Origin of the sequence: Caldinitratiruptor microaerophilus, from assembly GCF_025999835.1 — a bacterium.
In the GTDB taxonomy this organism is placed as follows: domain Bacteria; phylum Bacillota; class Sulfobacillia; order Symbiobacteriales; family ZC4RG38; genus Caldinitratiruptor; species Caldinitratiruptor microaerophilus.
Window position 1 is genome coordinate 3,439,634 of the sequence record NZ_AP025628.1, and the last position, 55,134, is coordinate 3,494,767.

The window sequence follows — 55,134 nt, forward strand, 5'->3', positions numbered from 1 at the left end:
CCTGCTGCACCGGGGGATCCGCTTCGTGCACGACCGGGCGGAGCGGATCGACGCGGCGGCCCGTCGGGTGCAGACCCGGAGCGGCGCGACCCTGGACTATGACTTCCTGGTGCTCGCCACGGGCTCGGACGTCGACGTCGACAGCGTCCCGGGGCTCGCTGCCGGCGGGCACTGGTTCTACACGCTCGACGGCGCCCTGCGGCTGCGCGAGGCGTTGCGCCGGTTCCAGGGCGGCCGCCTGGTGATGGCCGTCGGGCTGCCCCACAAGTGTCCGGTGGCGCCCCTGGAGTTCACCTTCATGTTCGACGAGTGGACGCGGCGCCGCGGCATCCGGGACAAGACGGAGATCGTCTACACGTTCCCGATCAACCGGGCGCACAGCATCGAGGCCGTGGGCATCTGGGCGGCCGAGGAGTTCGAGCGGCGCGGGATTCAGCTCGAAACCTTCTTCAACCTGGAGGAGGTCGACCCCGACGCCCGGGAGGTGCGCAGCCTCGAGGGCACGTCCTTCCGGTACGACCTGCTGGTGGCCATTCCGCCCCACAAGGGCGACCGGGTGCACAAGGAGTCCGGGCTGGGCGAGCAGGGCAACTGGCTGCCCACGGACCGCCACACCCTCAACCTCAAGGACCACCCGGAGATCTTCGTGGTCGGCGACGCCACGAACCTGCCGGTGTCCAAGGCGGGGTCGGTCGCCCACTTCGAGGCCGAGGTCGTGGCGGAGAACCTCATCAACCTCCTCACCGGCGAGCCGCCGTCGCACCTCTACGACGGCAAGGTGTTCTGCTTCCTCGAGGCCGGGCTGGACAAGGCCACCTTCATCCAGTTCGACTACGACCACCCGCCGGTCGTCGCCCCGCCCACCCAGGCGGTTCACTGGTTCAAGCAGACATACAACCGGGTGCACTGGCTGAACCTGCAGGCCATCGTCTAGGTCAGGCGATCTCCGCCGGGCCGGCACCCCAGGGAGGCGCACGCCCCATGGAAGAGCGCGAAGTGCAATCGACCCCGACCGGGCTGGCCGCCGAGCTGGCGACGGTCGCCGAAGCCGCCCGGGCCGCCGCCACCCCGGCGATGGTGGACCGGCTCGCGGTGATGGCGGAGCGGGCCGTCACCGCCCTCGACGTCCTGGCGAGCCCGGAGGTCCTCGATCTCCTGGTGCAGCTCAAGGCCGCGGCCCCGGCCCTGAACCGGGCGCTGGGGCGCCTGGTGCCCCTGATCGAGTCGGGCGGGCTGGACGACCTCCTGGACCTCGTCGAGGTCTTGCGGGCGGTCAAGGCCTCCGCGACCGATGGGATGATCGCCCGGGCCGGGGACAAGATCAACCGGGGCCTGGAGCTCCTCGACGCGATCATGCAGCTCAAGATCACCCACCGGCTGCCGGAGCTCCTGGCCGCCATCGACGACGCCGCCCGGGATGCGGAGCAGAACCAGGAGTTCCTCAGCCCGCTGGCCGTGCTGGCGGCGCCGCGGGAGAAGGAGATCCAGCACGTCATGCGGTTCATGCTGGCCCTCGCTCGCCGCCTGCCGGCCGCGTTGCAGTCGTAGGGAGGGCCGGGCCTGTTCCGAGCCTGCCGGCTGGGGCCCGGATGAGCCATTCGGTGCGCGGCAACGCCTGCGTTGCCGCGCACCGGCGCTTCGGAACACAGGACCGCCGCCGTACGGGGGGTCGGTATGGGGATGGCACGAAGCGGCCGGACCGAGTATAATTGAGAACGAGTATCGGGGCTGAAAGACATGCTCACCGGAGGGGAGGTGTGGCACGTTGGCGCGCCCCAGCCGCGAGGAGCGCTACCAGGAGCTCTGCGACGCCCTGGAGGCAGCGGGCCTGAAGCTGACCAATCAGCGCCGGGCCATCTGCGCCGCACTCGCCAGCATGACCACCCACCCCACCGTGTATGAGGTCCACGAGTACCTGCGCACGTACCACCCCACCGTCAGCCGGGCCACCGTCTACAACACCCTGACGGCCCTGCGGGACCTCGGGCTGGTGGCGGAGATCGGGCCGGCCGGGGACGGGGCGATGCACTACGAGCTCAATCCGGACCCGCACCTGAACCTGGTCTGCGTGCGCTGCCACCGCATCGTCGACCTGCCGGGGAGCCAGCTCCAGCTCGACTCCCTGGTCCGCAACTCCGGCTTCCGCGTCACCGGCGCGCGCCTGGCGCTGTACGGCTACTGTCCGTCGTGCCAGCGGCAGCTGGGGTGGGCGGTGGAGCAGGCGTCGCCGGCAGCCGACCCCTTCGCGGCCGAGCCTGCCGGTCACCCGCCTGCCGGCGCGAACGGCCAGGGCAGCCCGAACGGTCCCGGGGCAGGCGGCAAGCCCGCCCACCGCGTGCCGGCGCAGGTGCTCCTCCGGGCGGCGGCCCGCAGGAGCCCGATCAAGCTCCGGATGCGCTCCCGGCCGTCGTGATCCCGAAGCTTCACCGAAGTGCCGCACATACGGCTCTGTAACGGCCGCCCCACGCGGGCGGCCGTTGACGCGCACGGGACCCCGGCCCCGGGCCGGCGCGGCCGCGCCACTACAGCTCGTACAGCTCGCCGTACTTGTGGCGGAGGTAGAGGAGGTAAGGCTCGGGGTCGAGGTGCTGCCCGGTGGCCCGCTGGACAAGCTCGTCCGGGGTGAACTTCGCCCCGTGGGCGTGCACGTGCTCCCGCAGCCAGCCGAGGAGCGTGCCGAAGTCGCCCCGGCGCACCTGATCGGGGATCTCCGGGTGGGCCGCCCGCGCCGCATCCCACAGCTGCGCGCTGATCACGTTGCCGAGGGTGTAGCTCGGGAAGGTGGCGAAGCCCCCCCACGCCCAGTGGATGTCCTGCAGCGCGCCCTCGAGGTCGTCGGCGGGGGTGAGCCCCAGGTATGCCCGCATCTTCTCGGCCCAGGCACCGGGTACCTCGGCGGCCGGGAGGTCGCCGTCCAGGAGGGCGCGCTCGATCTCGAACCGCAGGATGATGTGCAGGTTGTACGTGACCTCGTCGGCATCCGTCCGGATGAGGCTGGGGCCTGCGGCGTTCACGAGCCGGTACGCCTCCTCCGGGCGGAGTTCGGCGAGAGCGGGGAAGTGCTGCCGGGCCCGGGGCAGGTAGTACTCCCAGAATTCCCGGGACCGCCCGACGAGGTTCTCCCAGAGGCGAGACTGCGACTCGTGGACCCCGCCGGAGGCGCCACCTGCCAGGGGGGTGCCCTCGAACTCGGCCGGGATGCCCTGGTTGTACAGGGCGTGGCCGCCTTCGTGCAGCACGGTGAATACCGTGTTGTGGAGGTTCAGGCCGTTCGGCCGCACGGTCAGGCGAACGTCGCCGACGGAGAACATCGTGGTGAACGGGTGGACCGACCGGTCGAGGCGGCCGCGGCGGAAGTCGAACCCGATGTCCCGGAGGAGGCTCTGGCACATCTCCCAGATGGCCCCTTCCGACCCGGCCGGCGCGACCACGCCTTCCGGACCCGGCCGGCGAGGCTTCTCCGCGATGGCCTGCACGAGCGGTACCTGCACTTCCCGCAGGCGGCCGAAGAGGCGCTCCAGCGCCCTTGTGGTCACCCCCGGCTCGCTCTGGTCGAGCAAGGCGTCGTAGCGCGTCTCCGCGTACCCGAGAGCCTCGGTGAGCTCGACTTCCAGGGCGACCAGGTCGGCGAAGGGGCCGGCGAAGGTGGCGAACCGGCGCTCCTCCCGGGCCTGGAGCCACGCGTCGAAGGCCCGGGTCCTGGCCCGGGAGAGGCGATGGACCAGGTCCTGCGGCACGCGCCGCGCCCGGTCGTACTCCCGGCGGGTCACCCGGATGAGGCTGGCCTCCGCGCTGCCCTGCTCGAGGCCCTTTGCCCAGCCGTCCAGCCGGTCCAGGAGTTCGCCGATGTCCGGGCGTGTGAAGCGCTCGTGCGCCACGCGTTCGAGGGTGGCCAGCTGCTCGCCCCGGGCGCTTGCGCCCCCCGGCGGCATGTAGCACTGCTGGTCCCACGAAAGCACCGCCGCGGCCCGCTGGAGATCGTCCACCTCCCGGAGGATCTCCAGCAATTTCCCGTACGCTTCCGGATGGCCTTGCGACACGTTCCCGCACTCCTTCTCTCTGTGCTGCGGGCCACGCGGCGCCGGCCCCCCCGAGGCGCGGCGCCGCGGTTGCCATGTCTAAGGTTCCTCGCCGGGCCCGCCCGTACCTTCCCGCGACCGCGGAGGTGCGTGCCCCATCCCGGCCGGCCCGCCTCAGGCAGGACGGCCCGGGAGCATCTGCTTTACGTGGCAATGAAAAATTGGGGCTTCCATTCTTCGGCGGAACCGCTTAGAATGGATCCAGGTTAGAACCGTTCTAAGACAGGGGAGACCTGGATGATCGATCGTTTGCCGGCCGCCATGGCCGCTCAGCCGGAGGCGAGCGGCGCCGAGGTCGTCGGGAAGCCGGGTGTGGCCGGACCGTGTTGCGTTCCGGCCGCACGAGAGTCCGCGAGGGCGGAGGAGCCGAGCGCGGCGCTGAGGCTCGCCGCCGCCACGGCCATCTCGGCGCTCTTCCTGGTGGCCGGGTGGGCGGTCCAGCGCTGGGCGCCGGGGACGCCGGCCTTCGTGGCGATCGTCCTGTACAGCCTGTCCTACGTCGCGGGCGGCTACTTCCGCGTCCTCGAGGGCCTGCAGGCCTTGAGGCAGGGGACGCTCGACATCAACTTCCTGATGGTCGCGGGCAGCCTCGGGGCCGCCGTGCTGGGGCGGTGGGAGGAGGGCGCCGTCCTCATCTTCCTCTTCTCGCTGTCCTCGGCGCTGGAGGCGTTCGCCGTGGGGCGGACACGGGACGCCATCCGCCGGCTCATGGCCCTGAGCCCGGAGGACGCCCTCGTCCGCCGCGACGGGGCCCTTGTCCGCGTCCCGGCGGCGCACCTGCAGCCGGGCGACCTGGTGATCGTCCGGCCGGGCGAGCGCATCCCGGCCGACGGGGTGGTGGAGCGCGGCGAGTCGGCGGTCGACGAGGCGACGATCACCGGCGAGTCCGTCCCCGTCGACAAGGGCCCGGGCCACCCCGTGTACGCCGGCACCATCAACGGCCAGGGGTCGCTGGAGTTCCGCGTGACCCGGCCGGCCGGGGAGACGACGCTGGCGCGGATCATCCGCTACGTGGAGGAGGCGCAGGCCTCCAAGGCGGCGACGCAGCGGCTCATCGACTGGGTGGACCGCTACTACACCCTTCTCGTCGTGGGCACCGCCCTCCTGGCGTTCCTGATTCCGCCCCTGGCCGGCCTGGACACGTGGGCGTCGAGCTTCTACCGCGCCATGATGCTCCTCGTCGTGGCCTCCCCGTGCGCCCTCGTCATCTCCACCCCGGCGGCGATCCTGTCCGGCATCGCCCGGGGCGCCCGGGCCGGGGTGCTCTTCAAGGGTGGGCGGCACCTGGAGGACCTGGCCCGCGTCCGGGTCGTGGCCTTCGACAAGACGGGCACCCTGACGGCCGGCCGGCCGGAGGTGGTCGGGGTGTTCCCCGAGGCGGGCGAGTCCGCCGAATCCCTGCTGCGCCTGGCGGCGGCGGCCGAGGCGCGGTCGGAGCACCCGCTGGCGGAAGCCATCGTCGATCACGCGCGGCGCCTGGGCATCGCCCTCCCCGAGGCCGAGGACTTCCAGGCGACGTCTGGCGTGGGGGCGCGAGCCCGTGTGGGCGGACAGGAGGTCTGGGTCGGGAGCGTCCGGCTCCTCGACGAGTTCGCCGTGCCGGCGGACCACCCCGTGCGGGCGCAGGCCCGTCGCCTGGCCGACGGCGGGCGTACCACCGTGGTCGTCCTGGCGGACGGGCGGCCGCGGGGCATCATCGCCCTGGCCGACACCCCCCGGGTCGCCGCCCGGGAGGCCATCGCCGAGCTGAAGGCGATGGGCGTGGAGCGGATCGTCATGCTGACCGGCGACCACGTCCGGGCGGCGGAGGCGATCGCCCGGGAAGTGGGGGTCGACGACGTTCGCGCCGAGCTCCTCCCCCAGGACAAGCTGGCCGTCATCCGCGAGCTGCGGGAGCGCTACGGGCCCGTGGCCATGGTCGGCGACGGGGTGAACGACGCCCCGGCCCTGGCGGCGGCGGACGTGGGCATCGCCATGGGCGGCATCGGTACGGACGTGGCGCTGGAGACGGCCGACGTCGTGCTCATGGCGGACGACCTCCACAAGGTGGCGGAGGCGATCGACCTCAGCCGCCGGACCCGGAAGGTCCTCATCCAGAACCTCAGCTTCGCGGTGGGCGTCATCGTCCTGCTGGTGACGGTGACCTTCGTGGGCGGGCTGACCCTCCCCCTGGCGGTGGTGGGGCACGAGGGCAGCACGATCGTGGTGGCGCTCAGCGGGCTCCGGCTGCTCGCCAGCCGGCTGGGACGAAGGGCCCGGCCCGGTGCCCGCACAGCCGTCGCCGCGGCGTGATCCGCCCGGCGAAAGCGGTCGCCGGAGCTGCTGCGAACCTGCCGGCGGCCTTCCCCGGTCTAGTACGGGGAGGCGATGGCGGTGGGCGGCAGCTCCGGCGCGCTCGGGTGCCTCGGGTTCATCCTGGTACTGTTCGGGGTCCTTCTCTTCCTGAAAGTGGCCCTGGCGGGTGGGGCCGCTTTCCTGGCGCTGGCGGTCGGGCTGGGCGCCGCATACTATGTGGGAGCGGCTGGACGCTGGGCGCTGTGGACCGCGTCCGTGCTCGTGGTGCTGGCCATCCCGTGGCTCGTGCTCCAGAGCCTGGGGATCGCCCTCGGGTTTCTCGGGCTTGCGATCGGGCTGGCCGCCCACCTCCTGCCCCTGGCGCTCCTGGCCTTCGGCGTGTATCTCATTGTCAGGGCCCTGCGCTGAGGAGGGGCGGACCGTGCGGGTGTACGAGTATTCCGGGCGCCCGTGGCTGGCCCTGCTGATGCTGGGCCTCGGCCTGTGGCTCCTGGTGCGAGAGGTGTTCGGGCTGGGTCCGTGGTTCGGACCCGCGACGCTGGGCGCCCTCGCGGCGTACTTCGCCTTCCTGTACATACGCAGGGAGCGGCGGCTCGAATGGCTGGTGGCCGCCTGGCTCCTCGGGATGTGGGCACTGTACCTGGCGCTCGGGATCGTGCTCGGCGGTCCCCTCCCGTTCGCGTTCTTCTTCGTGCTCCTCGGTCTCGGCTTCATGGGCGTGTACGCGACCGGCACCCGCCCTGCCACGTGGCCGGTCATGGCCGCGTCGGCGCTGTTCGCCCTCGGGACGATCGTCTGGGTTCTCGGCATCGGCCTGGCGCTGCTCCCCTACGTGCTGCCCCTGGTGCTCATCGGGTACGGCATCTGGCTCCTGCGCCGCGAGAACCGGCAGCGGTGGTGAGCGGGCCCGGACGGGCCGTCCGGACCCTCAATTCGTCAGCCCCAGCGCCTTGTACGTCTCCCACCGCACGATGCCCGTGGGCTTCAGGCCGCGGGCCTTCTGCAGCGCGCGCACGGCCGCGGCGGTGCCGGGGCCGAAGCGGCCGTCGATGGGCCCGGTGTAGAACCCGAGCTCCCTGAGCCGCATCTGGACCTCGACGACGTCGGCCCCGGTGTGTCCCTGCACCAGGGTCCGCCGGCTCAGGACGGGCTGGCCGAAGATGACGACCCGGGTGCCCCGGGGCACGATCTCGTACAGCTCCTCGACGTGGCGGTTGAGCATGCGGATGCAGCCATGGCTGGCCCGGCGGCCGATGGAGCCGGGCTGGTTCGTTCCGTGGATGCCGTAGATGCCCCAGGGAACGTCAAGGCCGAGCCATCGGGTGCCGAACCCGCCGCCCCAGTTCTTCGCCTTGTGGATGACCCGCCACTCGCCCACCGGCGAGGGCGTGCGGCCCGTGCCGATCCCGACCGGGTAGCTCCGGTAGGGATACCCGTTCACGAGGACGGTGAGGCGGAACCGGCTCAGGTCGATGGCGACCTCCAATGTCCCCGGGACCGGGGTATCGTAAGGCGCGCGAGGCAGGACCCTCAGGGCCTCGGTGAGGGCGCTCCACGTTCGCGGGCCCGCCGCACCGTCGGCCACCAGGTGGTGGTCCTCCTGGAGACGCCGCACGGCCGCGGCCGTGCGGGGGCCGAAGATGCCGTCGGCTGGCCCCGGGTCGTAGCCCAGGTCGCCCAGGACGTGCTGCAGCGCCTGAACTCCCTCGCCCGTGGCAGGCGGATCTCGCAGGGCCAGGAGCGCTCCCGCGCCGCACGGGATACCGGCCGGACCGGCCGGCCGCGGCCCGGCAGCGGGTGAAGTCGTTGCGGCTTCTTCGTGCGCCTTTGTGCTTCCGGAAGGGCCCACGGGCACGAGCAGCGCGCCCGCCAGGAGCGCCGAAGCGAGCCGCCGCACCCACCGACCTGGAACGCGCGCCGTCACGTGCGACACCCCCGTCACGAGCCCGGCTCTGGCACCCCCGCAGGTAGTATGCCACGGGCGGTCGGCACGGGGGTGTTCTTTTCAGCCTCCTGGGCTCCGGCCGGCGGTACCACCCGGCGTGCGCCGGAGCCAACCGTGCTGGTAGGCGTAGGCGACGAGCTCGGTGCGGTTGCGGAGGTGCAGCTTGGTGAGGATGTTGCGGAGGTGGTTCTTCACCGTGGTCTCGGCGATGTGGAGGCGCTGACCGATCTCCCGGTTGCTGAGGCCGCTTGCCACCGCCTCCAGGACCTCCCGCTCGCGGGCGGTGAGTTCGCCCGCCGCCTCGCCCTCGGCGGCCGACTGGGCGAACTCCCGCAGGATGTGGGAGGCCACGCTGCGCGACACCCGCACGTCGCCGTTCATGACGGCGCGGAGGTACTCGAGCCACTGCTCGGGATGCATGTCCTTGAGCAGGTAGCCCTGCGCCCCGTACTTGATCGCCTCGAAGAAGTCCTGCACGTCCTCGGACACGCTGAGGATCACGATCGTGACGTAGGGGAGCACGGCCTTGATCCGCTTCGTGGCCTCGAGGCCGTCCATGCGGGGCATCCGGATGTCCATGAGCACCAGGTCCGGCATCAGGACCTGCGCCTTCTCGACGGCCTCCATCCCGTCGGCGGCCTCTCCGACCACCTCGAAGGAGGGGTCCTCGCCGAGCACGGCGGCGATGCCCCGCCGGGACAGCGGGCTGTCATCGACGATCAGGGTGCGCACCGTCTGCATGTCCTCGTACCCCTCCGGCGAGCGGAACGCGGAGGCGGACCTCCGTCCCCCGGCCCGGCTCCGAGGCGACCTCCAGGGTGCCGCCGAGCAGGGATGCCCGCTCCTTCATGGTCTGGATGCCAAAGCCCGGTTTCACCCGGGACGGGTCGAAGCCGGCGCCGTCGTCCTTCAGGACCAGGTGCAGGTGCCCGTCCCGGCTCTCCAGCACCACGGTCACCCGGCTGGCTCCGGCGTGCTTGCGCACGTTCCACAGGGTTTCCCGCACGATCCGCAGCACCTCGCCCAGGGTACCCCTGGGGAGCGGGACGGGGTCCTTGCCCTCGAGGCTTGAGGCGATCCCGGTCTGCCGGGAGAACTCGGCGAGGAGCGCTTCGAGCGTGGGCCTTAGCGGTGCCGTGTCGCCTGGGGACGCGGTCTCCGGCATGAGCCGCAGGTCGAAGATGGTGTGCCGCACCTGCTCGTACGCCGAGGCAATCCCGCTCCGCACTTCCTCGGCGGCGCGCCGGGCCCGGTCGAGGTCTTTCGCCTCCAGGTGGCGCTGGAGGCTCTGGAGTTCGACGTTGCAGAAGAAGAGCGCCTGGGAGATGCTGTCGTGGAGGTCTCGGGCGATCCGCTCCCGCTCGCGGAGAACCTGCTCCCGCGCCCGCTGTGCCTGAACCTCCGCCTGCAGGCGCTCGATGAGGGTCCAGGTCGCCTTGTAGTACAGGATGGAGCCGGCGACGGCCATCCCCGCGGCCAGGCTGTTGCCGATCCACTGCGGCATGAAGTCGTACAGCGTGTGCCGCCACCACTCGAAGGCCCCCACCATGAAGGCCGGGAGCAGTGCCAGGATCCACCGTACCGCTCGCAGGTTCACTGCCGCCGACCGCCCCCCTGATACGAGTGTACCGGAGATACGGGTGGGGGGCACCTGTCCGGAAGGACTATTCGCGTCCTGCCCGGGCGAATCCTACCGAGGCCCGCGGCGTTCTTGCCCCCGCGCCCGGCCCCGGCTGGCCGCCGCCGCGGCCCCGCTCGCCGCAGCGCTCACCATTGGGTCCACCCAGCCCGTGGGCAACCAAACTCGCTGTCGCCGCCGTACGGTCAGGGGTTCCGTCTGCCGGTACAGTTCCCCGCCGGTCGGAACGAAACGCAGATCCTGACACACAAGCTGCTGGCTTGAGTATCAACTCTTGCGTTGCCCTCCTCCGCGAGTGGCATGTACTCGACATAATCCGGACATTCTGTCACGAGCGATGCCGTCTGCCAGCACCTGAAACCCTGGCGGGCCCTCGCGAGCGGGGGGAGACACGCAAACCCTGATACGCAAGCCACCGACTTGCGTATCAACTTCTGCGGGACGTTCCGTACGACGGTACGTACACGCCCCTGCACCTCCCCTCCCCACCGGTGCAGCCTGCCGCCGGCTCGTCCGTCACCCGGAGCAGGGGATCGGGGGCCGGCTCGGGAATGCCCTCTATGACTTCGTCGCGGCTTCAAGCAACCCGAGGTTGCCCCGCAAGCCGGCCAACAGATGAACGCCTGGAGGTTACCCCGCGCACCCGTCCGAGCGGTGGGAAGATATTACCTACCTCGCCGCCGGCAACGAGCGGCAGCGCAGGGCACACGACGTCATCGCCCGACTTGGCCCCTTCGAGCGCCTGAAGCTGTCCGGGCCGGTCCCGGTCGGAACGATTGCGCTCGGGGTGGACATCCCCGAGAGCGAGGCAGGCTAAGAGAACGTTCACTGACCCCGTCCGGCTCAGCGCATACGCCCTCCAGACCGCCTGCCAGGAGGTCTCGCCCTTGCCGCCGACCATCCTTCGCGGCTCCCTCGCCGTACTTCTCGCCGCCGCCCTGTTCGGCATCTCCGGCGCCGTGGCCCGGCTCGTGTTCCGGGATGCCGCCCTGCCGCCCATGGTCCTCGTCGCCCTCCGGATGACGCTGAGCTTCGCCGGCCTCCTGCCGGCACTGGCCCTGGCGAACCGGAACCTGCTCCGGGTCCCGCGGGGCCAGTGGCTCCCCCTGCTGCTCTGGGGCGCCGGCCCGATGCTGCTGGTGCAGTACACGTACTTCCTGGCGATCGCCGAGACGAACGTGGCCACGGCGATCTTCCTGGAGTATCTCGCCCCGGTCCTGAGCGCCCTGTACGGCTGGGCGTTCCGGCAGGAGCGGCCGGGCCCCGCCCTGCTGGCGGGGATCGTGCTGTCCGTGGGGGGCGCCGGGTTGCTGGTGCTCGGCGGAGAGCAGGGGATGACGCTATCGCCCCTCGGTCTGGCCTACGGCATCGGCGCGGCCTTCGCGATGGCCTGGTACAGCGTCTGGGGCGGCCGGTTCGAGGGGCGGGTCGGCCCGTGGGCGCAGCTCGTGTGGGGCATGGGGGGCGCGGCGCTGGCCGCCCAGTTCGTGACACCTCCCTGGGTGCTCGCGCCCTACCTGGCCGACCGATCCCTGTGGCCGTTCTACGCCTTTCTTGCGGTGCTGGCCTCCTCGGTGCCGTTCGGCCTTTACATCTACGGCGTGCGCGCCCTGCCGGCCACGGTGGCGATGATCATCGCTACCGCCGAGCCGGTCGTCGCCGCCGTGGTGGCGTGGTTCCTCCTGGGAGAAGGGCTCAGGTGGCTTCAACTGGTCGGGGCGGGGGCCATCGTGGCCGCCGTGATCACGGTACAGGTCTCCGCGGCGCGCCGGAACCAGGAGCACCCAGGGCGAGCGGAAGCCGGCCCCGTCGAGGCGCGGCCGGCCCGGTGACATGACGCTGGCCTCAGGGAGCGGTACGGTGTGTCGGGCCTGGTCGGCGCGGCCGCCATCGCCGGGTGATCGGGTTCGCGCTCGTGCGGTGAAAACTAGGCGATCCGCTCGACCACCGTGGCGATCCCCTGCCCGACCCCGATGCACATCGTGGCCAGGCCGTACCGGCCCCGGCGGCGGCCGAGTTCGTGCACGAGGGTCGTCAGGATGCGGGCGCCGCTGCAGCCGAGCGGGTGCCCCAGGGCGATGGCGCCGCCGTTCACGTTCACCTTGTCCAGGTCGAGCTCCAGGTCCCGCACGCAGGCCAGGACCTGGGCGGCGAAGGCCTCGTTCAGCTCCACGAGGTCCAGGTCGGCCACGGTGAGCCCCGCCCGGGCGAGGGCCTTGCGGGTCGCGGGCACGGGCCCCACGCCCATGTAGGCCGGGTCGACGCCCGCAACAGCGGTGGCCACCACCCGCGCCCTCGGCCGCAGGCCGAGGGCGCGGGCCTTCTCCTCGGACATCAGGAGCAGGGCGGCCGCCCCGTCGTTGATCCCGCTCGAGTTCCCGGCCGTGACCGTGCCGCCCTCCCGGAAGGCCGGCTTCAGGCGGGCCAGCTTCTCCAGGGTGGTGTCGGGCCGGGGGTGCTCGTCGGCCTCGACCAGGACGGTCTCGCCCTTCGGGCCGGGCACCGGCACGGGGACGATCTCGTCCCGGAACTTCCCCTCCCGGACGGCGGCCGCGCAGCGCTGCTGGCTGAGGAGCGCGTAGCGGTCCTGCTCCTCCCGGGTGATCCCCCACTTCTCTGCCACGTTCTCGGCCGTCTCGCCCATGCTGTACGGGTGGTACATGGCGGCGAGGCGCGGGTTCACGAAGCGCCAGCCGATCGTCGTGTCGTAGATCTCCGTCTGGCGGGCGAAGGCCGCCGGCGCCTTCGGCAGGACGAAGGGGGCCCGGGTCATGGACTCGACCCCGCCGGCGATGAAGATCTCGCCCTCTCCGGCCCGGATCGCCCGCACTGCGTCGTTCACGGCCTCGAGGCCCGAGCCGCAAAGGCGGTTGACGGTCGCGCCGGCCACCGTGACCGGCAGCCCCGCCAGGAGGAGCGCCATCCGGGCGACGTTCCGGTTGTCCTCCCCCGCCTGGTTGGCGCAACCCAGGTAGACGTCCTCGATCTCCTCGGGCCGCACGGCCGGGTTGCGGTCCAGCAGTGCCCGGATGACGACGGCCGCCAGGTCATCGGGCCGCACGTCCTTGAGCGCCCCGCCGTACCGGCCGATCGGCGTCCGCACGGCGTCGACGATCACGGCTTCAGGCATCGCGAGCCCCTCCTTCCGGTGTGGGTCGGACGATCGGCATCCCGCCGGCCGCCGCCCAGCGCCGCAGGAGCGGAGCGGGGCGGTAGCGGTCGGGGCCGAGGTCGGCGGCCAGGTGCTCGAGCACGGCCACCACCCGGGAGGGGCCCAGCCGCCGGGCGAGCGCCAGCGGACCCTCCGGCCAGTTCGCACCCAGGCGCATCGCCAGGTCCATGGCCCCGGCGGATGCCACCCCCTCCGCCAGGGCGAAGGCCGCCTCGTTGGCCAGGCAGGCGAGGATGCGGGCCGTCACGCCGGCGGCGCCGTCGGCCACGAAGACGGCCCGGTAGCCCAGGCGTTCCGCCAGGGCAGCCGCCCTCAGGGCGGCCGGGGGCAGGTCGGGGGCCGGCGCCGGACTTCCGGCCTCCCCCGGAGGGGCGTCCGCCGCCCACGGCAGCCCCGCCGGCTCGCCCGGCGGCGGCCAGGTGCCGGCCTGGACCGGCAGGATCAGCTCCAGCGCGTCCCCGGCGCCGTACGGAGGGAACCCGCCGAGGCCGGCGACCCGCCCGGGGTCGCGGCAGGCCGCGGCGATCTCGGTGGCCGTGACCGTCGCCGCCGCGGCCACCAGCGGGGCCTCCGGGGGCAGCAGGCGGTCGAGGGCCGCCGCCAGCGCCCGCCGCGCCCGCAAATCGAGCCACGTGAGGTCGAAGGCGGCCCCGGCCGTGCGGGCGACTGCCTCTGCCTGTCCGCTCAGCAGGAGGTCGGGCGGGGTCTCGGGACCGGGCGGGGCCACGACCTCGACGTGAAGGGCGTACCCCGCCCGTCCGGCCGCCCGGGCGAGGGGTTCGGCGTCGGCGGGGTCGGTGGCCAGGACGAGGAGGGGACCGGAGGGGCCTGGCCGGGCGGGGTCCGGATCGGGTGCGGCCGGCGCGGACCGGGCCGCGCCGGCATCGGGTCGGGGGGTGCCGCGTACCCCCTCGTAGCGGTAGAAGCCCGCCCCCGTCTTGCGGCCGAGGCGGCCGGCGTGGATCATCGCCGCCTGGATCGGGTGGGGGCGCAGGCGGGGCTCGCCGTGGAGCTGGTCATGGACGGACCGGCTCACGGCGTAGTTCACGTCGATCCCGATGAGGTCCATGAGCTCGAAGGGGCCCATGCGGAAGCCGGCCGCCCGGATCAGGCGGTCGATGTCCGCGGGGGCGGCCACCCCCTCGCCGGCGAGGCGGAGCGCCTCCAGGTAGAAGGGGCGGGCCAGCCGGTTGACGATGAACCCCGGCCCGTCCCGGGCGATCACCGGCGTCTTCCCCAGGGCCCGCGCCAGGGCGAGGGCACGGGACAGGGTACGCGGGGACGTGTCCGGACCGGGGATGACCTCCACGAGCCGCATGGCCGGCACGGGGTTGAAGAAGTGGAGGCCCAGCGCGCGATCGGGCCGGCCGGTGGCCGCAGCCAGCCGGGCGATGGGGAGGGAGGAGGTGTTGCTGGCCACCACGGCGTCCGGGGAGAGTACGCCGCTCAGGTCGCGGAAGAAGCGCTCCTTCACGTCCGGGTCCTCCGGCACCGCCTCGACGACGAACGTGGCCGCGGCCAGCGCGCCCACCGTCCGGGCCGACTGCAACCGTGCCAGGGCCGCCCCGGGTTCCTCTCGCAGCAGGCCAGAAGCGGCGGCACGCCGCAGACCGTCGGCGATGCGCGCGGCCGCCCGCTCCAGGGCCCCGGGGGCGGGGTCGTGGAGGATCACCTGCAGCCCGGCCGCAAGCGCCACCTGGGCGATGCCGGCGCCCATCGTGCCGGCGCCGGCGACGCCCAGGACCTCGGCTGGGCGGGCATCGCTACGGACCACGGAACCGGGGCTCCCGCTTCTCGACAAATGCCCGGACCCCCTCCTGACCGTCGGCGGAACCGGCCGCCAGCCCCTGGAACCAGGCCTCGTGCTCCAGCTGCTCCTCTAGGGTGGCGTGCGCGGACCGCGCCAGGAGCTGCTTCATGTATCCGAGCGCCGCCGGGCCGCGGGCGAGGCGCTCGGCCCATTCTCGCCAGGCAGCGGGGAACTCGCCCTCCGGCGCCACCCGGTTGACCAGGCCGAGCGCCAGCGCCTGGTGGGCGTCGATCCGCTCGCTCAGGAAGAGCAGCTCGGCTGCCTTCCCGCTGCCGACCAGCCGGGGCAGGAAGAAGCTCATGCCGCTGTCCGCCACCAGTCCCACACGCACGAAGGCCGTGGTGAAGCTCGCCCGCTCGGAGGCGACCCGCAGGTCGCACGCCAGGGCCAGGCTCATGCCCGCACCGGCGGCCACGCCGTTCACGGCGGCCAGCACCGGCTTGTCCAGGCGGCGGATGGCGAGGATCAGGGGGTTGTACCGCTCGCGCACCAGGTCGCCCACGGGGCCCTGCCCGATCTCCTCCAGGTCCTGCCCGGCGCAGAACGCCCGCCCGGCGCCGGTGAGGACCACCGTGCGCACGGCGGGGTCGTCGGCGGCCGCCTGCAGGGCGGCGCGGAGGTCGGCGTGCATCTGCCGGGTGAACCCGTTCAGGCGGTCCGGCCGGTTGAGGGTGATCACCGCGACGCCGCCGGATACTTCGTAGAGAACGGTCTCGTAGGTCACGGGCGCTCTTCCCTCCGTCGGGCGGTGGGGTGTCCTGTCCGGCGGGGATCAGCCGGCTGCCGCCGGCGGCCGCGCTCCGGGGCGCCGCCGGACGAGCATCCGCAGCGTGGCGACGGCGACCGTCTCGCCCCGCGGGTTCACGATCCGCTGCCCCACCACCCCGATGTCGTCGCCGGGGCCCCGCTCCTCCAGCCCCTCCGCCTCCAGTTCCCGGTGGATCGTGTCGCCGATGAAGACGGGCGCGGTGAACCGCACCCGGTCCATGCCGTAGAAGGCGACGAGCCGGTCGGGGGCGATGTGGAGGAGCCCGGTTCCTGCAACCCATCGCTCGCCCACGGCGTACTCCTCGAAGTACCGGTCCGGCACGGCGCGCTCTTCCTTCTCCGGAGGCAGTCTATACTCTAGTTACACTCGTGAACGTACGGCACCTTCTCGGTCAGGACCGGTTGGCCAGGCGGTTCGAGCCGGGTGGCGCGGGTGCCCGCGTTCCGGGCATCCTACGGGACGGAAAGCCGGACGGGAGGTGATTTCCCGTGCCCGATCGGTTTTCTCCCGCCGACCTGGCGGGTCCCGGGGCCGCCGCGACGGATGCCCTCGGCTGGGGCGCGGCCACGGGCGCCGGTTACCGGCAGGGACCGGACGCCGACGGCGATCTGGCCCCGCTGCGGGAGGGCCTGCCACGGCCGGAGAGCTTCACCCACGAGGTGGCGCGCGAGATCGGGGTCGACCTGACCACCGCCGCCCGCCGGCTCCCGGCTGTCCGGCAGGCCGAGGCGGTGACCCACGGCCGCCGGTCCCGCCGCGACCGCTAGGGCCGCCCCCGGGGGCCCGAAATGCAGGAAGGCTGCGCCCCCGCGGCGCAGCCTCCACATTCCTTCGCACTCCCTTCACAGTTTCCTGCTACGCTGTGGGTGCTCCATGCGCGCCCGCCGCCGGTAGAACGAGCGTGAACTCCGCCCCCTCGCCCGGGCGGCTCCGAACCTCGATCCGGCCTCCGTGCGCCTCGGCGAGGGCGCGGGCGATGGCCAGCCCGAGTCCGGCGCCGCCCTCCTGACCTTCGCCCCGGGCGGCCTTGCCCCGGTACAGCCGCTCGAAGAGGTGCGGCAGGTCTTCCGGGGCGATGCCCGGGCCGGTGTCCCGCACGGCGATCCGGGCCTCGCCGGCCTGCTGCCGGGCTTCGAGCCACACCGTACCGCCCGCCGGCGTGTAGCGCTGGGCGTTGGCGAGGAGGTTGACGAGGATCTGGGTGGCGCGGTCGGGGTCGACCCGGACCCACAGCGCCTCAAGTGGGGGCCTGTAGTGGAAGGCGATCCCCTTCTGACCGAAGAGCGGCTCGTACCCGGCTGCCAGGGGGTCGAGGAGGGAGCGCAACGGGATCTCCTCGAGGCGGAGGTGCAGCGCCTCGCCCTCGGCTTCGGCCAGGGCGCCGAGCTGATCGACCAGCCCCACCAGGCGCATCACCTCGCGGTGGACGAGGCCGAGCCGCTCCGGGGTCGGTTCCCACACCCCGTCCTGGAGCGCCTCCAGGTGGCTGCGGACGACGGCGAGGGGCGTGCGCAGCTCGTGGGCGACGTCCCGGGTCATCCGGCGGAGGTACGCCTCGTGGCGCTCCAGAGATCCGGCCAGGGCGTTCAGGGCCTGGCCGAGCGCGTCCAGCTCGGCGACGGCCTGCGGGGGCACCCGGGTATCCCAGCTTCCCGCCTGCATGCGCCGCGCCACCCGGGTCATGGCCGCCAGGGGCCGGCCCAGTTCCCGGCCGACGAAGAGCGTCACTCCCAGGGCGATCCCCGCGCCGACCAGCAGGGCGCCCAGGAGCGCCTGCCGGACGCCCTGCCGCAGGTGCGCCTCCCGCTCGGTGGCGATGCCCCCAGGCGGCACGGCGGCGACCAGGGTGGCGACCGTCCGTCCGCCGGCCACGACAGGCACCTCCACGGTCTCTGCCGGGGCCGCGACCGCCGGTCCCTGCTGCCACAGGACATCGCCCGCCGGGGACCGGATCGCCAGCGTGAGCCCCTCCGACAGGCCCCACGAGCCCAGGGCGCCCATGAGCTCCGCCGGCCACCCGGTCCCGGGCCGGTAGCCGGCGGCGAGGACCGCCGCCATGCGGCCGGCGCGGTCCCGCAGGGTGTCGGCGAGGTAAAGGGCGATGTGGCGTTCGAGGAGAAGCCCGCTCAGGACCCCGGCAGCGATCAGCGCCCCGGCGGCCGGCAGGGCGAAGGCCAGGGCCAGCCGGGACCGTAGACTACGAAGCACCGGGCGTGCCCCCGAACTTGTAGCCCGTGCCCCAGACGGTCAGGATGAACTCCGGCGACTTCGGGTCCGCCTCGATCTTGGCCCGTAGCTTGCGGATGTGGGCGTCGATCGTCCGCTCGTCGCCCGTGTAGTCGAGCCCCCGCAAGCGGGCGATGAGGTCCTCCCGGGTCCAGACCCGTCCCGGATGCCGGGCCAGCGTGACCAGCAGGTCCATCTCGGTGCGGGTGAGCGCCACCGGCTCGCCGCGGACCGTGACCTCCCGGCGAACCGTGTCGATCACCAGGGCGCCGCCGCCGAAGCTCATCCGGTCGACGAGGGGCGCGGCCCCTCCCTGCGCCCGACGCAGGATCGCCCGGACCCGGGCCGCCAGCTCCCGCGGGCTGAAGGGCTTGGTGACGTAGTCGTCGGCGCCCAGGGCGAGACCCTCGACGATCTCGTCCTGCCCCGTCCGGGCGGTGAGCATCAGGATCGGGACGTCGCTCTGGCGGCGCAGCTCCTTGCAGACCTCCTCCCCGGCGATGTCCGGGAGCATGAGGTCCAGGATCACCAGGTCCGGCTTCCAGCGGGCGAACGTGATGAGCGCCTGGCTGCCGCTCGGGGCGGTTTCCACGGCAAACCCCTCGCGCTCGAGGTAGGCCCGGACCACGTCGAGGATGGCAGGCTCGTCGTCGACGACCAGGATCCGCTTCCCCTGCACCAACGCCGGCTCCCTTCCGGACGCCGGCCCCGGCCTGCCGGCCGGGCATGGGCGGCGTCCCCCCATGAATGTACGCGCCCGGGCCAGGGCCTGTCCACCCGGGCAGGGTACCGAGTCAAAGGGAGGAGGTTCTCCGCGGCCGGACGAAGCGTTCTGCCGGCGTGGCGCCCCCGGGACGCGGGGAGGGAGGAGCTCGAATGCGCAGCAGGACGAGGGACGGAAGGAACCGGGCGGGACGGCTCCGCCCGGGTACGGCACGGATCGCCGGCGGTCTGGCAGCGGCGGCGCTGATCGCGCTCGGAGCGGCTGTCGCGCGGGGTCGCGTGGGCGGTGGGAATCCGGGCACTCCGACCGGTGCGGCCGGCGCGGCCGGTCCGGGACGCGCCGCCGTTTCCGTGCCGCCGGAGCCGGCGTGGCTCGCCCAGGTGCCGGACTCCATCCGGGTGCTGTACCGTTGGGCGCTCGCCAACCGGGACACGCTCCAGTACATCCCCTGCTACTGCGGCTGCGGTGACCGGCAGCACGGCTACCACAAGAGCAACGCGGACTGCTACGGTCAGGTGCGGGGAGGCCGGTTCGTCCACGACCCGCACGCCGCCGGCTGCGGGGTGTGCCTGAACATCACGGCGCAGACCATCCGCATGCAGGCGGAGGGACGGTCCCTGGCCGAGATCCGCAGGGCCATCGACGAGCAGTACGCCGGCGGCGGCGTCCCGCCGACGCCCACGCCGCTGCCGCCGGCCTGATCCGGCCCTACACCTTCGGCCGCGGCCGCACCAGCCGGGCGATCGCCTCCCGGGCCCAGGTGACGAAGGCCGGCTCGGCGGCGCCGGCCGCCACGCTGGGGGGAGCGGCCGCGGCAGGTACCTGCACCGGCCGGCGCTGCAGCGTCATCACCAGCACCCAGGTCATCACGACGGCAGCCAGCAGCAGGCCGCCCGCGAACAGGAGGAAGGGGCCTGTCTGGAAGGCGACCGGCAGGGTCTCGACCTCCAGGATTCCAGCCAGGGCCGCTTCCCGCAGCCAGAGGCGCTGGACCGCGGTCAGGGCGAGGGCCGGGACCAATAGGGCCAGCGCCCCGAGCCCGGCAGGGAGGGGGTCGGGCCCTAGCTGGGCCACGACCAGCAGCACGGCGGCCAGCACGGTGAGCGCCAGCCACACCCGGAGCACGACTCCCCACGGGCCGGACAGCCCGATGGCGGCGATCCCCGCGTCCAGGCCCGGCGCCGCTCCACCGGCGCCCAGGAGCGCGAGGAGCCGTGCGCCGGCGAGCACCTGCCCGGCGAGGCCGGCCAGCCCCCAGCGGCCGCCGTACCGTGCCGCCGCGGCGGTGAACTCCCGCCCGGCCTCGCCCCACCGGCGCTGGTAGCCCGCCAGGAGGACCACCAGCACGCCGGCCAGGCCCAGGGCGCCAGTGAAGAAGTACAGGAAGCGCAGGACGGTGGCGGCGTCCCGTCCCAGGTAGAAGCTCTGCCGCGCCGGGCTGCCGGCGATCGCCGGCCACAGCGCCGGCTGTTCGATCAGCCGCACGTGGCTGGTGAACTGGTACCCCACCCAGCCGATGAGAAGGAAGCTCCCCAGGCCGATCGCCAGCCGCCACCGGCCGATCCGGTCCCCCCACAGCGCGTTCGCGTACAGGCCGTAGTACGCGAGGAGCAGGGCCGGGATCACGGAGAGCCACGGCCAGGCCACGAGGACCGACGTGGCGAAGAACGCCTGCCCGTACAGCACCTGCAGGAACAGGAGCGGCACGATCCCGAAGGTGATCGCCACGCCCATGACGCCGGGGAGAACGGACCACAGGCGCCGGGCCAGGCGCGCGTGGAACTCGCTCCGTCTCCCCAGCGCCTCCGTGACGATCGTGATGAGGGAGCCCCCCAGGAGGCCGTACATCGGCAGGGCGTGGAGGAACCAGCCCAGGACCAGGAGGAACTGCAGGAGCCCGACGGGCCCCGGCAACGGAATCGGGTCGGGGGCGGGGATGATCACTGCGGCAACAGCCTCCTCATGTTCGGGGATACGGCCGCCGGGGCATCCGCCCCGCTGTGGGGCGCAGCCGCTGCCGGGCGGGCCTCGGGGGACGACGGCGCCCAGGGCGGGCGCGGGTTCAGGCTCGCCAGCCAGGCGGCCAGGGCGCGCCGCTCCTCGTCGGTGCCGGCGAAGGGCGGCATGAAGCCCTTCAGCCGGTTCAGGTGGCGGAGCTGGAACTCGGTGAACTCCGGGGTCCAGCCGCGCACGAGCGCCCGGACCCCGTTGTACCCGTCGACGGTGTGGCAGGCCATGCACTGCAGCCGGAAGACTTCCTGGCCGCGGGCCAGCACGGCGTCGGGGGACGGCCCCGCCGGCACCGGCCGCGCCCACCGGGCGTAGCGCAGGATGCCGCGGCGGTCGATCTCGGCGACCTCCGCGGGCCGGATCCCGTTCACGTACATGTAGTCGTAGATGACGTAGGGCTTGCGGATCGCTTCCCGGACCCATTCCGAGGTGCCGGTGACCAGGAGGCCCAGGGTCACGAAGAGGAGGGCCAGGGGAAACGACACCCGGCCCGGCTCCCGGTACGGGCCCCAGTACGTGAAGAGCAGGATGAGCACGGACAGGACCAGGCTGGCCGCCATGAAGATCGTCACGGCGGCGGCGCCGCCCAGGAACTGTGCCCGGGCGGGCTCGGGCACCCGACTGAAGTACCACAGCCCCCCGAGCGGAAGGCCGATGAACGCCGGCCAGAGCCACATCGCCGAGTAGCGGACCACGCGGCGCCGGAGGCCGTCGTCCTTCAGGCGGGTCCCGGTCAGGAGCCCGAACAGCCCGGCCAGGGCCAGGGCCACCGAGGTCCGCATCACGAGCGAGGGCAGGGTCCCGGGGTTCCACCAGGCGTGCCAGACGTTGCCCGTGCGGGGCCAGGCCCCCGGCGTGAGCATGAAGGCGAGGATGCCGTTGATGAAGACGAGGCTGGAGTACGCCGCCACCGTGTAGAGCCAGCCCACGAGGAGGTGCATCCGGGGGCTCAGCCGGTCCCAGCCGTAGTAGTAGACCAGGGCGGTGGTGATCTCGACGAAGAACGGCACGTACTCCATCGCCCAGATCCAGACGAAGAGGTGGATGAGCGAGGAGGTCGCCGGCGGCGTCACCGTGCCGACGGTGAACCAGATCCCGACCCCGGTCACGGCTCCGAAGACGACCGTGAGCAGCACGAAGACGCGCGAAAAGCCCCGGACGAAGTCCAGGAGCGCCTGGTCACCTTCCCGGTAGGCCTTCCCCTCGGTGAGCACGAGGTACAGCCCGCCGCCCACCGCGAAGTGCGCGGTGTACACGTGCAGGATCGAGATGATCGCGATCAGCAGGCCGCCGCCGAGGACCGGCACTTCCAGGACCGGGTAGTTCAACCGGGGCTCCCCCCTGGCCGCCCGTAAGGGCTTCTCACCCCTACGATGCCAGGGAGGTTCACCCGTTATGCGCGCACGAACGCCAGCGCGGCCTCCGCCGCGCCCTCACCCGACCGGATGCAGTCCGGGATGCCGATGCCGTGGTACGCGCCGCCGGCCAGGAAGAGCCCGGGCAGCCGGGCGAGGGCGCCCTCGATCGCCGCCACCCGCTCGAGGTGCCCCAGCGTGTACTGGTGGATGCCATGCTCCCAGCGGTAGACGCGGGCGAAGATGGGCTCCGCCGCGATCCCGGCGATCTCCTTCAGCTCCTGGCGGACGATCCGCACGACGTGGGCGTCGGGGGCCTGGACCAGGCCCCGGTCGCGGGGGCCGCCGAGGAAAGCGCGCAGGAGGAAGTGCTTGCCGTCGGGAGCCCGCCCCTCCCACTTGACCGAGCTGTACGTGACGCCCATGAGCCGGCGCCGCTCGACCGCCGGCACGAGGAAGCCGAACCCCTCCAGGCCCGGCGGGAGATCGGCCCGGCGCCAGGCGAGCGACACCGTGATGGCCGGGGCCATGGGGATCTGGCCGACCAGGCCGGCGATCTCCGGGTCGACCCCCTCCAGGAGGCGTGCCGTGTCCACCGACGGCGTCGCCAGGATCACCGCGTCCGCCTCCAGCCGCCCGCCACCCTCGAGGAAGACGGCGTACGGCGCCCCGTCCCGGCCCGGGGCGATCTCCGACACGCCCCGGCCGAGGACCACCCGGCCGGGGTCGAGGCGCGCCGCCACGCTGGCGGTGAGGTCGCCCATGCCGCCGCGAAAGCTCATGAAGTACGTGCGCGGCACCGGGAGGTCGCCGGCGCCGCCCCCCGGCGCTGCGGCCGCCGCCCGCCGCCGGGCCGCCAGCGCGGCCCGGATGAGGCTGCCGTGCTCCTCCTCCATCCTCACGAACCGTGGGAAGCTCGCCCGCACGCTCATGCGGGAAGGCTCGGAGGCGTGGATGCCGGCGACGAGCGGCTCGGCGATGCGTTCCAGGGCTTCCCGGCCCAGCCGGCGGACGACGAAGCTCTCCAGGCTCTCGTCCGCCCGGTCGCGCCGCGGCGGGATGAAGAGGTCCATCGCCATCCGCAGCTTGCCGGGCCAGGAGAGCAGGCCGGTGGCGACCATGGGCCAGAGGCGGGTCGGGACCATCATGAGGAGCCCGTCCGGGAGCCGGTGAAGCCTCCCCCGGGAGTAGATGAACGTCCCCCGCTCGGATTCGTTGGTCGGCAGCAGCCGGCCGGCCGCCCCGACCCGGCGGGCCAGGTCGATCACCCCCGGCTTCTCGGACAGGAAGCTGTCCGGCCCCCCGTCGACGATGAAGTCGTCGACGACCTCCGTGACGATCTTCCCGCCCAGGCGGCTCTCGCGCTCGACCAGGGTCCAGTCGACGGCCAGGCCCGCCTCCCGGGCCCGCTCCTGCAGGCGGTAGGCGGCGGCGAGCCCCGTGATCCCGCCGCCGACGACCACCACGTGCTTGCGACGCACTTACCGCTTGCCCCCGAGAGCCGCCTCGGCCAGGTCCGCCAGGGCGGCGATGAACGTGGGCCGCGTGTTCGGGCAGGCCGTGCGGATGAACCGGAGCCCCAGCTCCTCGGCCTTGCGGCGGTGCACGACGTCGTTGTCGTACAGGGTCTCGAGGTGGTCCACGGTGAAGCCGATGGGGTCGACCACCACCGTCCGCGCGCCGGCCCGGGCGAACTCCTCGAGGACCTCCTCGACCTCCGGGCCCAGCCACTCGCCCCCCGGCCCGCTCTTGCTCTGGTACGCCAGCCGCCAGTGATCGAGGCCGAGCCGCTCCGCCAGCGCGAGGGCCGTCGCCTCGAACTGCTGCGGGTAGGGGTCGCCCTTCTCGACGTACTCGACGGGAAGGCTGTGGGCAGAGAAGATCACGGGCACGCGGTCCCGCTCCTCCGCCGCCACCTGCGCCAGCGACTCCCGGAGGAGCTCCTCCAGGGCATCCAGGTAGCGGGGGTGGAGGTACCAGTCGGGGGCAAACACGATCTCCGCGCCCGCCCCCTGCTCCTCCACCGCCTTGCGCACCGTCGTCTCGTAGGCCGCGGTGCTGTGCTGCGAGCGGTACGGCGCCATCGTGATCGCCGCGATCCGGTGCGCGCCGCCGGCGATCAGGTCCCGCACCACCGCGGCGAGGTCGGGGTCGCTGAACTGGAACCCCGCCCGCACCGGAACGGGCCGGTTCCGGCGGGCGAGCTCGGCCTCGAGGGCTCTCGCCTGGGCCCGGGTCGTCTCGGGCAGGGGGGAACGGCCGCCGACCAGGCGGTAGCGGTCCACCACCGCCGCCAGCGCCGGTGGCGGGAGCTTGCGCCCGGTGAGGCGGGTGACGAAGCCCGGGACTTCGTCGAGCGACTCCGGGCCCCCGAAGGCCATGAGGAGCACCGCTTCCTGCGCGACCTGCTGCGGCATCCTGTGTCCTCCTCGTCGATCGCCGTTCTGCTCCGCTCCCGCCCGGGCCGGCGCGCGGTCAGGCCTCCCCGGCGGGCGCGCGGCTCAGCCGGTGGACGGCGTCCACTAGCACCTGCACGTGTTCCACGGGTGTCTCCCTGTGGATCCCGTGCCCCAGGTTGAAGATGTGCCCCGGCCACCGTCCGGCGGCGTCCAGGATCCGCCGGACCCGGTCCTCGATCACCGCCGGGGGGGCGAAGAGGGTCATCGGGTCGAGGTTGCCCTGCACGGCGAACGCCGGCCCCAGGATCTGCCGGGCCTCGCCGATGTCGATCCGCCAGTCGAGCCCGATCACGTCCCCGCCCGCCTGGCGGATGAGCGGCAGCAGGGTCGACGCCCCGTGGGCGAAGTGGATCACCGGCACCCCTGCCGGCCGGAGGGCCTCGATCACCCGCCGGGTGTGGGGCAGCACGAACTCCCGGTAGTCGTCGGGGCCGAGCGCCCCCGCCCAGGAGTCGAAGAGCTGCACCGCCTGCGCGCCGGCCCGGATCTGGGCCGTCAGGTAGCGGATCGTCACCTCGGCCAGCTTGGCCAGGAGCGCGTGCCACGTGGCGGGGTCAGACCACATGAGTGCCTTGGTGAGGCGGAACTCCCGGGAGCTGCCGCCCTCGATCATGTAGCTCGCCAGCGTGAACGGCGCCCCGGCGAAGCCGATGAGCGGCACCCGTCCGGCAAGCTCGGCCCGCACGAGGCGGATCGCCTCCAGGACGTAGGGCACGTCCGCCTCCGGCTCGATCACCCGCAGCCGCGACACGTCCCCCGCCGAGCGGATCGGGCTGCGGATCACCGGCCCGTCCCCCTCGCCGAAGGCGAGGTCGATCCCCATCCCCTCCAGCGGCAGCAGGATGTCCGCGAAGAGGATGGCGGCGTCGACCTCGAACCGCTCCACCGGCTGCAGCGTGACCCGGGCCGCCAGCTCCGGGGTCTTGCACAGCGTCAGGAACGGGTACCTGGCCCGCAGCTGCCGGTACTCTTCCATGTACCGGCCCGCCTGGCGCATGAGCCAGACCGGCGTGGCATCCACCGGCTCCCGCCGGCAGGCCTTGAGAAAGCGGTCGCTGCGCATCGCCTGACCTCGCTTGGCCACCCCCGCGGGGAGGAGTAGCCTGTCCCTCATCCAACCATCTTACCATGTTGAGGGCCGTCCGGCCGGTGCGATGTGACGGGGCGCACCGGCCGGACCACGGGGAGGTCGATCGCATGGGGGACCAGCGGCACCGGATCGTCATCGTCGGCACGGGGCTGGTGGGCTCGACCTTCGCCTATACGCTCCTCCTCCGGGAGCTGGCCGAGGAGATCGTCCTGATCGACAAGAACCGGGCCAAGGCCGAGGGCGACGCCCTCGACCTGAACCACGGCATCCCTCTGGCCCGGCCGGCCCGCATCTGGGCCGGCGACTACCCCGACTGCGCCGGGGCGGACATCGTCGTCATCGCCGCCGGGGTGGCGCAGCGGCCCGGAGAGACGCGGATCGACCTCCTGCGCCGCAACGTCGACGTGCTCCGGGAGGTCCTCGGCCACGTCGTGCGCCACACCGAGCGGGCGATCCTGCTGGTGGCGACCAACCCCGTCGACGTCCTCAGCTACGCCGCCTGGAAGCTCTCCGGCTTCCCGCCTGAGCGGGTGATCGGCTCAGGGACGCTCCTCGACTCGGCCCGCTTCCGGTACATGATCGGCACCCGCCTGGGGGTCGACCCCCGCAGCGTGCACGCGTACATCGTGGGCGAGCACGGGGACACCGAGGTGCCCGTGTGGAGCCTTGCCACCGTGGGCGGGGTGCCGGTGGCGGCGCAGACGGCCCGCGACGGTACCGCCGGCCTCCCGGGCGGCGGCCTCGGCCCGGAGGAACGGGAGGCCGTCTTCGTCTCCGTGCGGGACGCCGCCTACCACATCATCGCGGCGAAGGGCGCGACCTACTACGCCATCGCCCTGGCCCTGGAGCGCATCTGCCGGTCGATCCTCCGGGACGAGCGCTCCGTCCTCACCGTCTCGACCCTTGTGCGGGGCGAGTACGGCATCGACGACGTGTACCTCGGCCTCCCGGCGATCGTCGGCCGGGCCGGGGTGGAGGGACGGGTCCACCTGCCGCTCGCCGAGGACGAGGTGGCGGCCCTGCGGCGCTCCGCCGAGACCCTGAAGGGGCTCATCCGCTCGCTGGCGCTATGAGGGCGCCCAGGCGCCGGGCCGGCGCGGGTCTGAATGCACTTTGGCCGGAGCGGCCGAACTCTGGCTGCCACGCGGCCAGGAAAGAGCGGCGTTCGTAATTCCTTCACATTCGTCGGTTACAATGCGACGTTACATGCAGCATGGGGGGCACCCACCCCCCGGAGGTGACGACCGATGCGCCCCATCCTCTTCACGATCGGCGACTTCCCCGTCCGCTCGTACGGGGTTTCCATCGCGGCGGCCGCCCTGATCGCCCTGTGGATCGCCGGTCGGATCGCCCGCTGGCGCGGCCGGCCGTGGGCTCACCAGATCGAGGATTTCTTCCTGTACGCCCTCGTCGCCGGCGTCGCCGGCGCGAGGCTGTGGGAGGTGGCCTTCAGCTGGGAGAACTACCGCGGCGATCCCGCCGAGATGCTGGCACTCTGGCACGGCGGCCTGTCGATCCAGGGCGCGGTCCTGGGCGGGGTCCTGGCGGCCGTGTGGTTCACGCGGACGCGGCGGATCGACCTGTGGGACTTCCTCGACACGGTGGCGCCGGCGGCGGTGCTGGCCCAGGGTCTCGGCCGGCTCACCGCCTGCGTCCTGAACGGTGACGCCTACGGGCGGCCGACCGGCACGTGGTTCGGCATCGTCTACCCGCCCGGGACCCCGGCCTACGCAGCGTTCGGCGCCCAGCCGCTCTGGCCGGCGGAGATCTTCGAGGGCCTCTGGGACCTGGCGATCTTCGCGGTGCTCGTGCGGCTGCTGGACCGCCCCCTGCCCCGGGGCACGGTGGTGCTCCTGTACGCGATCCTGTACTCTGCCGGCCGGTTCAGCCTCGAGTTCCTGCGGGGCGACAGCCTGATGATCGGCGGCTTCAAGGCGGCCCAGCTCGCCAGCCTCGCCACGATCGCGGTCGCCGGCACGATCCTGGCGGTCCGGACGCGGCAGGCCCGGCGGCTCACGACCGGGCAGTCGGCGTGAGACTGGCCGGACGGCGCGCCCGGATACTCGCTGCTCCGGCTTCCCTCCTCCCGGAGATGCGGTACACTTGAGCCGTGCCGGAGCGTTGGGGCTGCTGAGGGTCCCACCTCGGGCGCGAAAGGGGAGGGGACTCGTGGGCGAACCGGAGCTCCCGCAGGTATTCCTGCCGGAAGGCGGCCTGAGCGTCCGGGCCCCCGACGGCCGGTCGCTCGTCTTCCTGCGCGTGCCCCAGCTCGAGGTGGAGCTCAAGCAGGTCCTCGCCGGGCAGCCCGACGAGTTCACCTACCGGTGGGCCTACCACCCCGGCTACCGCCTGCACGTGCTCTTCGTGTACTGGCCGGTCCAGGGCGGCATCCAGATCGGCGTCGGCATCCCGGAAGGCCCGGGCGACGGCATCCTGGCGGCGATGGAAGGCGAGTCGGACATCTACCTTACCCTCGAACCCCTGCCGGAGCACCAGGAGACGTTCGAAGGGGAGGACCTGGGGAAAGTCGTCGCCGGGATGACCGTGCCGCTGGCAGGGGTGCGATTCAGCCGGAGGTTCGGCGGTTCCGCCGGCGGGGAAAGTTCCTGAACCCTGTGGCGAGGAGAGGACCCGGCACCTGTCCCGAAGACAGGTGCCGGGTTTTTCACCCTTCCACCGACGCGGGAACTGCTTCCCCCGCTGCGGGCCGTCACCGGAAGAACAGCGGCGCGGCCAAGAATGCTACGGACGTGAGCACCGCGTAGACCAGGAAGATCACCACCGCGAAGCCCATGATGTCCCGGAACCGGAGTTTGGCCACGCTGAGAAGCGGAATCGCCCAGAAGGGCTGGATGATGTCGGTCATCATGTCTCCCCACGCGTAGGACAGGACGGTCAGGGCGTTGGGGACGCCGAGCTGGGCGCCTGCCTTCATGATGTAAGGCGCCTCGATCGCCCACTTGGATCCACCCGACGGCACGATGTAGTTCAGCAGTCCGCTGTACCAGTAGACGATCGCCGGATACGTCTCCTTCGTCGCGAACGACACAAACCAGTTGCCGATTTGGTCGGACAGGCCCGAGTATTGAACGATGCCAAAGATTCCGGCATAGAAGGGGAACTGCAAGACGACCCCCCACACGTACCTCCCGGCTTCCTCCGCCGCCTTCAGGAGCGATGCAGGCCGTGAGTGCAGCAGGATCCCCAGCGTCAAGAAGATGAAGTTGACCACGTTGATGTTGATGGCTGCCAGGCCCTTGCCCCGGAAGTAGAGCAGCAGATAGGCGATGCCTGCCAGTCCGATGAGCCAGTTCACGAGCGGGCTGTACTCGAGGGCTGTGGCCGGGGTGTATTCGGTTCTCGCAGGCGGCGTGAACTCCTCCATCTCCGCCAAAACGGCCGGATCGACGGTGACCGTCTCGTCGCGGCCGGGATGGAGCGCGGGCGTGAGCAGCGCCATCGCCACGATGACGATGAGGACCAGGACGAGGTTGAACGGGTGGAAGATGGTCTGCGTCACGGGGATGATGCCGATGTCTTTCTCCAGGAAGTGCTTGGGCGTCGCGACGAGGAGGGGGGCGGACGCTGACAGACCGGCGTGCCACGTGGTCCCGAGGCCCAGGTACGCGGCGGCGACCAGGAGCCGATAGTCCACGTTTCGCACCCGCTTCGCAAGGAAGCGGACGAACACGGCCGAGCCGACGATCGAGAACCCCCAGTTGACGAGGCCGAGGGCCATCGACACGACGGCCATGAGCGCGACCGCCCCTCGGGGAGTGCGGGCGAGTGCCGCGAGCCGGTCCAGCAAACGCGAGACCGGCGGCGCCACGGCGACCACGTACCCGGTGAAGATGATGAGCGACATCTGCATCGAGAAGCTGAGGAGTTCCCAGAACCCCCGGCCCCAGAACTCCACCAGTTGCGGGAGCGTGGAGGGGGTGAACGTGAGCGCAAGGACCGAGGCCAGCACGGTCAGTAGAATCGCCAGCACGTACGCGTCCGGTACCCATCGTGTGGACCAGCGGGTTGCCGCCGTCGCCAGGGTCGCCACGAAGGGAATCCGCTCCGGCTGCGCGGCGGCCGTCCATCCGGCGTGACGCTCTTCCTGCATTCCAGCCAGCGCCTCCTTTTACTCGAGAGTGGCCTCCACCGGGCTCAGCGCGCCCGGCCGATCTCCTCCACGGCCTCCGGGTTTTCCAGCGCGGAGAGGTCCCCGGGACTCTGGCCCAGGTAGCGGGCACGGATGACCCGGCGCATGATCTTCGCGTTCCGGGTCTTGGGGAGCTGGGTCACGAACTTCACGTCTTCCGGACGCAGGGCCTTGCCCAGCTGGGCCGCGACCTGCTCCTTGAGCGCCTGGCGCAGCTCCTCGGAGGGCTCGTGCCCCGGCCGCAGGATGACGAAGGCCACCACCCCCTCGCCCTTGACGGGGTGCGGCACCCCGATCGCCGCCGCCTCGGCCACGGCCGGGTGGGCCACCAGGGCGGACTCGATCTCCGCCGGGCCGACCCGCTTCCCGGCGATCTTGATGGTGTCATCCGAGCGGCCATGGATGTACCAGAAGCCGTCCTCATCGATCGAGGCCCAGTCCCCGTGCACCCAGACGTCCGGCCAGCGGGACCAGTACGTCTGCAGGTACCGGCCGGGGTCCCGCCAGAAGCCCCGGGTCATGCCCGGCCACGGCTTGCGGATCACGAGTTCGCCCACCCGCCCCCGGACCGGGCGGCCTTCGTCGTCCACGACGTCCGCCGCCATGCCCGGGATCGGCCCGGTGAAGGAGGTGGGCTTGAGCGGCTGCAGCACCGTGGCGCCCACGATGCCGCCGGAGATCTCCGTCCCGCCGGAGTAGTTGATGATGGGGCACCGCCCGCCTCCTACGTGGCGGAAGTACCACATGTACGGATCCGGGTTCCAGGGCTCGCCCGTCGACCCCAGGACCCGCAGCGAGCTCAGGTCGTGGCGGCGGACCGGTGCCTCCCCGTGGGCCATCAGGGCGCGGATCACCGTGGGCGACAGCCCGAGGTGCGTCACCCCGTGCCGCTCCACCAGGGACCACAGCCGGTCGGGGCCGGGGTGGTCGGGCGCGCCGTCGTAGAGCAGCATCGTGCTGCCGAGCATGAGGGTGCCGAAGATGAGCCACGGCCCCATCATCCAGCCGATGTCCGTGAACCAGAAGAGGATGTCCGGCTCCTTCAGGTCGAAGGCGTGGGCGATGTCCTGAGTGGCCTTCAGCGGAAAGCCGGCGTGGACGTGCACGGCCCCCTTGGGCTTCCCGGTGGTGCCCGAGGTGTAGATGAGCATGAAGGGATCCTCGGCGTCCATCCAGGCGGTGGGGTACTCGCCGGGCTGACCGGCCACGAGCTCGTCCCAGGCGACGTCCCGCCCCTCGTGCCACGGGACGGAGATGCCCAGCCGGCGGACCACCAGGACGTGCTCGACGCTGGGGGACGCCGCCGCGGCCTCGTCCGCCGCCTCCTTCATGGCGACGGGCTGGCCGCGCCGGTAGAAGCCGTCGGCGGTGATGAGGAGGCGGGCCTCGCTGTCTTGGAGCCGGGTGGTGACGGCCTGGGGGGCGAAGCCCGAGAAGATCGGGGTGAAGATGGCCCCCACCTTCGCCACGGCGAGGATGGCGATCACCGTCTCGGGGATCATCGGCAGGAGGAGGCCGACGCGGTCGCCCCGGCCGATCCCGAGGCGGCGCAGGCCGTGCGCCAGGCGGTTCGACTCGACGTACAGGTCCCGGTAGGTCAGCTTGCGGACGGCCCCTTCTTCGCCCTCCCAGATCACCGCCACCTGGTTCCGCCGGCGCGTGCCGACGTGCTTGTCGACGCAGTCGTTGGCCAGGTTGAGCTGTCCGCCCACGAACCAGCGGGCCCACGGGATGCCCCGCGACGTATCCAGCACGCGCTCGTAGGGCCGGTACCAGGCGATGCCCAGATCCCGCACCACCGCGTCCCAGAACCACTCGATGTCATCGACGGAGCGGCGCAGGAGCTCGTCGTACGTGGCGATGCCGTGGCGGGCCATGAAGCGGTAGAGATTGGACGACAGGATCTGTTCGGGGGTGGGTCTCCACACGACGTCCCCGGGGGCAGCGCTGTCGAAGTCGGGCAACCGGCGGTCACGCTCCCTTCTGCAGTGGTCTGGCCGTCCAATTCCACAGGTTGCAATTTGCATGCCAAATGGCCCCGCAGAGCGGGGCCGTTGCCGGCCCCGTCTCGGGGCGCCACTGGAGCGGTCCTCACGTTCCGTTCCTCGCAGGCAGCACCGGCTGGGCGCGAAGACTCCTTCGCGCTCCCGTGCACAGGTGCTAACCGTCTTTCGCAGCGTCCGGCGGAAGGTCCGCTGGGAGGAGCCCGGCTTCACGCAGGGTTCGGAGCTTGATCTGAAGAGCTCGCCGCGACAGTCCCAGGTGCAGCGCCGCCCGGGTGCGATTGCCGCCGTGGAGTCGGAGAGCCTCCAGGATCCGCTCCCTTTCGAACTCCGTTCGCACCCTTTTCGAGAGCCGGGGCAGCGGAACGTTCTCACCCGCGGTGACTCCGCTCCCCTGGGGCCGGAATGTGTCGGGGAGATGGCGCAGCTCCACGCGGTCGCCGTCCCAGAGCACCGCGACCTGTTCCATGAGGTTGCGCAGCTCGCGCACGTTGCCGGGCCAGGGATAGCTCATGAGGGCCGCGAGGGCGGCAGGGTCGAGATCCCGGAACATCTTGCGGTAGCGGGAGGAGAACTCCCGCAGGAAGTGCCGCGCCAGCACGGGGATGTCCTCGGGGCGCTCGCGCAGTGACGGTACCCGGACCGGCACCACGGCCAGGCGGAAGTAGAGGTCCTCCCGGAACGCGCCCCGGCGCACCTCCCGGAGCAGGTCGCGGTGCGTGGCGGCCAGGATGCGGACGTCGACCGGCCGGCAGCGGCTGCTTCCCAGCGGGCACACCACCTTCTCCTCGATCACCCGCAGCAGCTTGGCCTGCAGGGGCAGCGGCATGTCCCCGATCTCGTCCAGGAGGAGGGTCCCGCGGTGGGCCTGTTCGAACAGGCCCGTGCGGTTCGCCGTGGCCCCGGTGAACGCGCCCTTCTCGTGCCCGAAGAGCTCGCTCTCCAGGAGCTGTTCCGGCAGCGCGGCGCAGTTGACCGCCACGAAGGGTCCCCCGGCCCGACGGCTCAGGGCGTGGATGGCCCGCGCGACCACTTCCTTTCCGGCCCCGCTCTCCCCCTGGATGAGGACGTGCGCGTCCGTCGGGGCGATCCGGGCGACGGTCTCCCGCAGCGCGACGGTCGCGGGGCTGTTCCCGAGGATGTCGGCCCGCCCGGCTCCCGCGGCCGCCACCGGGTAGGCGTGGGCCCCGCCGGCACGCGCGCCGGCGAGCGCCTCTTGGATCGCGCTCTGCAGTTCCTGCAGGGTGAACGGCTTCGAGAGGTAGGTGCAGGCGCCGAGCTTCATGGCTTCCACGGCGGTCTGGACCGAGGCGTACGCGGTCATGACGATGACCGGGAGATGAGGGTGGGCGTTCCGGAGTTCGGTCAGCAAGACAAGGCCGTCGGCGTCGGGGAGCCGGAGGTCGAGGAGCACGAGGTCCGGCAGCGCCCGCCGGAGCTCCCGTCGCGCTTCGGAGGCGCTACGGGCCCCCCGAATGCGGTAGCGTTGCCCGATAGACTGCTCGAACAGCCAGAGCATGTTCGGCTCGTCGTCGACCACGAGAAGCAGCGGTCGCATGGCTCACGCCACCCCCCTGCTGCCGGGACCCGGCCGCGCCGCCAGAGGAAGGCGGATCGTGAAGACCGCCCCGCTGCCCGGGCTCGACTCGACGTCCACGTACCCGCCGTGCTGGTCCACGATCCGCTGGACCAGCGGAAGGCCGAGGCCGGTGCCTCCGGGCTTCGTCGTGAAGAAGACGTCCCAGATCTTCGGGAGCACGTCTGCAGGGATGCCGGGGCCGTTGTCGGCCACCTGGACGCGGGCCGTGGCGTCGGGCTCCGACCGCAGGGTGACGCGCAGCTTGCCGCCGGCCCCTGTGCCGGCCAGCGCCTGGATGCTGTTGAGCAGCAGGTTCACAACTGCCTGTTGCAGGTGGTCGGCGTCGCCCGTCACAAGCACGCCCTGCTCGAGGTCGCTCTCGACCCGCACGCCGTGGCGCTCCCCGTACCACCGGACCAGGTCGGTGGCCCGGCGGACGACCTCGGTGAGGTCCAAGGCCTCGGCGCGGGGGGACGAGTAGTGAGCGAAGCTGACCAGCCCGTCGATGATACGGCTGACCCGGCGCAATTCCTCGGTGGCCACCCTCACCACCTGCCGGATGAAACCGGGCTCCTCGGCCCGTTCCGGTAGGAGCTCGAGGGAACCGAGCACCACGGTGAGCGGGTTCCGCACCTCGTGGGCGATCACCGCCGCCAGTTCCCCCGCCGCGGCCAGCCGGTTGGCGCGCTGGAGGTACTCGTCGAGTTCCCTGGCCCGGCGGAATTCCTCCAGGTAAAAGGCGTACCCGGCCTTGCCGGCGCCAGCGGCGCCGGCAGGCGCGCCGATCCCCACCACGGCCAGGTCGACCTCCGGCAGTCCCTGGCTTCCTGTCGCCACCAGCGGGCCGAAACGCCGGAGCTCCCCCGGCTGGGGCAACTCATCGGGGTCGGCCCGCCAGCCCGGCAGGAGTTGCTGGAGGACGCGGAACCAGGATGTACCCCGTCCGGGAGCCTGCGCCATGCCCAGCATCCGCATGGCCGTGCGGTTCAGATACAGGAGGGCGCCCGCGTGGTCCGTGATGGCGATGCCGATGTCGAGGCTCCCGAGGAAGAGATCGAGATACTCCCGCATTCGTCGGAGCGGCTCGGACGCCGCCGGCTCGGAACTTTCGTGCGCGGCGAACCAGGCCGACGTCGCGGTGATCAAGAGCCCGAGCAGGCCGAGGAGGGGGCCAAACGCCTTCCAGTCGAACCGCCCTGAGGCGCGGGCGGAGATCTGCGCGTAGATGTCCGCCACCGTCTCGTTGGCAAAGGTGTACCCGACGGCGCGGCCGTTTCGCAGGATGGGGTGCATGTAGTTGAGGATGTCGCCGCGCACCATGGTGCCTGCGGCCACGATGGGGCGGCCCCGCTCCATCACCTGGCGGCCCAGGTGCCACGGCGGGATCGTCACCCCGACGAGGCGGCCGAACTCACCGTGGGGCGCATAGGCGACGATGGCGTCGAGATCCCGCGCGTAGTAGCCCAGGGCCACGCCGGGGAACGCCTGAGCGATCTCGTCGGTCATGGGGGCGAGGGCGGCGTTGAGGGCTCGTATCCTCTCCTCCCGGCTGCGGCCGGAGGCCCGCTGCAGAGCCAGGAGCGCATCGAAGTCGGACTCGAGCCGCTGCTCGAGGAGGCGTGCCAGCCCGCCGAGTTTCGCCGCTTTTTCTTCCAGGAGAGCGGACTCCGCCCTCTGGAGCAGGGATGTGAGGCGGTACATCCGGTTCCCCCTACCGGAACGCCGGTGCCGTATATGGCTGCGATGAGACAACGACCACGCATGTGGGAATTTCGTCGGTTGAGAGACCGGCTCCTCTCGGGGCAGGCTCTCGGGTGCAGTGCCCGGCGACGGCGCGTCTCGGCCGGATAACATTTCGGGAGGAGATGGTGGGGACAACAAAGAATGAGACCTCACCTGGTAGGTTGCGGTAGCAACCATCCCGACAAGGCCTGGTAATGGGTGAGGTCTCGATGTGGCTAGTTCGTGAGATCATGGACCTAATCCTGCTGCTGGTGCATGGGATCTCGGAGTTGCTGCGGACCCGCCACGACTTCATGGAACTGGAGAAGGGGATCTTCCGGCTGGTGCAGGAGGTGGCGCGACGGGCGCTGGTGCTGGCGTTGCACCGGCTGGACGACGAGCTGATGCGCCGGCGGGACGCGGCGCGATATGAGTTGGTGCACAGCAAGCCGCGGACGATCGTGACGCCGTTTGGGAAGGTGCAGGTGCGGCGGCGGTACTACCGGGACCGTCAGAGCGGGGAAGGCCATTTCCTGCTGGACGAGGCGCTGGGGTGGACAGCCCGCCAGCGGCTGTCGCCGTGGGCCACAGAACTGGCGGTGGCGATGGCCGCGGAGATGCCGTACCACCGGGCGGCGGCGGTGCTGGCGAAGCTCACGCTGGGGGGCATGGATGTCCGAGCGATGAGCGTCTGGCGTGAGGTCCAGGAGGTGGGCGCTGTACGGGTGGAGCAAGCCGAAGCGCAGCGCCGTGCAGTGTTCGACCGTGGCGAGGTGCCGGCGGGGCAGCGGCGGACCGAGCGGTTGCGGATTGAGGTGGACGAGGTGGTGGTCCAAGGCCGTGGTCCCCGGGGAGCCCACAGGCACCTGGGGCTGAAGCTGGCGGTCGGCTATGAGGGCAAAGAGCAAGTCGGGCAAAACCGGTGGCAACTGGTAGAGCGCCGGGTGACCGCAGGCTTGGCCAGTGCGGAGGTCTTCTCGGAGCAGACGTATGCGGATTTCGGCAGCAAGTGGGATCTGAGTGCGGTACAGGACGTGGTGGTGGGCGGCGACGGTGCCCCGTGGGTGAAGCAGTGGGCGGGGACGTTTGCCGGAGCGAGGTACCAGCTGGACCCGTTCCACCTCCGCCGGGCGCTGCTGGAGGGTCTGTCGCATGACGAGGAGGCCTACCGGAAGGCGGTGGAGGCCCTGAAGGTCAAGGACTGGAGCCAGGTGGAGCAGGTGCTGGCGACGGCCGAGCGGGCCAGTCGTGGGGCGCAGCGCAAGCGTGTGGCAGGGCTGCGGAAGTACCTGCAGGAGAACTGGGACGGCATCTGCCGTTCCGGGGCCGCAGACAGTTTGGGCACCATTGAGGGGCAGGTGTTCCACCATGTCGCCCGACGGATGAAGCGCCATGGAGCGCAGTGGAGTGACAGGGGAGCGGACCATCTGGTGCGGCTGCTGGCGGCCCGGGCGAACGGGGAATTGGCGGTGATGGGGCGGCAGGCCTGGCCGATGCAGTCGGAGGTGTTGCGCCAGGCAACCGGCTCGACGGCGATTCGGGTGCAGCCCGGGGAACTGAATGATCCGGAGGCATGGCTGCGGGTGAACCTGCCGGCGCTCAGCGGACCAGCTGCCGGCTCGCCGTGGGTCAAGTACGTGCTACGTGAGCTTGTGAGGGCGCTGCCGCGGAGTGCATAACGAACCAAAAAATTCGGGCCTTGTCGGGTCACCTACCGAAGCTTGACACGGCCGCGCGTCTCGGGGCCGTTGCGATCTGCCTCCCGGCGTGCTATAATCCATCTTGCTCGTCGGGGCCGGCGCCCCGGACGGTGTGGTGAGCGGGCGTGTAGCTCAGCGGGAGAGCGCTTGACTCACATTCAAGAGGTCCCAGGTTCGATCCCTGGCACGCCCACCAGTCTGGAAGCGGGTTTCCGGGATCTGAAGATGTAAGGAACTGGGGTCTGTCAGTAACCGGTCAGTAACGGCTCCTCCGGTCGGGAACCCGCCGCAAAAGGTTTGGCCCCGGGTCGTTTCCCGGGGCCGGTTCGGTCAATTTCAAGCCCGGTTCTTCTTTTGAGCCGCCGTGAAGAGTGCGCCAAGCCTCTCCACGGCGTCTTTCTTTTGCCGGCGGAACACGTGCCGGTAGATGTCGGCCGTCACCTGGACCTGGGAATGCCCGGCAAGTTCGCTGACCGTCTTCAGATCGACCCCGGCGTCGATCATGTTCGTGACGAAGGTGTGCCGCAGGTCGTGGAACCGGATCTTCGGCAGTCCAGCTTTCGCCAGGATCTCCGGGAGGTGGCGGTTCCGGACGTTCGACGGGTTGAGAGGCGTGCCAATCTCTGTCGTGAACACCAATTCGGGTTCGCGCAGCCCGATCTTGAGGAGTTCCCGGGCCTGCTCGATTCGCCACTGCTTCAGGGCGGCGACGGCAGGCTCCGCCAGGTCGATGGTCCGCCGGGAGGTCCGGGTCTTTGGGGTGGAGAACACGGGCTTTCCGCCGATCCACTGGAGATTCTGAGCCACGGTGACGGTACCCGCTTCGAGGTCGATATCCCGCCAGCGAAGGCCAAAGAGTTCACCCTGGCGGAGGCCGGTATATACCGCAAGAGTGAACAGGGCGTGCAGTCGGTCGTCCCGGGCCGCTTCGAGGAATTGCGCCACTTGCTCCGGTGTGAGGGCGGCAGCTTCCTTCCGCTCCACCCGGGGCTTCTTCACCGCGTCGATGGGGTTGCGGGCCAGGAGCCCCCATTCTACGGCCTGTCGCAACGCCTTATGGAGGACGGCGTGAACGAGGGCCACCGTGCGGGGGCTCTTGCCAGCGCCCAGGAGGGTATGATAGAGGCCCTGCACCTGTGGCGGCGTGATTTTTTGGAGCGGAACGGCGCCGATGTGCGGGGCGATGTAAGCCCGCACAATATCCTGGTAGTTCTGGAGCGTGGTGGCCTTCACCTCGTGGGCGACCGTGGTTTCGAGCCATCGGGCCAGGAACTGCCCCAGTGTCTCCCGGGACGGCTCAACTAGGGTGCCTTCCCGGATCTTCTGCAAGGTTTCCAACTTCCAGTCCACGACCTTCGTCTTCAGCGGATCGGAGAACCGCGCCACCTTCCGCCGTGTCTTTGGCACCCCGTTCTCGTCCAGGACGGGCTTTCCGTCGGGGCCTATGACTTGTTCCCAGCCGATGGTCAGTTCGCAGTACCAGCGTTTCCGCTTCTCGTGATACCAGACGGAGCCTTCACCGTTGCCGGCCTTATCCTTCCTGGGGGCCGGTTTCCTGGGCATGTTGTTCCCTCCTCTTGCGGTCCTCTGCGCGCTTCCGGCGTTGCCTCAGAACGGCGGCATGCCGGGGGCTACACGTTTTTTGGGCCGGGTGCACGGCGATATAGGGCGCACCGCACGTCGGCAACTCGCAAAGCCTGACTTGTTGCTCTTCTGTTGTCATGTTGATCAGGAGCATGACTTGGGCGGCCTGAATCAGGGACTTAAACTCCCAGTTGAGTTGCAATTTGCCGTTGAAAACCAACCCAACCTGAATCGGCCCGGCAGTGATTCCCCGCAACTCCCACTTCCATGGCACCCCACTCGGTGCCTCATCTTCCGGTGTAAAACCCCCGCGGCGGAACGTTTCCCAAAGCCGAACGTCATGCCATAACCAATTCGTCGCGTATCGGATATCCTGGATCGACTCGCTGTACCCGTGAAGAAAAGAGTCGGAGAACCAGTTTGTTCCTACAGGCGGTGGTTCGCCGTCAGGAAAAAACCGCTTCGCGTACTTCACATATGGCACCGCAAGACCAAAAGGGTAGATAGAGCCGGGCTGCAGGTAGAGGACGAGTTCCTCGCCGCCCGACTCGGAGTGTTCGCGAGGAATGTAGTGGTCATAGCTAATATAATGGTGAAAAATTCCAAGAAGGCCATACCTGTCTGCGAAGCGGAGAACTGCCTTCGCCTTTGCTGTATCCTGCCGCTGCATGAGGCGCCGGACGGCTTCGTCGTCGTTCGCTGCAGCGCTGATGGCCGCCAGCTCTTCCTGCGTCCGTTGTACCTCCCCCACCATGGCGAGAAAGTCACGCAAGAAATCACGCGGATGTTCAAGCGGCCTATACCAAGTGATCGTGGCTTCTGCGGCAGGCCGTACGTATGGCCAGCCATTAACACTTACGATTTCATACCGGGTGTGTTTGGGCCAGAGGCCCTCTCCGGCAAAAAGCCCAGGGCGTGGCCGCTCTTGCAGTTCATCCCCCAGCATGAAATTTTCCTCCCGCGTCACTGGTTGTCATGCTTCCTGCGTGACTACCTGTACTGTATCATGCTGCCCAGGAAGCACGCAAGACGAAACCGTGCTACAAGGGGGCCGGACGTGTTGAACCGCACCGAAGAAGCCCTGTTGCTGAATGCGCCGGCCGTCGCACGCAAGCTGGGGATTGGCCGTGACACTGCCTACGGGCTCATTCGGGCCAAGGTTCTCCCCTCCGTGCGGGTCGGGCACAAGGTGCTTGTCCCGGCGCGCGCCGTCGATGAGCTGATCGCGCGGATCATGCGGGGCGAGATCACGCAGTTGGGGGCGTGACGGGTGCAGAAGCTCAGGACCATCCAGGCGTTCGCGCGGGAGGTGTGGCGGGGGTGACCGACGACCTCTTTCCGGCCATCCTCTCCGCTCTTCGCGGCGTCAAGGGTCCGGACGCCTCCGGCAACTACAGCGCCCGTTGCCCCTTCCACGACGACAAGCACGCCAGCCTGAGCCTCCACCCCGAACGGGGGTTCCGCTGCCATGCGGAGTCGTGCGGCCGGAGGGGTACTGTCCGCGCACTGGCCGAGCACCTGGGCCTGGAGACGCCACGGCGGCGAGACGGCCGGGAGGTCGTGGCGACTTACCCCTACCGGGACGAGAAGGGTCGGCTCCTCTATGAGGTGGTCCGGTTCCGGCCGAAGGACTTCCGTCAGCGGCGCCCGGACGGTAAGGGCGGCTACGTCTGGAACCTCGAAGGCGTGCGCCGGGTCCTCTACCGGCTGCCCGAACTGCTGGCGGCGGACCCATCGAAGCCCGTTTTCGTCCCCGAGGGCGAGAAGGATGTTGAGGCCCTCCGCTCCCGGGGCCTTGTGGCGACGTGCAACGTCATGGGCGCCGGGAAATGGCAACCGGAGTACGCCGAGCACCTGAAGGGCCGGCATGTCGTGGTCCTGCCGGATAACGACCAGCCCGGTCGGGACCATGCGGCCCGGGTGGTAGCCTCGCTTCGGGGCGTTGCGGCCTCCGTGCGGCTGATCGAGCTCCCGGGCCTTCCGGAGAAGGGAGACGTCTCGGACTGGTTCGCCCAGGGCCACAGCGCAGACGAACTGCTGGAACTGGTGCGGCAGACGGCGCCCGTCTACGAGGACAAGCCCAGGTTCGTCCTGCGGTCGGCGGAGGAGATCGAGGCCCTTCCGCGGCCGCGGTGGCTCATCGAGAACCACATCGTGGCCGGAAGCCATGCCGTACTGTACGGCCCGAGCGGGAGCGGGAAGAGTTTCATCGCCCTGGACTGGGCCTTGTCCGTGGCGACGGGGAAGGGCTGGATGGGGTACGAGACCATGCCCGGGCCTGTCGTGTACGTGGCCGCCGAGGGCAGCGCCGGCCTGGGCGACCGTCTGCGGGCGTGGAAGGCTGTATACGGCCGGGAGACCGCAGGCCGGGTGCACTTCCTCACCGAGCCCGTCAACCTCATGTCCACGGACGACGTGAAGGAGTTCATCCGCACGCTCCGGCTCCTGCCGTCCCCGCCCGTCCTGGTGGTGGTGGACACCTTGGCCCGCTGCATGGTGGGGGGAGACGAGAACTCCGCCCGGGACGTGGGTCTGGCGAACGCCGGGGTGGACCGCATCCGGCACGAGACCGGCGCCGCCGTCCTCATCGTCCACCACAGCGGCAAGCAGGGGACGCAGGAGCGGGGGTCGAGCGCGCTTCGTGCGGCGGCAGACACCATGATCGAGCTTACGGACGACGAGGGCGCCATCACCCTGTCCTGCACGAAGCAGAAAGACGCCGAGCCGTTCCCGGCCCTGCCGCTGCGCCTACAGGCGGTGGAACTGGACGAGGAGCGGCGCTCGTGCGTGGTCCGGTTCGACACCGAGGACGACCGGCGCCGGGACCTGGAGCGGGCGGCATTCACTGCGAGCCAGAAGAAGATTCTGGATGCCATCCGTGTCCTGGACATCGGCGAGGGGGCCTCGCTGAAGGACATCATGCGGGTTGTGGCCCTGCCCGACCGGACGTTCTACGACGCCAGAAGGGCCCTTCTGGATGCCGGCTACATCGTCAAGGACGGCAAGCGGTACCGGCTAACCAACAAAGGTTCGGAAGCCGTAAGGTTTACTGCGGATACTGCGGTTGCAGTGCGGTCGCAGTTCCGCACTGCGGTTACTGCGGAGTGCGGGGCCCCTTATAGGGGCCCGCACCGCCGCAGTGCGGAACCGGCACTGCAAGCGGCTTTGAGAAATGGTACTGCGGAACCCGGAATTGCAGTTAACCTTCCGCCAAGCGAAAGGTCGGAATTAGCTCCAGACGATGACGACGAACTACCCTGGCCCCCGGAGGACGAGGAGGAGGGCTGACTATGAGCGCACCGGCGCTGACGGAATGCCTGCGCCGGCAAATGCCCGACCTATGCCCAAGGTGCAACCGCTTCCCGGCTGCGTTCCCCTTCGAGGTGAGCGAGGTCAACGCTGGGCGGACCCTCGAGGCGGTCTATCGCTGCAAACGGTGCGGGCATGTCTGGAACTGCTGGTGGGACGCGGAGGCCATCCGGCAACTGTCTGCCGTTGGGGGGGAGTGACCCGTGCTCATGGAGGTCGCCAGAATCTGCCACGGCTGCGGCTACGTCGTGCGGCTCGAACTGGTCCCCGACGCGCGCTACGCCGAGACCCGGGCCAAGGCCCTGCGCGCCCGGGCGAAGGAGCGGCGAGGCCAGTGCCCCCGGTGCCGGAGCCGTGACGGGGAGATCGTGGCCCGGCCGGTTCCCAAGGGAGGCGGCGCCGCATGAGCCCCCGCCGGCTGAATGCCCGGCCCGAGGAGGTGCCGCTGTACACCCGGGCCCAACGCCTGGAGGGCGCCGCCATGTTCATCGACCTGGCCTGCGAGGAGCTGGAGCGGGGCGGGGAGCACATCCTGATGAACTCCGCGTACGGCCTCCGAAACGAGGTGCTGGCCTGGCGGTTCCGGCTCCTGGATGAGGCGAAGGCGCGCGGCGAGGTGAGGCAGTGCGACGCCTGCGGCGGCTCAGGCAAGGCGCCGGACGGCTGGGCCTGCAAGGCGTGCGCCGGGGTTGGCCTCGTGAGCCGGGACGGCCTGCGGCTGCCGGGCGAGTGAAGCCATGGCGGCACCGATGAAGTCACCCTACTGCCCGACCTGCGGCGGCCCGCTCCGGCGGCGGGCTCCGGGGTGGTGGGACTGCCCGCAGGGCCACGGTGAGTGGCTCGGGGCGGAAGGCGAGGTGGGAGACGACGTGACGGAACTCATGGCCGTGGGCTCACTGCGGCCCGACCCGCCGGACCCGCCGGCGGACCCGCTCCATGCCCTGATACCCTGGTTGCCCCGGAAGGCGGCGCGTGCGGCCGAGCCGGTGAGCCGGGCAGACGTGGGGACGAGGCGCAAGGGCGGAGGCCGGCGCGGCCGTGGGAAGAGCCCGCAGCAGCAGAAGATGGACGCCTGGCAGCGGCGGCGGAAAGGAGGCGGCGCAGCATGAACCAGATCCTCGAGGCCCTGTTGGCGGCTGCCCTGGCCGCAGCGGTGCTGCAAAGCCTGGTGGGCTGGGCGTGGGCGGTCGCGACGGTGGTTCGGTGGGCGAGGCGACGGCGGGAGAGGAGGGCCTAAGCCATGGGGCTGCTGCGGTCAACGCTGCGGTGCGGGGAGTGCGGCCAGGCGGTGGACGTGCTCACGAAGGCCCACGTCCGGCTGAGGCACGGCATGACCAAGCGGGAGTACCTGCGGCTGCACCCCGAGCACGCGGACCCGACCTACTGGGGAACGGTGCCCTCCGTGGCGCAGCGGATGAAGCAGCGTGGCGAGGACGGGACGGATGCGGCATAGGGAGGCGTGAAGCGTGCCCCGCTGTCCCTTGGTGCTAGTGTCAATCGCAACGCCCTATGGTGCTCAGGGCCGTGACGATGAGCTGGATGACGCCCACGACTGCCAACACCCACGTCGCCCGTATCATCGCTTTCGACTGCTTTTCTGCGGCGGTCATCTGGTCGTACGCGACCTTGACCTGCAGTTGATGCTCAAACGTGCGTGCGTTGATGCCGTGATGATACCGGCCTTCAGCGATTCTCTTGAACAGTTCCTCGTACGACTCGGGTACCGGGTTTTCCACGTGTACGATTCCTCCCCAAGCGGTATTGGAGGGGGACTTCGGCGAGGCGTTTCCTGCTCCTTCCTGAGAGGGGGTAGGGGGGTGTAAATTTCTGGTACCTGTCTGTCAGAGACCGGGCGGGCGGCTCCGCGTGTGCGGCGTCAACCGAAATCCAATTTTTGCGGGAGGTGGTGGACATGCCCCGGCGGAAGCCCACGGCGCTGAAAGTGCTGTCGGGAACGGCGCGACCGGATCGGATGAAGAACGAGCCTAAGCCCCGACCGGTGGCTCCGCCGTGCCCCAAGGGACTGCCGAAGGAAGCCCGTCGGCTGTGGAAGGAAATGGCACCAAAGCTGGAGCGGCTCGGACTGCTTACTGAGACAGACGGGCCGGCCTTCGCCGATCTGTGCCTTTGCTGGGCACGGCTCAAAGAAGCCGAGCGAGACATCTCGGAGCGTGGCCTGCTCGTGGATGGCGAGCGTGGCAAGGTGAAGAACCCGGCAGCGCAACTGGCCCGCGAATACCGGGCCGCGGCGCAGAAGTGGGCGGCACGCTTCGGCCTGACACCGGCGGACCGCGGGGTGCTGGACCTGCCGCAGCAGGAAGACGAAGCGGACGATTTCCTTGAGTTCCTGTGGCAGAGGAAGAACCGGGGGAAGGACCTATGAAGCCGCAGCCGCCGCCGGAGGGGTTGAGCGGCGAGGCCCAGCAGGTCTGGTGGCGGACACTCCGCTTCCTGCGGGACCTGGGCACGCTCGACCAAGTATCAGCGGAAGAACTCGCCGACTATTGCTGGGCGGTGGCTCGAATGCAGGAACACAGGGAACACGACTCGTTCCTGCAGGACAGTCAAGTCATGCTGGCCTTCGCCAGGAAATATGGGCTGACACCTGCCTCACGCGCCCGGCTGGGCATCGTGTGGACGAACAAGGGATGGCGAAGGCTTCGGCGGAGGACACAAGAGCCCGGGGGAGTGGGCGAGACCGATACCGAAGGGGAGGATGCCTCCGATGGGGATGAACCGGACGAGTGACACCGCCGAGTTGAAGGCCGAGATGGACGAGCTGCGCCGCCGGCGCGACGAGTTGAAGCGCCGATTCCAGGTGGCCCCGCCAGGAGGGGGCACCGCGCTACCGGACGAGGGCGCGGAGGGGCTCCAGGCACCGGCCGAAGCGGGCGATGAAGCCGAGGGGGGCGAGGATGACGACGCCGCGGAGTGGACCGCTGAGGTCTGACACCACACCGCCGCTTCTGCGGGCGTACCACCTTCTCCTGGGACACGTGACCCAGCAGGGGCGGCCCATGACCGACGAGGAGCGGGAGGCGCTGCGGGCGATCCTGGACGCCCACGCGAAGCTCGAGCGTGACGCCCTGAAGCGGCGGGAGCGCGAGCTGCGCCGGAAGGCGAAGCGGCGGGCCGCCGGCGGGGGCTGGGCTTGAAGGCGGCAATGGAACGTGGTACCATTGAACCAGAAGACGTGCCCGGCCGAGAGCGCCGTTGGAGGTGCTGACGCCTGGGCCGAAATCCTGGAGCGCGTTGGAGCGCCCGGGAGACGTGGCAGGACTGCGCCCCTGCCATGTTTCCCGGGCGCTTCGCGTTGAGAGGGGGTGTCAAGCATGCGAAACGTGCAGGGCATCGAGTTCGCGGCCCATCCGCTGGCCTACCGTTACGGCGGGATGACCGCCCTGGCCGATGCCGCGCTGGCGGCGCAGATTCGGGCGCTCGGCTTCGTGGTGGAGGAGCTGGTCCGGCGGGTTGAGGCGAACGACGGGCGGCGGCGGCAGGTACCTGCGAGCCTTCAGGCGCGGCGACTGCGGCTCATGAACATGACGGAGGTGTGAGCGTGCTTTCGGCGGTAGAACAGCGGGCACAGGTCCTGGCCCAGGCCCGCGCCATCATCGAAACGGCCGAACGGGAAGGGCGAGGCCTCACCGAGAGCGAGCAGAGGCGATGGGACGGGCTCATGGCTGAGGCGGAGCGGCTGCGGGCCGTCGCCCGAGGAGACGATGCCCCACGGCCCCGGGTGCAGTTCCGGGAGAAGCGGCTCCTGAACCTGGGGCCGGAGTACCGGGCCGCCTTCGCACGGTACCTGGTGCAGGGGAACGAACTGCTCGGCCAGTCCGACCAGCGCGCCCTGGCGGCCGGCGAGTTCCCCCGCGGCGGATACCTGATCCCCCCGACCATGCTGGCCGAGGCCCAGGTGATCATGGCCGGCGTCAGCCCGCTCCGGAACCTTGTCCGGACGTGGCCCCTCGAGCACGAGTACAGTCTGGGCGTCCCGACGGTCGATGTCGGCGACGATGCGGTGTGGTCCCCCGAAACCAGCATCGGCGCCGAGGACACCAGCGTGGTGTTCGGCAAGCGGGAGCTCCGCCCCCACGATCTGACGGCGTTCTTCAAGGTCTCGAACAAGCTCCTCCAGACCAGCCTGGCGGCGGAAGACGTGGTGCTGGCCGTGCTGGCGGAGAAGCTCGCCATGGCCCTGGAGAGGGCTTATCTCACTGGCGACGGGGTGCAGAAGCCGCTGGGCGTGTTCGTCGCGTCCTCGCAGGGCATCTCCACCGCCCGGGACGTGAGCGTGGGCACGGGGGCCATCACCTATGACGGCCTCGTGGCCATGAAGTACGCCCTGAAGGCGACGTACTGGCCCCGAGCCCGTTGGGTGATGCATCGCGACGTGGCGAAGGCCATCGCCCAGATCAAGGACACGGCCGGGCAGCCGATCTGGAAGGAGTCAACCCGCGCCGGTGAGCCGGACCGGCTCCTGGGCTTCCCCGTGATCCTGAGCGAGTACGCGCCGAACACGATCGCCACGGGGAACTACGTGGTGGTCCTCGGCGACTGGTACTGGTACTGGACCGCGGAGCGCCCGACAGTCTTCGTCCAGGTCCTGAGCCAGCTCTGGGCCGATCAGAACCTGACCGGCTACCTGACCCGCGGCGAGTTCGACGGTGGCCCGGCCCTGGAGGAAGCGTTCGTCCGGGGGAAGGTGTCGTGATTCGAGAGGCGGGGCGTCTCCGTGGCGCCCCGCCCATGCTATTGGGGGTAGAAGGCCATGACGCTGACGAAACGCGGCAAAGCAGCCGTCAAGGCCCTTCTCCGTGGCGAGGGCGTGTCGATGAACGGCTGGCCCCGGGATGAGGTGCTGGCCGTGCTTGACGCTGCACTCACGGAGTTGGAGCGGATGCGAGAGCGGGGCCTGCGCTCTATCGCAAAGATGGAGGCGCTGATTACCGAACTGCAGGGGCATGTCCGGGACTTCGAGGCGGACATCGCCAGGGTGAGGGAACTGCGCGCGCAGGTGGTGGGTGGCCAGTGAAGGCCGAGATCAAGGGCGCCAGGGAACTGATTCGCGCCTTCGACCGGCTCTCGGACGAGCTCAAGGGCCAGGTGCTGGCCGAGGCGGCCAAGGCGGGCGCCGAGGTGATCCGGGCCGAGGCCAGCAGACGGGCGCCGCGCAAGACCGGCGATCTGGCGCGGAGCATCGTGGCCGAGGTGCTTGAGCAAGCCCCGGGCAAGGTCACGGTCGGGGTGGGGCCGGACAAGGACCGTTTCTACGGCCGCTTCGTGGAGTTCGGCCACGCCCTCGTCCGGGGCGCCCGCAAGGCCGAGAAGAAGGTCGTCGGTCACGTCCCCCCGCATCCGTTTCTCCGCCCGGCCCTGGACGAGGGCGCGGAGCGGGCCAAGCAGGCCATCGCTGACGAGTTGAAGGCGGCCATCGAACGGGCCGCAAAGGGGTGAGATCGTGGCGAACATCGGTAGCCTCACCGTGGCCGTGGTGGCGGAGACGAACGCCTTCACGGCGGCGATGAAGCAGATGCAGGACCAGGTGGCCGGGGTCGCGACGGCGGCTCAGAAACACTTCGACACGATCCGGGCGGCCATCGACCGGGCGACGCCGGCCTCGAACGTGCTCATGGGGGCCGTGGGCGCCGCGGCGGCGGCGATTGGAGGGCTCGGCGCCGCCGGCGTGAAGATGGCGGCCGAGATGGAGCAAAGCCGCATGGCGTTCACGACGCTCCTCGGCGACGCCAAGCGGGCGCAGGACTTCATCCAGGGCCTCTCCGACTTCGCGGCCAAGACCCCGTTCGAGCTGCCGGGCCTCATGGACGCCAGCCGGAAGCTCCTGGCCTTCGGCTTCGACGCGCAGAAGGTCATCCCCATGATGACGGCGATCGGGGACGCCGTGGCGGCTCTCGGCGGCGGTGCCGCAGAGATCGACCGCGTCACCTTTGCCCTCGGCCAGATGCAGGCCAAGGGGAAGGTCAGCGCGGAGGAGATGATGCAGCTCGCCGAACTGGGCATCCCGGCCTGGGAGATGCTGGCCTCGCAGATCGGCGTGTCGATCCCGGAGGCGATGAAGATGGCCGAGAAGGGGGCCATCGACGCCGGGACTGGCATCCAGGCCATCCTCGACGGGATGACGCAGCACTTCGGCGGCGCCATGCAGCAGCAGGCGCAAACGATCCTCGGCCAGTGGTCCACCGCGAAGGACAACATGAGTTCGATCCTCCGCACCGTGGGCGAGGAGATCATCAAGGCTTTCGACCTGGGCGGGGTGCTGACGAAGCTGAACGAGCAGCTCACAGCCCTGGCGGACGCCATTCAGGCGAAGGGGGTCCGGCAGGCGCTGCTCGACCTGATCCCCCCCGAAATGGAGACGACCATCGTCCTCGTGTCCGGGGCTATCGCCGGAGCCCTGGTGCCCGCCCTGTACTCGCTGGCGGCCGGGTTCATCGCCGCGACGGTGCCCCTCCTGCCGTTCATGGTAGCCGGGACCGCCCTGGCCGGGCTGGCCTACCTGGTGATCAAGAACTGGGGACCCATCACCGAGTTCTTCTCGAACCTGTGGTCGGGTGTGATGGAGGCCACGACGGGCGTCGTGGGCCGTGTCCGGGACTGGCTCGCCGATACCTGGGAGAGCATCCGCAGCACCGTGGCCAACGTGTGGAACGGGATCAAGGACTTCTTCGCCAGGTGGTGGGACGAGCTGCTGGTCATCTTCCTCGGCCCCGTCGGGCTGCTCATCGCCACGATCGCGAAGAACTGGGACCTCGTCCGCGCGGAGACGGAGAAGATCTGGATCGGGATCACGCACTTCCTGGACACGACCTGGACGCGGATCAAGGGCTACGCGCTGGCGGCGTGGAACGCCATCCACGACACGATTGCTGAGCCGGTGCGCCGGGTGAAGGAGAGCATCTCGAACGCCTTCAACGCCGCCCTGGACTGGCTCAAGGGCCAGGTGAAGCCCTGGCTGGACGCCGGGAAGAACCTCATCAAGGCCCTGATCGACGGGATCGCCAGCATCCGGATTCCGCTGCCCCGGTTCGAGATCGAGTGGGCGACCGGGCCGATGGGAATTCAGATCCCCAAGCTGAACTTCGGCATCTCGTGGCGGTCCCTGCGGGACTTCATCCCGTTCCTGGCGGAGGGCGGTATCGTGACGGCCCCGACGCTGGCGATGATCGGCGAGCGAGGCCCAGAGGCCGTGCTCCCGCTCACGGGGGCGGCCGGCGGCGGGCTGATCGCCGCCATCGAAGAGGCCGTGGCGCGGGGTACGTTCGAGGGCAACCGGCTGGCCGGGCAGATGAACCGCATCGAGGAACGGGGCTGGAACCAGCAACAGGAGATTGTCCTGCGCATCGACGGCACGGCGTTCGCCCGGCTGATCCTGCCGCACATCATCGCCGAGGGCCAGCGTCGGGGTCTACAACTGGTGGTGCGGCCGGCGGGAGTGTGACGGGAAGGGGGTGCATACTGAGCACCCCCTTTGGGTGTCGGCCGTGGCGACGCCCTTGTTGCCAACGGCAACACCCTCAGCACTGCTGAGGGAAAGGGCCTGCGTTCAGCGCAGACCCCTGACTTGGACTCAGGGGTAGCCCGGAGTACCGGCGCACGCGCTTCCGCAAAGACCCGCCGCGGAGGCCGCTTCGGAAGCGGGCTCTACAGGGAGCCCACGGCGGGCGGGGCATCGTGTGCGGACGGCTGGGGCCGTAAACGCGCATGGACGTTTCGGGCACCGTGATAAATCGATTGACCGCGCCCGGCGAGGTGGTTTCCACGGAATCCGGGGAAACCATCTGCTCCCATCTCTGCCATTCCTACCGGCCCGTCTGAGGCCCGGATTCGTCCTTCGGCAGGCGGCCGGCTTCACGCAGGACCTGCTCCAGGGCCTCCAGGACGACGGCTGCCAACGTAGTCTCCCGTTCTGCGGCCAGGATGCGAAGCTGGCGGTGCCACTCCCGGGGCAACCGCACGATGAGCTTGGACCACTTCTCGTCGTCCACCTTGTACACCTCCGCCACAAGTATAGCGATTCCTCTTGACTTGTCGACATGGCGATGCCATACTCATGGCAGGAGGTGTTCCCCATGATCCTCACCGGCGCGCCCAGCTTCAAAGAGCGCATCGAGGAGGTGGAGCGGCAGGCCATGGCCCTCTCGACGGGGCCGGTGGAGGTGGCCCACGCGGCGTACATGCTGGGCTACCGTGACGGCCTCATGGGAGCGGCGCTGCACCTGGAGAACGTCGCCATGCGGCTCCTGGCCGAGAACCGGCACATGCGGGAGGCATCGGACGGGCTGCGCACCCTGTGGCCGCTGCCGGAGGACGTGCTGAGTGCGAAGGAACTGACCTACGGGGAGGGCGACGGCAAGTGAGCGAGCGCTACATCGACTGGCACCAGGAGCTTCTGGACCGGGTGTTCGAGGCGGAACTGGCCCGCCGGGACATCGAGATGGCCGGCATCATGCCGGGCGACGACGCGGACGTGTTCTTCTTCTTCGGCTACGTGGCGGGCTTCCGGGCGGCGCTCAACGAACTGGATCGCATCGCCGCGGTGATGGCGGAAAACCCCATCGTCCGCTTCTTCAACCGGCACGCCATCCACGAGGGCGGGGACCCGCGGGAGATCCTGATGTCCATCGTCCGCGACGGAGCGCCGAAGTTCCGGGCCAGGGCGCTTGCCCGGGCCGGTCAGGTCGAGGAGGTGCGGGCGTGAGCATCCGGAGGAAGGATCTCAACCTGGCGCCGGGCGTCTACCTGCATGCGGACCTGGAGCTTCGGGTGAGTGACGTACTCGAGGCCGCCCGCAAGCTGGAGTTCGACTACGGCCCGACCAAGGCAGAAACGGTGTACCTCGCCGGGTGGCTTGACGGGGTGCGCTGGGTCGCCGAGGAGATGGCGAAGGCTACCCTGCGCCTGGCCCAGCACCCGCTCGTCCAGAAGATCGACGAACTCCTGCCGGAACCGTCGTTCGCCGGCATAGAGGACATCCTGGCGACCGTCGTGGTGAGTCCACCGGCCGGGGGTGACGATGACGAGCCGGAGGACGCCGGCGCCACGGCGGCGAAGTGACCACAGGGCGCCAGGATTGCTGAGCCCCTGGGCCGGCGGCCCGGGGGCTTCGCATCGGGGGTGGCGGCATGAGCCTGCGGAGCTTCCTCTACGCCCTGGCCCGGCTGCTGGGGCGACGTGAACGACGTTCGGCGGGGGATCGTGGGGAAGCGCATCGTCCGCCGGGTGGTGGGAAGGGCGACGGCAAGGGCGCTGTGGCGGTGGTTGAGGTAGGTGCTGCCTTTGTCCTTGTCGGAGTTGTGGGCGGGTGAGTGGCTTACCGTTGCGTTTCGGACAGTATTATGGGCTATTCTCTTCTGGTTCCATGGGCAAGCTGTCACCAGTACAGATCGTGAAACCAGGTGGTTCTTTCACCTGCTGTTTGGTTTCCTTGTTGCCGGCATATGGACGGTTTCGCGGTGAGGCGTCCCAGGTGGTGGAAGAGCAATAGGGCGTTCACTGTGGCGGTGGCGTAGGTGAGTATCGAGGGGGGGGACGGGTTTGAGGCGGATCCTGACCGAAGAGGAGATTCACCGTCTCCACGGTCTCCTGGAGGAGCTAGACCAAGCCCGCGCGCGGTACGACGAGGCGGTAAGAAGGGGCGAAAGCCGGGACGTGCTGTGGGAACTCGTCCAAGATCTGATGGCGAAGGAGCGCCGCTTCTCGGAAGAATTACGGCCCTTTCTTCATCCGATCCGTTAGGGGAGGCTCAACATGAGTCGCGCAAGGACGCTATTCAGGGGTCGAAACCGGGAGTGGTTGGCCGACTTTATCGAAAGAGGAGACGATGCAAGCGGAATAGTTTTGATTGTGGAACTGGTGACGCATCCGGGCGTTTATAACGGCACGATTCACGCCGGCAAGGACTGCCGGAACATCGAAGAAGCTTGGGCCTTTGCGGAGGCTTGGTTCGCGGAGCACCAGCGAGAGATCACCGAGGGGGAGTCCTGAAGCGGTCAGTAACCGTGTCAGTAACGGGCATGGTTTGACTCGGTGGAGCACCGTATGGGACAGAATGCCAATCCCTACGGCGAAGCGGGTTGCAGGGCGGCGCGGTATGTGGTAGTATGGTCGCGCGGAAACTCACATTCAAGAGGTCCCAGGTTCGATCCCTGGCACGCCCACCAGTTCCGAAGCGGGTTTTGGCAACCCGTCGCAAAAGGCTTGGCCCCGGGGGTACACCCGGGGCCGGTTTCGTCGGTTTCAAGCCTGGTTGGTCTGCTCCAGAGACGCCGTGGAGAGCGCGCCCAGCCTCTCCACGGCGTCTCTCTTTGGCCGGCGGAAGCAACGGGCTATACGGCCACGCGGCCCTTTCTGACGGCAGGACGTCGACGCTGAGTCCGCTTCCGGCTACGCGACCGCCCACGCCTGCGACAGGACCTCGGCCTGTTCCAGCACGGTCTGGGTGACCTTCAGGGCATGAGTGCTCCTCATGATGAATTGCTGCCACGCCAACCACATGAGATACTGATCTAGGTCGCTCTGTTTCGTTTTGACGTCTCATCTGTCGGATGGAGAGGCCAGGGGGGACACGACGGTGGAACAGGGCTCACCGCTGGCGGCCCTACAAGTCCTGTGGGAAGAGGCGGTACGGCGGCTGGGGGTGCACACCGTCCTCTTGATGGCGGAACGCATCCAGTGGGACCTGCAGGCCGTGTACCGAGAGGCGGACGACATCCGCTTTGGCCCCGACGGGTGGGAGCTGTCGGCGCTACTGGCCCGGGAGCGGGGTGCTGAGGTGGCCGCCCGCATCGAGGAGTCCTTCCTCACGCTATACACAAACCTGATGGGCGAGGCTGCAGCCCACCACCTGCGCCAGCGGGTCCAGGAACGGCTGGCGGGCGGCAGCCCGGGCACGAGGGGGGCCTAGGACCATGGACGCCATCGAGCGCATCGCCACGTCAGTGCCGGGGCTGGACCAGGTGCTGCAGGGCGGCATCCCCCGGTACGCCCTCACCCTGGTGTCGGGCGCCCCCGGGTCCGGTAAGACCATCCTGGTGCAGCAAGTTCTCTTCGGCGCCGCCCGGCCTGAGGCACCGGCCGTGTACGCCACCACCCTGTCGGAGCCGCCCCTCAAGCTGGCCCGCTACCAGCGCACCCTCACCTTCTTCCAGCAGGACATGGTGGGGCGCAGCATTCACCTGCTGGACCTGGGGACGCCGCTCCGCCGCGGCGGCCTGGAGGCGGCGTTCGACGCGCTGGACCAGGCGGTGCGGCAGCGCCGGCCGGCCCTCCTGGCCATCGACTCGTTCAAGGCCATGGGCGACATGGCCGCCGACGACCGGTCCTGGCGCACCTTCATCTTCGACCTGGCGGCCCGCCTCCCCATCTGGGGCGTCACCGCCTTCCTGGTGGGCGAGTACGAGGAGGCCGACCTGGTCTCGCGTCCCGAGTTCGCCGTCGCCGACTGCATCCTGCACCTGTACGGCACCGAGGACCACCGGCTGCAGCGGCGCCACCTGCGGGTGATGAAGCTGCGGGGGTCCGGCTTCCTCCGGGGCGAGCACCTGCTGTCCATCGGGCCCGACGGCATCCGGGTGTACCCCCGGCGGGACCTCCGGGACTACGCGCCGGTGGCGGCCCCCGGCGGCCGGGTGACCAGCGGCGTGCCAGGACTGGACGACCTGATGGGCGGCGGCCTGTTCCAAGGCAGTGTCGCCCTGTATGCCGGCCCCTCGGGCAGCGGCAAGACGGTGCTGGCCCTGTCCTTTGCCGCCGCCCAGGCGGCCGCCGGGCGGCCGGGGCTTTACGTGAGCTTCGAAGAGCCGGCGGACCATCTGAGAGAGTACGTTGCCCGACTGTCCCTCGATTCTGGCGATGGCGGCTGCCTGCACCTCCGGCACCTGTCGCCGGTGGAGCTGGACCTGGACATGCAGGCGGTGCAACTGCTGGAGGAGGTCCGGGCCGGCGGGTACACCTGGGTGGTGCTGGACGGCGTGGGTTCCTTGCGCGACTTGCCCGTCCACGCCAGGGGCTACCAGCTCTTCCTCTGGGACCTGGTGACCGCCTTGCGCCGCCTGGGGGTGGCCACCATCCTCACCCTGGACACGGGCGACCCCTTCGGCCGGGCGCACCTGTCGGACCAGATGCTGTCGGTGCTGGCCGACACGGTGATGGTCCTGCGTTACCTGCCGTCGGACCAGGAGCTGGCCCGGGGTCTCATGGTCATGAAGATGCGCGGCTCCGCCCACGACACCCGCCTGGTGCGGTTCACCATCGGCGCTGGCGGGGTGAGCCTGGGGGCCGCCGTCGGAAGCGAGGAACTGCGATGAGCCACGTGCCCAACCTGACGGTGGACCTGCACCTGGGCGCCTGGGTGGACTTCCAGCAGGCCCTCTCCCGCGCACTGGGGGTGGACCTCGCCCTCCTGGACACGCTGGGCGGCGTCGTCGCCGGCTCCCGGCCCGACCCGCTCCCCTGCGCCGCCCTCAACCCGGGCGGGGCCGTGCGCCACCCGGCCTGCGTCGCATTCTACGAGGCGGCGGCCCGTGGCAGGGCACCGGCGGTCGAGGGCGTCGCACCCGAGGACCCCCTGCGCTGCCCCTTCGGTCTCCTGGTGGCCTTGAGGCCCCTGCAGTCGGGCGACCGCCCCGTGGCCTTTCTGGCAGTGGGGCCTGCCCTGGCTTCCGCCGATGACGAGGCGCCGGTGCAGGCCGCCACCGGCGCCGGCCCGGGGGCGGTGGCGCCGGTGGTGCCGCCCGCCGACCTGAGCCGCCGGGCCGACGTGGCTGCCGCCGCCGCCCAGGAGACGCTGAGGGCCCTGGTGGAGCGGCGCCTCCTGGGCCTGGGGCGGCTGGAGTGGAGCGCCCTGTACCACCTGAGCCGCCTCGTCACCAGCGTCCACGACTCCGAGGCGGTGGTGGCCCTGGTGTTGAACAGCCTGATGCTGCTCTACCAACCCCGGGCCCTGTGGCTGGCCCTGCGGGCCGGCGACGGCCTGGTGGTGACCCACGTGCGCGGCACCGACGCGGCCGAGCTGGCGGGCCGCGCCGTGCCCCTGTCGGTGCCGCCGCTGCGGGACGTGTGGCAGGCCCGGACTCCTGTCGTGGACCGGTCCGGAGCCGCCGTGGTCGCCATGGCGGGGGCGCCGCCGCCCGACGACGGCGGGGTTGCAGTGCTGCTGCCCCTGGCCAGCCCCACGGACCAGCTGGGGGTCATCGGCCTCCACTTGCCGGCACCTCCCGGCGACGACAGCCTGCGCAACATGGAGATCTTCGCCAGCTTCGCCGCCGTGGCCATGGAGAACGCCCGCCTGGTGAGCCTGCTTCGGGACCAGGCCAACACCGACCCGCTGACCGGCCTGTTCAACCGGGCCGGTTTCCTGGGCGTTCTGGATTAGCTCCTGTTCCACAGCCGGCGGATGGGGGAGCCCATCTGCCTGCTGATGGTCGACCTGGACAACTTCAAGCAGCTCAACGACACTTACGGTCACCCTTACGGGGACCACGTGCTAAGGACCG

At 70.5% G+C, this 55,134-nt stretch carries 61 protein-coding genes and 1 tRNA gene (2 of these 62 only partly in view); 39 read left to right on the forward strand and 23 right to left on the reverse strand.

The window, feature by feature from the left end; translation table 11 throughout:
* The 3 genes from caldi_RS16710 to caldi_RS16720 all read left to right on the forward strand — a co-directional run.
* On the forward strand, nt 1–934 hold the 3' portion of the coding sequence (locus caldi_RS16710; RefSeq protein ID WP_264842877.1) for an NAD(P)/FAD-dependent oxidoreductase. Its footprint begins 206 nt before the window's first position; 934 of the gene's 1,140 nt are visible here — the last part of the coding sequence; its start codon lies beyond the left edge, outside the window; it ends in the stop codon at nt 932–934.
* A gap of 47 nt (nt 935–981) precedes the next feature.
* A complete protein-coding gene (locus caldi_RS16715; RefSeq protein ID WP_264842878.1) occupies nt 982–1,548 on the forward strand; it encodes a hypothetical protein in 567 nt (188 codons plus the stop codon).
* Nucleotides 1,549–1,765: 217 nt separating this feature from the next.
* Complete coding sequence (locus caldi_RS16720) at nt 1,766–2,413, forward strand: Fur family transcriptional regulator (RefSeq protein ID WP_264842879.1); 648 nt, start codon at nt 1,766–1,768, stop codon at nt 2,411–2,413.
* Between the two features lie 109 nt (nt 2,414–2,522).
* Here caldi_RS16720 and caldi_RS16725 read toward each other — a convergent pair whose 3' ends face one another.
* Nucleotides 2,523–4,040, reverse strand: coding sequence for a carboxypeptidase M32 (locus tag caldi_RS16725; protein WP_264842880.1), 1,518 nt, complete (start codon nt 4,038–4,040; stop codon nt 2,523–2,525).
* A gap of 276 nt (nt 4,041–4,316) precedes the next feature.
* On the opposite strand from caldi_RS16725, the gene caldi_RS16730 reads away from it, so the two are divergent.
* From caldi_RS16730 to caldi_RS16740, 3 genes are all read left to right on the forward strand, one after another.
* On the forward strand, nt 4,317–6,371 hold the full coding sequence (locus caldi_RS16730) for a heavy metal translocating P-type ATPase (protein ID WP_264842881.1): 2,055 nt from the start codon (nt 4,317–4,319) through the stop codon (nt 6,369–6,371).
* An 81-nt stretch (nt 6,372–6,452) separates the two neighbouring features.
* Nucleotides 6,453–6,782, forward strand: coding sequence for a hypothetical protein (locus tag caldi_RS16735; protein WP_264842882.1), 330 nt, complete (start codon nt 6,453–6,455; stop codon nt 6,780–6,782).
* A gap of 13 nt (nt 6,783–6,795) precedes the next feature.
* The gene (locus caldi_RS16740) at nt 6,796–7,275 is read left to right on the forward strand and encodes a hypothetical protein (protein ID WP_264842883.1); all 480 of its coding nucleotides are present in this window, start codon (nt 6,796–6,798) and stop codon (nt 7,273–7,275) included.
* A 27-nt stretch (nt 7,276–7,302) separates the two neighbouring features.
* On the opposite strand, the gene caldi_RS16745 is transcribed toward caldi_RS16740, so the two are convergent.
* From caldi_RS16745 to caldi_RS16755, 3 genes are all read right to left on the reverse strand, one after another.
* Entirely contained in the window at nt 7,303–8,298 is a 996-nt protein-coding gene (locus tag caldi_RS16745) for a L,D-transpeptidase family protein (RefSeq protein WP_264842884.1), read from the reverse strand.
* A gap of 81 nt (nt 8,299–8,379) precedes the next feature.
* Nucleotides 8,380–9,060, reverse strand: coding sequence for a response regulator (locus tag caldi_RS16750; RefSeq protein WP_264842885.1), 681 nt, complete (start codon nt 9,058–9,060; stop codon nt 8,380–8,382).
* Entirely contained in the window at nt 9,029–9,916 is an 888-nt protein-coding gene (locus caldi_RS16755; RefSeq protein ID WP_264842886.1) for a sensor histidine kinase, read from the reverse strand. Before caldi_RS16755 ends, caldi_RS16750 begins: the two co-directional genes overlap by 32 nt.
* A gap of 929 nt (nt 9,917–10,845) precedes the next feature.
* Between caldi_RS16755 and caldi_RS16760 the strand changes: the two genes are divergently transcribed.
* On the forward strand, nt 10,846–11,790 hold the full coding sequence (locus tag caldi_RS16760) for a DMT family transporter (RefSeq protein ID WP_264842887.1): 945 nt from the start codon (nt 10,846–10,848) through the stop codon (nt 11,788–11,790).
* Between the two features lie 95 nt (nt 11,791–11,885).
* On the opposite strand, the gene pcaF is transcribed toward caldi_RS16760, so the two are convergent.
* The 4 genes from pcaF to caldi_RS16780 are packed head-to-tail and all read right to left on the reverse strand — an operon-like array spanning nt 11,886 to nt 16,030.
* Nucleotides 11,886–13,088, reverse strand: coding sequence for a 3-oxoadipyl-CoA thiolase (pcaF, locus tag caldi_RS16765; protein WP_264842888.1), 1,203 nt, complete (start codon nt 13,086–13,088; stop codon nt 11,886–11,888).
* Nucleotides 13,081–14,904, reverse strand: a complete 1,824-nt coding sequence (locus caldi_RS16770; protein WP_264842889.1) for a 3-hydroxyacyl-CoA dehydrogenase NAD-binding domain-containing protein — start codon at nt 14,902–14,904, stop codon at nt 13,081–13,083. The genes pcaF and caldi_RS16770 overlap by 8 nt, the downstream gene beginning before the upstream one ends.
* Nucleotides 14,894–15,664, reverse strand: a complete 771-nt coding sequence (locus tag caldi_RS16775) for an enoyl-CoA hydratase-related protein (protein WP_264842890.1) — start codon at nt 15,662–15,664, stop codon at nt 14,894–14,896. The genes caldi_RS16770 and caldi_RS16775 overlap by 11 nt, the downstream gene beginning before the upstream one ends.
* A 48-nt stretch (nt 15,665–15,712) precedes the next feature.
* A complete protein-coding gene (locus tag caldi_RS16780) occupies nt 15,713–16,030 on the reverse strand; it encodes a MaoC/PaaZ C-terminal domain-containing protein (RefSeq protein WP_264842891.1) in 318 nt (105 codons plus the stop codon).
* Between the two features lie 167 nt (nt 16,031–16,197).
* Between caldi_RS16780 and caldi_RS16785 the strand changes: the two genes are divergently transcribed.
* Nucleotides 16,198–16,476 carry a hypothetical protein gene (locus caldi_RS16785; protein ID WP_264842892.1) on the forward strand — a complete coding sequence of 93 codons (279 nt, stop codon included), beginning with the start codon at nt 16,198–16,200 and terminating at the stop codon, nt 16,474–16,476.
* 88 nt (nt 16,477–16,564) lie between these two features.
* Here the strand turns inward: caldi_RS16785 and caldi_RS16790 are convergent, their stop codons facing one another.
* The gene (locus caldi_RS16790) at nt 16,565–17,917 is read right to left on the reverse strand and encodes a sensor histidine kinase (RefSeq protein WP_264842893.1); all 1,353 of its coding nucleotides are present in this window, start codon (nt 17,915–17,917) and stop codon (nt 16,565–16,567) included.
* A complete protein-coding gene (locus tag caldi_RS16795; RefSeq protein ID WP_319951775.1) occupies nt 17,907–18,614 on the reverse strand; it encodes a response regulator transcription factor in 708 nt (235 codons plus the stop codon). The genes caldi_RS16790 and caldi_RS16795 overlap by 11 nt, the downstream gene beginning before the upstream one ends.
* A 197-nt stretch (nt 18,615–18,811) precedes the next feature.
* On the opposite strand from caldi_RS16795, the gene caldi_RS16800 reads away from it, so the two are divergent.
* Complete coding sequence (locus tag caldi_RS16800; protein ID WP_264842895.1) at nt 18,812–19,360, forward strand: PCYCGC domain-containing protein; 549 nt, start codon at nt 18,812–18,814, stop codon at nt 19,358–19,360.
* 7 nt (nt 19,361–19,367) lie between these two features.
* Here caldi_RS16800 and caldi_RS16805 read toward each other — a convergent pair whose 3' ends face one another.
* From caldi_RS16805 to hemE, 5 genes are all read right to left on the reverse strand, one after another.
* Complete coding sequence (locus tag caldi_RS16805) at nt 19,368–20,603, reverse strand: hypothetical protein (RefSeq protein ID WP_264842896.1); 1,236 nt, start codon at nt 20,601–20,603, stop codon at nt 19,368–19,370.
* Nucleotides 20,600–21,997, reverse strand: a complete 1,398-nt coding sequence (locus caldi_RS16810; protein WP_264842897.1) for a cytochrome ubiquinol oxidase subunit I — start codon at nt 21,995–21,997, stop codon at nt 20,600–20,602. Before caldi_RS16810 ends, caldi_RS16805 begins: the two co-directional genes overlap by 4 nt.
* A gap of 65 nt (nt 21,998–22,062) precedes the next feature.
* Nucleotides 22,063–23,505, reverse strand: a complete 1,443-nt coding sequence (gene hemG / locus caldi_RS16815; protein ID WP_264842898.1) for a protoporphyrinogen oxidase — start codon at nt 23,503–23,505, stop codon at nt 22,063–22,065.
* On the reverse strand, nt 23,506–24,441 hold the full coding sequence (gene hemH / locus caldi_RS16820) for a ferrochelatase (RefSeq protein ID WP_264842899.1): 936 nt from the start codon (nt 24,439–24,441) through the stop codon (nt 23,506–23,508).
* Between the two features lie 58 nt (nt 24,442–24,499).
* The gene (gene hemE, locus caldi_RS16825; protein WP_264842900.1) at nt 24,500–25,546 is read right to left on the reverse strand and encodes a uroporphyrinogen decarboxylase; all 1,047 of its coding nucleotides are present in this window, start codon (nt 25,544–25,546) and stop codon (nt 24,500–24,502) included.
* 134 nt (nt 25,547–25,680) lie between these two features.
* Here hemE and caldi_RS16830 point away from each other — a divergent pair, with 134 nt between their 5' ends.
* From caldi_RS16830 to caldi_RS16840, 3 genes are all read left to right on the forward strand, one after another.
* On the forward strand, nt 25,681–26,646 hold the full coding sequence (locus tag caldi_RS16830; RefSeq protein ID WP_264842901.1) for an L-lactate dehydrogenase: 966 nt from the start codon (nt 25,681–25,683) through the stop codon (nt 26,644–26,646).
* 174 nt (nt 26,647–26,820) lie between these two features.
* Nucleotides 26,821–27,609: a prolipoprotein diacylglyceryl transferase gene (gene lgt / locus caldi_RS16835; RefSeq protein WP_264842902.1), complete on the forward strand. Its 789-nt coding sequence runs from the start codon at nt 26,821–26,823 to the stop codon at nt 27,607–27,609.
* A 133-nt stretch (nt 27,610–27,742) separates the two neighbouring features.
* Nucleotides 27,743–28,183: a hypothetical protein gene (locus tag caldi_RS16840; protein WP_264842903.1), complete on the forward strand. Its 441-nt coding sequence runs from the start codon at nt 27,743–27,745 to the stop codon at nt 28,181–28,183.
* 100 nt (nt 28,184–28,283) lie between these two features.
* Here the strand turns inward: caldi_RS16840 and caldi_RS16845 are convergent, their stop codons facing one another.
* From caldi_RS16845 to caldi_RS16860, 4 genes are all read right to left on the reverse strand, one after another.
* The gene (locus tag caldi_RS16845; protein ID WP_264842904.1) at nt 28,284–29,684 is read right to left on the reverse strand and encodes a short-chain fatty acid transporter; all 1,401 of its coding nucleotides are present in this window, start codon (nt 29,682–29,684) and stop codon (nt 28,284–28,286) included.
* 44 nt (nt 29,685–29,728) lie between these two features.
* Nucleotides 29,729–31,687, reverse strand: a complete 1,959-nt coding sequence (locus tag caldi_RS16850; protein WP_264842905.1) for an acetate--CoA ligase — start codon at nt 31,685–31,687, stop codon at nt 29,729–29,731.
* Between the two features lie 196 nt (nt 31,688–31,883).
* Nucleotides 31,884–33,284, reverse strand: coding sequence for a sigma-54-dependent transcriptional regulator (locus caldi_RS16855; protein WP_264842906.1), 1,401 nt, complete (start codon nt 33,282–33,284; stop codon nt 31,884–31,886).
* Between the two features lie 3 nt (nt 33,285–33,287).
* Nucleotides 33,288–35,006 carry an ATP-binding protein gene (locus tag caldi_RS16860; RefSeq protein WP_264842907.1) on the reverse strand — a complete coding sequence of 573 codons (1,719 nt, stop codon included), beginning with the start codon at nt 35,004–35,006 and terminating at the stop codon, nt 33,288–33,290.
* 236 nt (nt 35,007–35,242) lie between these two features.
* On the opposite strand from caldi_RS16860, the gene caldi_RS16865 reads away from it, so the two are divergent.
* On the forward strand, nt 35,243–36,706 hold the full coding sequence (locus caldi_RS16865; protein WP_264841566.1) for an ISLre2 family transposase: 1,464 nt from the start codon (nt 35,243–35,245) through the stop codon (nt 36,704–36,706).
* Between the two features lie 142 nt (nt 36,707–36,848).
* Nucleotides 36,849–36,923: transfer RNA gene (locus tag caldi_RS16870), tRNA-Val, on the forward strand.
* 140 nt (nt 36,924–37,063) lie between these two features.
* Here caldi_RS16870 and caldi_RS16875 read toward each other — a convergent pair.
* Nucleotides 37,064–38,290: a site-specific integrase gene (locus caldi_RS16875; RefSeq protein WP_264842908.1), complete on the reverse strand. Its 1,227-nt coding sequence runs from the start codon at nt 38,288–38,290 to the stop codon at nt 37,064–37,066.
* Nucleotides 38,259–39,257, reverse strand: coding sequence for a hypothetical protein (locus tag caldi_RS16880; protein WP_264842909.1), 999 nt, complete (start codon nt 39,255–39,257; stop codon nt 38,259–38,261). The genes caldi_RS16875 and caldi_RS16880 overlap by 32 nt, the downstream gene beginning before the upstream one ends.
* Nucleotides 39,258–39,371: 114 nt before the next feature.
* Here caldi_RS16880 and caldi_RS16885 point away from each other — a divergent pair, with 114 nt between their 5' ends.
* From caldi_RS16885 to caldi_RS16915, 7 genes are all read left to right on the forward strand, one after another.
* Nucleotides 39,372–39,578 carry a helix-turn-helix domain-containing protein gene (locus tag caldi_RS16885; protein WP_264842910.1) on the forward strand — a complete coding sequence of 69 codons (207 nt, stop codon included), beginning with the start codon at nt 39,372–39,374 and terminating at the stop codon, nt 39,576–39,578.
* Between the two features lie 53 nt (nt 39,579–39,631).
* A complete protein-coding gene (locus tag caldi_RS16890) occupies nt 39,632–41,599 on the forward strand; it encodes an AAA family ATPase (RefSeq protein ID WP_264842911.1) in 1,968 nt (655 codons plus the stop codon).
* Between the two features lie 230 nt (nt 41,600–41,829).
* A complete protein-coding gene (locus caldi_RS16895) occupies nt 41,830–42,027 on the forward strand; it encodes a hypothetical protein (RefSeq protein ID WP_264842912.1) in 198 nt (65 codons plus the stop codon).
* Nucleotides 42,024–42,353, forward strand: coding sequence for a hypothetical protein (locus tag caldi_RS16900; RefSeq protein ID WP_264842913.1), 330 nt, complete (start codon nt 42,024–42,026; stop codon nt 42,351–42,353). The genes caldi_RS16895 and caldi_RS16900 overlap by 4 nt, the downstream gene beginning before the upstream one ends.
* A gap of 4 nt (nt 42,354–42,357) precedes the next feature.
* Nucleotides 42,358–42,729 carry a hypothetical protein gene (locus caldi_RS16905; RefSeq protein ID WP_264842914.1) on the forward strand — a complete coding sequence of 124 codons (372 nt, stop codon included), beginning with the start codon at nt 42,358–42,360 and terminating at the stop codon, nt 42,727–42,729.
* A complete protein-coding gene (locus caldi_RS16910) occupies nt 42,726–42,857 on the forward strand; it encodes a hypothetical protein (RefSeq protein WP_264842915.1) in 132 nt (43 codons plus the stop codon). Before caldi_RS16905 ends, caldi_RS16910 begins: the two co-directional genes overlap by 4 nt.
* 3 nt (nt 42,858–42,860) lie before the next feature.
* The gene (locus tag caldi_RS16915; protein ID WP_264842916.1) at nt 42,861–43,073 is read left to right on the forward strand and encodes a hypothetical protein; all 213 of its coding nucleotides are present in this window, start codon (nt 42,861–42,863) and stop codon (nt 43,071–43,073) included.
* Between the two features lie 40 nt (nt 43,074–43,113).
* On the opposite strand, the gene caldi_RS16920 is transcribed toward caldi_RS16915, so the two are convergent.
* A complete protein-coding gene (locus tag caldi_RS16920; protein WP_264842917.1) occupies nt 43,114–43,356 on the reverse strand; it encodes a hypothetical protein in 243 nt (80 codons plus the stop codon).
* A 176-nt stretch (nt 43,357–43,532) separates the two neighbouring features.
* Here caldi_RS16920 and caldi_RS16925 point away from each other — a divergent pair, with 176 nt between their 5' ends.
* The 9 genes from caldi_RS16925 to caldi_RS16965 all read left to right on the forward strand — a co-directional run bounded on the left by caldi_RS16925 (nt 43,533) and on the right by caldi_RS16965 (nt 49,079).
* A complete protein-coding gene (locus caldi_RS16925) occupies nt 43,533–44,003 on the forward strand; it encodes a phage terminase small subunit P27 family (RefSeq protein WP_264842918.1) in 471 nt (156 codons plus the stop codon).
* Complete coding sequence (locus tag caldi_RS16930; RefSeq protein ID WP_264842919.1) at nt 44,000–44,368, forward strand: P27 family phage terminase small subunit; 369 nt, start codon at nt 44,000–44,002, stop codon at nt 44,366–44,368. The genes caldi_RS16925 and caldi_RS16930 overlap by 4 nt, the downstream gene beginning before the upstream one ends.
* Entirely contained in the window at nt 44,346–44,570 is a 225-nt protein-coding gene (locus tag caldi_RS16935; RefSeq protein WP_264842920.1) for a hypothetical protein, read from the forward strand. The genes caldi_RS16930 and caldi_RS16935 overlap by 23 nt, the downstream gene beginning before the upstream one ends.
* The gene (locus caldi_RS16940) at nt 44,536–44,775 is read left to right on the forward strand and encodes a hypothetical protein (protein ID WP_264842921.1); all 240 of its coding nucleotides are present in this window, start codon (nt 44,536–44,538) and stop codon (nt 44,773–44,775) included. Before caldi_RS16935 ends, caldi_RS16940 begins: the two co-directional genes overlap by 35 nt.
* Before the next feature lie 177 nt (nt 44,776–44,952).
* A complete protein-coding gene (locus tag caldi_RS16945; protein WP_264842922.1) occupies nt 44,953–45,177 on the forward strand; it encodes a hypothetical protein in 225 nt (74 codons plus the stop codon).
* Nucleotides 45,178–45,179: 2 nt separating this feature from the next.
* Entirely contained in the window at nt 45,180–46,334 is a 1,155-nt protein-coding gene (locus caldi_RS16950; protein ID WP_264842923.1) for a phage major capsid protein, read from the forward strand.
* Nucleotides 46,335–46,391: 57 nt separating this feature from the next.
* Nucleotides 46,392–46,655, forward strand: coding sequence for a hypothetical protein (locus tag caldi_RS16955; protein WP_264842924.1), 264 nt, complete (start codon nt 46,392–46,394; stop codon nt 46,653–46,655).
* On the forward strand, nt 46,652–47,077 hold the full coding sequence (locus caldi_RS16960) for an HK97-gp10 family putative phage morphogenesis protein (RefSeq protein ID WP_264842925.1): 426 nt from the start codon (nt 46,652–46,654) through the stop codon (nt 47,075–47,077). Before caldi_RS16955 ends, caldi_RS16960 begins: the two co-directional genes overlap by 4 nt.
* A gap of 4 nt (nt 47,078–47,081) precedes the next feature.
* Nucleotides 47,082–49,079 carry a tape measure protein gene (locus caldi_RS16965; RefSeq protein WP_264842926.1) on the forward strand — a complete coding sequence of 666 codons (1,998 nt, stop codon included), beginning with the start codon at nt 47,082–47,084 and terminating at the stop codon, nt 49,077–49,079.
* A 361-nt stretch (nt 49,080–49,440) separates the two neighbouring features.
* Here the strand turns inward: caldi_RS16965 and caldi_RS16970 are convergent, their stop codons facing one another.
* Entirely contained in the window at nt 49,441–49,644 is a 204-nt protein-coding gene (locus caldi_RS16970) for a ribbon-helix-helix domain-containing protein (protein ID WP_264842927.1), read from the reverse strand.
* Between the two features lie 66 nt (nt 49,645–49,710).
* Here caldi_RS16970 and caldi_RS16975 point away from each other — a divergent pair, with 66 nt between their 5' ends.
* The 9 genes from caldi_RS16975 to caldi_RS17015 all read left to right on the forward strand — a co-directional run.
* Nucleotides 49,711–49,998 carry a hypothetical protein gene (locus tag caldi_RS16975; protein ID WP_264842928.1) on the forward strand — a complete coding sequence of 96 codons (288 nt, stop codon included), beginning with the start codon at nt 49,711–49,713 and terminating at the stop codon, nt 49,996–49,998.
* Nucleotides 49,995–50,339, forward strand: coding sequence for a hypothetical protein (locus tag caldi_RS16980; RefSeq protein WP_264842929.1), 345 nt, complete (start codon nt 49,995–49,997; stop codon nt 50,337–50,339). The genes caldi_RS16975 and caldi_RS16980 overlap by 4 nt, the downstream gene beginning before the upstream one ends.
* Nucleotides 50,336–50,695, forward strand: a complete 360-nt coding sequence (locus caldi_RS16985; protein WP_264842930.1) for a hypothetical protein — start codon at nt 50,336–50,338, stop codon at nt 50,693–50,695. The genes caldi_RS16980 and caldi_RS16985 overlap by 4 nt, the downstream gene beginning before the upstream one ends.
* Before the next feature lie 480 nt (nt 50,696–51,175).
* A complete protein-coding gene (locus caldi_RS16990) occupies nt 51,176–51,376 on the forward strand; it encodes a hypothetical protein (protein WP_264842931.1) in 201 nt (66 codons plus the stop codon).
* Nucleotides 51,377–51,433: 57 nt separating this feature from the next.
* Nucleotides 51,434–51,625, forward strand: coding sequence for a hypothetical protein (locus caldi_RS16995; protein ID WP_264842932.1), 192 nt, complete (start codon nt 51,434–51,436; stop codon nt 51,623–51,625).
* Between the two features lie 586 nt (nt 51,626–52,211).
* Nucleotides 52,212–52,544: a hypothetical protein gene (locus caldi_RS17000; protein ID WP_264842933.1), complete on the forward strand. Its 333-nt coding sequence runs from the start codon at nt 52,212–52,214 to the stop codon at nt 52,542–52,544.
* 4 nt (nt 52,545–52,548) lie between these two features.
* The gene (locus caldi_RS17005; RefSeq protein ID WP_264842934.1) at nt 52,549–53,946 is read left to right on the forward strand and encodes an ATPase domain-containing protein; all 1,398 of its coding nucleotides are present in this window, start codon (nt 52,549–52,551) and stop codon (nt 53,944–53,946) included.
* Nucleotides 53,943–55,013, forward strand: coding sequence for a GAF domain-containing protein (locus caldi_RS17010; RefSeq protein WP_264842935.1), 1,071 nt, complete (start codon nt 53,943–53,945; stop codon nt 55,011–55,013). The genes caldi_RS17005 and caldi_RS17010 overlap by 4 nt, the downstream gene beginning before the upstream one ends.
* Before the next feature lie 21 nt (nt 55,014–55,034).
* A protein-coding gene (locus caldi_RS17015; protein WP_264842936.1) for a GGDEF domain-containing protein crosses the window boundary here: on the forward strand, nt 55,035–55,134 show its beginning. The gene runs 317 nt beyond the window's last position; 100 of the gene's 417 nt are visible here — the first part of the coding sequence; the start codon lies at nt 55,035–55,037; its stop codon lies beyond the right edge, outside the window.

What these genes read in the sequence shown, in the direction of transcription:
- caldi_RS16935 (WP_264842920.1), top strand. Translation starts at nt 44,346, where the DNA reads ATGGGGATGAACCGGACGAGTGACACCGCCGAGTTGAAGGCCGAGATG.
- lgt (WP_264842902.1), top strand. Translation starts at nt 26,821, where the DNA reads ATGCGCCCCATCCTCTTCACGATCGGCGACTTCCCCGTCCGCTCGTAC.
- caldi_RS17005 (WP_264842934.1), top strand. Translation starts at nt 52,549, where the DNA reads ATGGACGCCATCGAGCGCATCGCCACGTCAGTGCCGGGGCTGGACCAG.
- hemE (WP_264842900.1), bottom strand. Translation starts at nt 25,546, where the DNA reads ATGCGCAGCGACCGCTTTCTCAAGGCCTGCCGGCGGGAGCCGGTGGAT.
- caldi_RS16845 (WP_264842904.1), bottom strand. Translation starts at nt 29,684, where the DNA reads ATGCAGGAAGAGCGTCACGCCGGATGGACGGCCGCCGCGCAGCCGGAG.
- caldi_RS16895 (WP_264842912.1), top strand. Translation starts at nt 41,830, where the DNA reads ATGGAGGTCGCCAGAATCTGCCACGGCTGCGGCTACGTCGTGCGGCTC.
- caldi_RS16910 (WP_264842915.1), top strand. Translation starts at nt 42,726, where the DNA reads ATGAACCAGATCCTCGAGGCCCTGTTGGCGGCTGCCCTGGCCGCAGCG.
- caldi_RS16855 (WP_264842906.1), bottom strand. Translation starts at nt 33,284, where the DNA reads ATGCGACCGCTGCTTCTCGTGGTCGACGACGAGCCGAACATGCTCTGG.
- caldi_RS17010 (WP_264842935.1), top strand. Translation starts at nt 53,943, where the DNA reads ATGAGCCACGTGCCCAACCTGACGGTGGACCTGCACCTGGGCGCCTGG.
- caldi_RS16940 (WP_264842921.1), top strand. Translation starts at nt 44,536, where the DNA reads ATGACGACGCCGCGGAGTGGACCGCTGAGGTCTGACACCACACCGCCG.
- caldi_RS16905 (WP_264842914.1), top strand. Translation starts at nt 42,358, where the DNA reads ATGGCGGCACCGATGAAGTCACCCTACTGCCCGACCTGCGGCGGCCCG.
- caldi_RS16945 (WP_264842922.1), top strand. Translation starts at nt 44,953, where the DNA reads ATGCGAAACGTGCAGGGCATCGAGTTCGCGGCCCATCCGCTGGCCTAC.
- pcaF (WP_264842888.1), bottom strand. Translation starts at nt 13,088, where the DNA reads ATGCCTGAAGCCGTGATCGTCGACGCCGTGCGGACGCCGATCGGCCGG.
- caldi_RS16715 (WP_264842878.1), top strand. Translation starts at nt 982, where the DNA reads ATGGAAGAGCGCGAAGTGCAATCGACCCCGACCGGGCTGGCCGCCGAG.
- caldi_RS16750 (WP_264842885.1), bottom strand. Translation starts at nt 9,060, where the DNA reads ATGCAGACGGTGCGCACCCTGATCGTCGATGACAGCCCGCTGTCCCGG.
- caldi_RS16865 (WP_264841566.1), top strand. Translation starts at nt 35,243, where the DNA reads ATGGGTGAGGTCTCGATGTGGCTAGTTCGTGAGATCATGGACCTAATC.
- caldi_RS16830 (WP_264842901.1), top strand. Translation starts at nt 25,681, where the DNA reads ATGGGGGACCAGCGGCACCGGATCGTCATCGTCGGCACGGGGCTGGTG.
- caldi_RS16975 (WP_264842928.1), top strand. Translation starts at nt 49,711, where the DNA reads ATGATCCTCACCGGCGCGCCCAGCTTCAAAGAGCGCATCGAGGAGGTG.
- caldi_RS16730 (WP_264842881.1), top strand. Translation starts at nt 4,317, where the DNA reads ATGATCGATCGTTTGCCGGCCGCCATGGCCGCTCAGCCGGAGGCGAGC.
- caldi_RS16860 (WP_264842907.1), bottom strand. Translation starts at nt 35,006, where the DNA reads ATGTACCGCCTCACATCCCTGCTCCAGAGGGCGGAGTCCGCTCTCCTG.
- caldi_RS16880 (WP_264842909.1), bottom strand. Translation starts at nt 39,257, where the DNA reads ATGCTGGGGGATGAACTGCAAGAGCGGCCACGCCCTGGGCTTTTTGCC.
- caldi_RS16800 (WP_264842895.1), top strand. Translation starts at nt 18,812, where the DNA reads ATGCGCAGCAGGACGAGGGACGGAAGGAACCGGGCGGGACGGCTCCGC.
- caldi_RS16900 (WP_264842913.1), top strand. Translation starts at nt 42,024, where the DNA reads ATGAGCCCCCGCCGGCTGAATGCCCGGCCCGAGGAGGTGCCGCTGTAC.
- caldi_RS16915 (WP_264842916.1), top strand. Translation starts at nt 42,861, where the DNA reads ATGGGGCTGCTGCGGTCAACGCTGCGGTGCGGGGAGTGCGGCCAGGCG.
- caldi_RS16930 (WP_264842919.1), top strand. Translation starts at nt 44,000, where the DNA reads ATGAAGCCGCAGCCGCCGCCGGAGGGGTTGAGCGGCGAGGCCCAGCAG.
- hemH (WP_264842899.1), bottom strand. Translation starts at nt 24,441, where the DNA reads ATGCCGCAGCAGGTCGCGCAGGAAGCGGTGCTCCTCATGGCCTTCGGG.
- caldi_RS16875 (WP_264842908.1), bottom strand. Translation starts at nt 38,290, where the DNA reads ATGCCCAGGAAACCGGCCCCCAGGAAGGATAAGGCCGGCAACGGTGAA.
- caldi_RS16925 (WP_264842918.1), top strand. Translation starts at nt 43,533, where the DNA reads ATGCCCCGGCGGAAGCCCACGGCGCTGAAAGTGCTGTCGGGAACGGCG.
- caldi_RS16955 (WP_264842924.1), top strand. Translation starts at nt 46,392, where the DNA reads ATGACGCTGACGAAACGCGGCAAAGCAGCCGTCAAGGCCCTTCTCCGT.